Annotated in this window: 54 protein-coding genes and 2 tRNA genes (1 of these 56 only partly in view); 35 read left to right on the top strand and 21 right to left on the bottom strand. The window is 69.3% G+C overall.

The features are described from left to right. Positions 1–379: the 5' end (the start) of a trans-aconitate 2-methyltransferase gene (gene tam / locus FJM51_RS19145; protein WP_140455740.1), read on the bottom strand. 392 nt of this gene lie to the left of the window's left edge; the window shows 379 of its 771 coding nt (coding positions 1–379); the start codon lies at positions 377–379; its stop codon lies beyond the left edge, outside the window. Then, a complete protein-coding gene (locus FJM51_RS19140; RefSeq protein ID WP_140455739.1) occupies positions 376–840 on the bottom strand; it encodes a GFA family protein in 465 nt (154 codons plus the stop codon). Before FJM51_RS19140 ends, tam begins: the two co-directional genes overlap by 4 nt. A gap of 125 nt (positions 841–965) precedes the next feature. On the opposite strand from FJM51_RS19140, the gene FJM51_RS19135 reads away from it, so the two are divergent. Then, positions 966–1,925: an autotransporter domain-containing protein gene (locus tag FJM51_RS19135; protein ID WP_181164638.1), complete on the top strand. Its 960-nt coding sequence runs from the start codon at positions 966–968 to the stop codon at positions 1,923–1,925. A 21-nt stretch (positions 1,926–1,946) separates the two neighbouring features. Here the strand turns inward: FJM51_RS19135 and FJM51_RS19130 are convergent, their stop codons facing one another. After that, positions 1,947–2,771: a DeoR/GlpR family DNA-binding transcription regulator gene (locus FJM51_RS19130; RefSeq protein ID WP_140455737.1), complete on the bottom strand. Its 825-nt coding sequence runs from the start codon at positions 2,769–2,771 to the stop codon at positions 1,947–1,949. Between the two features lie 156 nt (positions 2,772–2,927). Between FJM51_RS19130 and FJM51_RS19125 the strand changes: the two genes are divergently transcribed. The 5 genes from FJM51_RS19125 to FJM51_RS19105 all read left to right on the top strand — a co-directional run bounded on the left by FJM51_RS19125 (position 2,928) and on the right by FJM51_RS19105 (position 8,736). Continuing rightward, positions 2,928–4,403: an L-fucose/L-arabinose isomerase family protein gene (locus FJM51_RS19125; protein WP_140455736.1), complete on the top strand. Its 1,476-nt coding sequence runs from the start codon at positions 2,928–2,930 to the stop codon at positions 4,401–4,403. Between the two features lie 121 nt (positions 4,404–4,524). Next, a complete protein-coding gene (locus FJM51_RS19120) occupies positions 4,525–5,466 on the top strand; it encodes a D-ribose ABC transporter substrate-binding protein (RefSeq protein WP_140455735.1) in 942 nt (313 codons plus the stop codon). Between the two features lie 50 nt (positions 5,467–5,516). Continuing rightward, entirely contained in the window at positions 5,517–6,158 is a 642-nt protein-coding gene (locus FJM51_RS19115; protein ID WP_140455734.1) for a DUF2291 family protein, read from the top strand. Then, positions 6,155–7,681, top strand: a complete 1,527-nt coding sequence (locus FJM51_RS19110; protein ID WP_140455733.1) for a sugar ABC transporter ATP-binding protein — start codon at positions 6,155–6,157, stop codon at positions 7,679–7,681. The genes FJM51_RS19115 and FJM51_RS19110 overlap by 4 nt, the downstream gene beginning before the upstream one ends. Further along, on the top strand, positions 7,678–8,736 hold the full coding sequence (locus tag FJM51_RS19105) for an ABC transporter permease (protein ID WP_140455732.1): 1,059 nt from the start codon (positions 7,678–7,680) through the stop codon (positions 8,734–8,736). The genes FJM51_RS19110 and FJM51_RS19105 overlap by 4 nt, the downstream gene beginning before the upstream one ends. An 82-nt stretch (positions 8,737–8,818) precedes the next feature. Here the strand turns inward: FJM51_RS19105 and FJM51_RS19100 are convergent, their stop codons facing one another. From FJM51_RS19100 to FJM51_RS19080, 5 genes are all read right to left on the bottom strand, one after another. Further along, the gene (locus tag FJM51_RS19100) at positions 8,819–9,604 is read right to left on the bottom strand and encodes an SDR family oxidoreductase (protein ID WP_140455731.1); all 786 of its coding nucleotides are present in this window, start codon (positions 9,602–9,604) and stop codon (positions 8,819–8,821) included. A gap of 22 nt (positions 9,605–9,626) precedes the next feature. Then, positions 9,627–10,559 carry a sugar-binding transcriptional regulator gene (locus FJM51_RS19095; protein ID WP_233713187.1) on the bottom strand — a complete coding sequence of 311 codons (933 nt, stop codon included), beginning with the start codon at positions 10,557–10,559 and terminating at the stop codon, positions 9,627–9,629. A 40-nt stretch (positions 10,560–10,599) separates the two neighbouring features. Continuing rightward, positions 10,600–12,072, bottom strand: coding sequence for an FGGY family carbohydrate kinase (locus FJM51_RS19090; protein ID WP_140455729.1), 1,473 nt, complete (start codon positions 12,070–12,072; stop codon positions 10,600–10,602). Between the two features lie 111 nt (positions 12,073–12,183). Continuing rightward, entirely contained in the window at positions 12,184–13,143 is a 960-nt protein-coding gene (locus tag FJM51_RS19085; protein ID WP_140455728.1) for a transketolase family protein, read from the bottom strand. Then, complete coding sequence (locus FJM51_RS19080; RefSeq protein ID WP_140455727.1) at positions 13,140–13,952, bottom strand: transketolase; 813 nt, start codon at positions 13,950–13,952, stop codon at positions 13,140–13,142. The genes FJM51_RS19085 and FJM51_RS19080 overlap by 4 nt, the downstream gene beginning before the upstream one ends. Before the next feature lie 209 nt (positions 13,953–14,161). On the opposite strand from FJM51_RS19080, the gene FJM51_RS19075 reads away from it, so the two are divergent. The 4 genes from FJM51_RS19075 to FJM51_RS19060 all read left to right on the top strand — a co-directional run bounded on the left by FJM51_RS19075 (position 14,162) and on the right by FJM51_RS19060 (position 18,473). Then, complete coding sequence (locus FJM51_RS19075; RefSeq protein ID WP_140455726.1) at positions 14,162–15,136, top strand: ABC transporter permease; 975 nt, start codon at positions 14,162–14,164, stop codon at positions 15,134–15,136. A gap of 116 nt (positions 15,137–15,252) precedes the next feature. Then, positions 15,253–16,179, top strand: a complete 927-nt coding sequence (locus FJM51_RS19070; RefSeq protein WP_140455725.1) for a sugar ABC transporter substrate-binding protein — start codon at positions 15,253–15,255, stop codon at positions 16,177–16,179. A gap of 18 nt (positions 16,180–16,197) precedes the next feature. Next, positions 16,198–17,679 (top strand): sugar ABC transporter ATP-binding protein, encoded by a 1,482-nt coding sequence (locus FJM51_RS19065; protein ID WP_140455724.1) that lies wholly within the window; start codon positions 16,198–16,200, stop codon positions 17,677–17,679. Between the two features lie 8 nt (positions 17,680–17,687). Continuing rightward, a complete protein-coding gene (locus FJM51_RS19060; protein ID WP_233713186.1) occupies positions 17,688–18,473 on the top strand; it encodes an SDR family oxidoreductase in 786 nt (261 codons plus the stop codon). 59 nt (positions 18,474–18,532) lie between these two features. On the opposite strand, the gene clpB is transcribed toward FJM51_RS19060, so the two are convergent. After that, positions 18,533–21,133, bottom strand: a complete 2,601-nt coding sequence (gene clpB, locus FJM51_RS19055; RefSeq protein ID WP_140455723.1) for an ATP-dependent chaperone ClpB — start codon at positions 21,131–21,133, stop codon at positions 18,533–18,535. A 195-nt stretch (positions 21,134–21,328) separates the two neighbouring features. Between clpB and FJM51_RS19050 the strand changes: the two genes are divergently transcribed. The 7 genes from FJM51_RS19050 to FJM51_RS19020 all read left to right on the top strand — a co-directional run bounded on the left by FJM51_RS19050 (position 21,329) and on the right by FJM51_RS19020 (position 28,607). After that, positions 21,329–22,711 (top strand): AAA family ATPase, encoded by a 1,383-nt coding sequence (locus tag FJM51_RS19050; protein WP_140455722.1) that lies wholly within the window; start codon positions 21,329–21,331, stop codon positions 22,709–22,711. Then, a complete protein-coding gene (locus FJM51_RS19045) occupies positions 22,708–23,640 on the top strand; it encodes a DUF4435 domain-containing protein (protein ID WP_140455721.1) in 933 nt (310 codons plus the stop codon). Before FJM51_RS19050 ends, FJM51_RS19045 begins: the two co-directional genes overlap by 4 nt. 76 nt (positions 23,641–23,716) lie before the next feature. Beyond that, complete coding sequence (pyrF, locus tag FJM51_RS19040; protein ID WP_140455720.1) at positions 23,717–24,409, top strand: orotidine-5'-phosphate decarboxylase; 693 nt, start codon at positions 23,717–23,719, stop codon at positions 24,407–24,409. A 184-nt stretch (positions 24,410–24,593) separates the two neighbouring features. Beyond that, complete coding sequence (locus FJM51_RS19035) at positions 24,594–25,406, top strand: UDP-2,3-diacylglucosamine diphosphatase (protein ID WP_140455719.1); 813 nt, start codon at positions 24,594–24,596, stop codon at positions 25,404–25,406. Further along, positions 25,406–26,638, top strand: coding sequence for a BtaA family protein (locus tag FJM51_RS19030; protein ID WP_140455718.1), 1,233 nt, complete (start codon positions 25,406–25,408; stop codon positions 26,636–26,638). The genes FJM51_RS19035 and FJM51_RS19030 overlap by 1 nt, the downstream gene beginning before the upstream one ends. Then, the gene (locus tag FJM51_RS19025; RefSeq protein WP_140455717.1) at positions 26,635–27,306 is read left to right on the top strand and encodes a class I SAM-dependent methyltransferase; all 672 of its coding nucleotides are present in this window, start codon (positions 26,635–26,637) and stop codon (positions 27,304–27,306) included. Before FJM51_RS19030 ends, FJM51_RS19025 begins: the two co-directional genes overlap by 4 nt. 41 nt (positions 27,307–27,347) lie before the next feature. Further along, entirely contained in the window at positions 27,348–28,607 is a 1,260-nt protein-coding gene (locus FJM51_RS19020) for a DNA polymerase IV (RefSeq protein ID WP_140455716.1), read from the top strand. Positions 28,608–28,851: 244 nt separating this feature from the next. On the opposite strand, the gene FJM51_RS19015 is transcribed toward FJM51_RS19020, so the two are convergent. Beyond that, positions 28,852–29,715, bottom strand: a complete 864-nt coding sequence (locus tag FJM51_RS19015) for an N-formylglutamate amidohydrolase (protein ID WP_140455715.1) — start codon at positions 29,713–29,715, stop codon at positions 28,852–28,854. 148 nt (positions 29,716–29,863) lie between these two features. On the opposite strand from FJM51_RS19015, the gene FJM51_RS19010 reads away from it, so the two are divergent. The 3 genes from FJM51_RS19010 to FJM51_RS19000 all read left to right on the top strand — a co-directional run bounded on the left by FJM51_RS19010 (position 29,864) and on the right by FJM51_RS19000 (position 31,298). Continuing rightward, positions 29,864–29,938, top strand: a tRNA-Val gene (locus FJM51_RS19010). A 97-nt stretch (positions 29,939–30,035) separates the two neighbouring features. Then, complete coding sequence (gene ykgO / locus FJM51_RS19005; protein ID WP_140455714.1) at positions 30,036–30,161, top strand: type B 50S ribosomal protein L36; 126 nt, start codon at positions 30,036–30,038, stop codon at positions 30,159–30,161. Positions 30,162–30,428: 267 nt separating this feature from the next. Beyond that, positions 30,429–31,298, top strand: a complete 870-nt coding sequence (locus FJM51_RS19000; protein ID WP_140455713.1) for a transglutaminase-like domain-containing protein — start codon at positions 30,429–30,431, stop codon at positions 31,296–31,298. A gap of 156 nt (positions 31,299–31,454) precedes the next feature. Here the strand turns inward: FJM51_RS19000 and FJM51_RS18995 are convergent, their stop codons facing one another. Together FJM51_RS18995 and FJM51_RS23870 are read right to left on the bottom strand one after the other, a co-directional pair. After that, a complete protein-coding gene (locus FJM51_RS18995; RefSeq protein WP_140455712.1) occupies positions 31,455–31,697 on the bottom strand; it encodes a hypothetical protein in 243 nt (80 codons plus the stop codon). A 102-nt stretch (positions 31,698–31,799) separates the two neighbouring features. Next, positions 31,800–31,949, bottom strand: a complete 150-nt coding sequence (locus FJM51_RS23870; protein WP_181164637.1) for a hypothetical protein — start codon at positions 31,947–31,949, stop codon at positions 31,800–31,802. Between the two features lie 293 nt (positions 31,950–32,242). Here FJM51_RS23870 and FJM51_RS18990 point away from each other — a divergent pair. Together FJM51_RS18990 and FJM51_RS18985 are read left to right on the top strand one after the other, a co-directional pair. Then, positions 32,243–32,319, top strand: a tRNA-Asp gene (locus FJM51_RS18990). A gap of 177 nt (positions 32,320–32,496) precedes the next feature. After that, entirely contained in the window at positions 32,497–33,402 is a 906-nt protein-coding gene (locus tag FJM51_RS18985; protein WP_140455711.1) for a cation diffusion facilitator family transporter, read from the top strand. Positions 33,403–33,417: 15 nt separating this feature from the next. Here FJM51_RS18985 and FJM51_RS18980 read toward each other — a convergent pair whose 3' ends face one another. Beyond that, a complete protein-coding gene (locus FJM51_RS18980; RefSeq protein WP_140455710.1) occupies positions 33,418–34,170 on the bottom strand; it encodes a cytochrome c biogenesis CcdA family protein in 753 nt (250 codons plus the stop codon). A 123-nt stretch (positions 34,171–34,293) separates the two neighbouring features. Here FJM51_RS18980 and FJM51_RS18975 point away from each other — a divergent pair, with 123 nt between their 5' ends. Then, positions 34,294–34,536, top strand: coding sequence for a sulfurtransferase TusA family protein (locus FJM51_RS18975; RefSeq protein WP_140455709.1), 243 nt, complete (start codon positions 34,294–34,296; stop codon positions 34,534–34,536). A 22-nt stretch (positions 34,537–34,558) separates the two neighbouring features. Here the strand turns inward: FJM51_RS18975 and FJM51_RS18970 are convergent, their stop codons facing one another. The 4 genes from FJM51_RS18970 to FJM51_RS18955 all read right to left on the bottom strand — a co-directional run bounded on the left by FJM51_RS18970 (position 34,559) and on the right by FJM51_RS18955 (position 41,217). Continuing rightward, positions 34,559–36,181, bottom strand: a complete 1,623-nt coding sequence (locus FJM51_RS18970; protein ID WP_140455708.1) for a M10 family metallopeptidase — start codon at positions 36,179–36,181, stop codon at positions 34,559–34,561. Between the two features lie 254 nt (positions 36,182–36,435). Then, positions 36,436–37,869, bottom strand: a complete 1,434-nt coding sequence (locus FJM51_RS18965) for a Glu/Leu/Phe/Val family dehydrogenase (RefSeq protein WP_140455707.1) — start codon at positions 37,867–37,869, stop codon at positions 36,436–36,438. A 112-nt stretch (positions 37,870–37,981) separates the two neighbouring features. Continuing rightward, positions 37,982–40,465 carry an ATP-dependent helicase HrpB gene (hrpB, locus tag FJM51_RS18960; protein WP_438502767.1) on the bottom strand — a complete coding sequence of 828 codons (2,484 nt, stop codon included), beginning with the start codon at positions 40,463–40,465 and terminating at the stop codon, positions 37,982–37,984. A gap of 32 nt (positions 40,466–40,497) precedes the next feature. Next, positions 40,498–41,217, bottom strand: coding sequence for a DUF3108 domain-containing protein (locus tag FJM51_RS18955; RefSeq protein WP_140455706.1), 720 nt, complete (start codon positions 41,215–41,217; stop codon positions 40,498–40,500). A 113-nt stretch (positions 41,218–41,330) separates the two neighbouring features. Between FJM51_RS18955 and meaB the strand changes: the two genes are divergently transcribed. From meaB to FJM51_RS18920, 7 genes are all read left to right on the top strand, one after another. Then, positions 41,331–42,347 carry a methylmalonyl Co-A mutase-associated GTPase MeaB gene (gene meaB / locus FJM51_RS18950; RefSeq protein ID WP_233713185.1) on the top strand — a complete coding sequence of 339 codons (1,017 nt, stop codon included), beginning with the start codon at positions 41,331–41,333 and terminating at the stop codon, positions 42,345–42,347. Positions 42,348–42,507: 160 nt separating this feature from the next. Then, positions 42,508–42,795 (top strand): 50S ribosomal protein L28, encoded by a 288-nt coding sequence (gene rpmB, locus FJM51_RS18945; RefSeq protein WP_140455705.1) that lies wholly within the window; start codon positions 42,508–42,510, stop codon positions 42,793–42,795. 366 nt (positions 42,796–43,161) lie between these two features. Then, a complete protein-coding gene (locus FJM51_RS18940) occupies positions 43,162–44,367 on the top strand; it encodes a type III PLP-dependent enzyme (protein WP_140455704.1) in 1,206 nt (401 codons plus the stop codon). A 58-nt stretch (positions 44,368–44,425) separates the two neighbouring features. After that, entirely contained in the window at positions 44,426–45,238 is an 813-nt protein-coding gene (locus FJM51_RS18935; protein ID WP_140455703.1) for a phosphodiesterase, read from the top strand. Positions 45,239–45,273: 35 nt separating this feature from the next. Beyond that, complete coding sequence (locus FJM51_RS18930; RefSeq protein ID WP_140455702.1) at positions 45,274–45,978, top strand: endonuclease/exonuclease/phosphatase family protein; 705 nt, start codon at positions 45,274–45,276, stop codon at positions 45,976–45,978. Between the two features lie 74 nt (positions 45,979–46,052). Beyond that, positions 46,053–46,316 carry an EF-hand domain-containing protein gene (locus FJM51_RS18925; RefSeq protein WP_140455743.1) on the top strand — a complete coding sequence of 88 codons (264 nt, stop codon included), beginning with the start codon at positions 46,053–46,055 and terminating at the stop codon, positions 46,314–46,316. A 67-nt stretch (positions 46,317–46,383) separates the two neighbouring features. Next, entirely contained in the window at positions 46,384–47,175 is a 792-nt protein-coding gene (locus FJM51_RS18920; RefSeq protein ID WP_140455701.1) for an inositol monophosphatase family protein, read from the top strand. A 37-nt stretch (positions 47,176–47,212) separates the two neighbouring features. Here the strand turns inward: FJM51_RS18920 and ygfZ are convergent, their stop codons facing one another. Together ygfZ and FJM51_RS18910 are read right to left on the bottom strand one after the other, a co-directional pair. Continuing rightward, the gene (gene ygfZ / locus FJM51_RS18915) at positions 47,213–48,001 is read right to left on the bottom strand and encodes a CAF17-like 4Fe-4S cluster assembly/insertion protein YgfZ (RefSeq protein ID WP_140455700.1); all 789 of its coding nucleotides are present in this window, start codon (positions 47,999–48,001) and stop codon (positions 47,213–47,215) included. Positions 48,002–48,010: 9 nt separating this feature from the next. Next, positions 48,011–49,762, bottom strand: a complete 1,752-nt coding sequence (locus FJM51_RS18910) for an ABC transporter ATP-binding protein (RefSeq protein ID WP_140455699.1) — start codon at positions 49,760–49,762, stop codon at positions 48,011–48,013. Positions 49,763–49,884: 122 nt separating this feature from the next. On the opposite strand from FJM51_RS18910, the gene FJM51_RS18905 reads away from it, so the two are divergent. The 5 genes from FJM51_RS18905 to FJM51_RS18885 all read left to right on the top strand — a co-directional run bounded on the left by FJM51_RS18905 (position 49,885) and on the right by FJM51_RS18885 (position 52,728). Then, positions 49,885–51,126: a pyridoxal-phosphate-dependent aminotransferase family protein gene (locus FJM51_RS18905; protein ID WP_140455698.1), complete on the top strand. Its 1,242-nt coding sequence runs from the start codon at positions 49,885–49,887 to the stop codon at positions 51,124–51,126. Between the two features lie 49 nt (positions 51,127–51,175). Next, positions 51,176–51,409, top strand: a complete 234-nt coding sequence (locus tag FJM51_RS18900; protein WP_140455697.1) for a glycine zipper 2TM domain-containing protein — start codon at positions 51,176–51,178, stop codon at positions 51,407–51,409. An 11-nt stretch (positions 51,410–51,420) separates the two neighbouring features. Further along, positions 51,421–51,762 (top strand): EF-hand domain-containing protein, encoded by a 342-nt coding sequence (locus FJM51_RS18895; protein ID WP_140455696.1) that lies wholly within the window; start codon positions 51,421–51,423, stop codon positions 51,760–51,762. A 108-nt stretch (positions 51,763–51,870) separates the two neighbouring features. Beyond that, a complete protein-coding gene (locus tag FJM51_RS25995) occupies positions 51,871–52,101 on the top strand; it encodes a YMGG-like glycine zipper-containing protein (RefSeq protein ID WP_233713184.1) in 231 nt (76 codons plus the stop codon). A 111-nt stretch (positions 52,102–52,212) separates the two neighbouring features. After that, on the top strand, positions 52,213–52,728 hold the full coding sequence (locus tag FJM51_RS18885) for a DUF1269 domain-containing protein (RefSeq protein WP_140455694.1): 516 nt from the start codon (positions 52,213–52,215) through the stop codon (positions 52,726–52,728). A 58-nt stretch (positions 52,729–52,786) separates the two neighbouring features. Here the strand turns inward: FJM51_RS18885 and iolG are convergent, their stop codons facing one another. Both iolG and FJM51_RS18875 read right to left on the bottom strand, forming a co-directional pair. After that, positions 52,787–53,791 carry an inositol 2-dehydrogenase gene (gene iolG, locus FJM51_RS18880; RefSeq protein WP_140455693.1) on the bottom strand — a complete coding sequence of 335 codons (1,005 nt, stop codon included), beginning with the start codon at positions 53,789–53,791 and terminating at the stop codon, positions 52,787–52,789. A 53-nt stretch (positions 53,792–53,844) separates the two neighbouring features. Then, the gene (locus FJM51_RS18875) at positions 53,845–54,789 is read right to left on the bottom strand and encodes a substrate-binding domain-containing protein (protein ID WP_140455692.1); all 945 of its coding nucleotides are present in this window, start codon (positions 54,787–54,789) and stop codon (positions 53,845–53,847) included. Between the last annotated feature and the right edge of the window lie 216 nt (positions 54,790–55,005).

Raw genomic sequence — 55,005 nt, 5'->3', positions numbered from 1 at the left:
GCGCCAGCCAGCCGCCGGGCGCGAGCCGCGCCCCGAGCGCCGGGATGAGGCGCGCGTGATCCGGCAGCCATTGCAGTACCGCGTTCGCGAGCATCAGGTCGGGGGCCGCGCCGTCCCGGTCGCGCAGGTCGCCGAGCGTGAAGCGAAGGGCGGGCAGCCGTTCGCGCGCCGCGGCGATCATGTCGGGCGAGGAATCGATCCCCTCGACCTCGGCGCCCGGAAAGCGCGCCGCCAGCACCCCGGTCGAATTGCCGGGCCCGCAGCCGAGATCGACCGCCCGCGCGATCCCCTCCGCCGGCACCTCCGCGAGCAGGTCGCGCACCGGGCGCGTCCGCTCCCGCTCGAAGGTCAGGTAGCGCGCCGCCGACCAGTCGCTCATTCCGCGATCCCGGCCCAGGCGCGATAGTCGGCGAGGATGGCGGGAAAGTCCTCCATCGCCGGAAACTCGGGATAGCTCCGCGGCGCCCCGGTCGCCACGCCGGGCAGCTTCGCCGCGGTCCACATCTCGATATAGGGCCGGAACCAGGAACGGTCGTCGAGCACGGGGGCGCGCAGGTTCACGAAGGGGCCGAGCGCCTCGACCGTCGAGAACATCCAGGTCTTGCACCAGCCGCAGAAGTGATGCCGCGCCTCGCCATGCATCCCGCCGAGCTCGGTTTCGCCTCGCGTCACCGCGAACCCCGCGTCGGGAACGGCGATCGAGAGCGAGAAGGCGCTCGCCGTCATCCTCTGGCACCCCCGGCAGTGGCAGGCGGAGGTCAGGAGCGGCGGCGCGCTCACGCGGACGCGCACCCGGCCGCAGCGGCAGCCACCTTCCAGCGGCATCGTCCAGTCGGGCATCGCCGTCCCTCCCCCGGAGAAGCCGTGACCGAATGGCCACGCCTGGGTCAGCCGCCCGCCGCGCACTCTGGACAGAGCGCGCGGAACGGCCGATCCTCCGGCGGTCAACCCTTTCGCGATCCCAGATGATCCGCAACCATTTTCGCGCCCTCCCGCTTCTCGGCCTCCTCGCGCTGCCCTCCGGCGCGCGGGCGGACAGGCTCGAGGATCTCACCGGCCTCTCGATCGAACGCCACGCCCAGGGCGCGCTGGCCGTGCTCGGCATCTCGGCGGTGCCGAGCGAGACCGCCAGCGCGCTCGAATTCAACACCGGGACGCGCCCGGGGGGGCAGAGCGATTTCCAGGCGGCGCAGCTCGGCGCCGGCATCACGCTGAGCGAGGCTTTCCCGCTCTATCTCGAGGGCTATATCGGCTACGATCGCTACGATCCGCATTTCACCGTGACCGACGGAACCCAGAGCGCCCGGCTCCGGCCGAAATGGACCGGCTTCGCCGCGACCGGCGGGATCGGCTGGGATTTCCGCCTCACCGACGCGCTCGTCCTGCGGCCGATGGCCAATGTCGCGCTCGGGCAGGTGGTGAGCGACACATCCTTCGTCGCGCAGTTCATCGCGAACCGGATCGGCGCGGAGGACGCGGCATTCCTGCGCGACGGCGGCCTGACCGCCGGCGGGCTGGGCGGTTCGCTCGTGCTCGCCTACGACCGGAGCTGGGAGAACGACCTCCAGGCCGAATACACGCTGCGCTACACCTATCTCCACCTCGAGCCGATCGGCGGCGACCGCGACATCGTGGCGAGCGCCGAGGCCTCGACGCTCGCGCTCTGGTCGCGGCTCCGGATGCCGACCGGGATCGAGGCCTTCGGCGGGCCGCTGCGCACCGTCGCCGAATTCTCCGCCTCCTGGCTTCCCGGCGACCAGGGGGAGATCCTGAACACCGACTGGCTCGCGCAGACCGGCTACGGGATCGAGTTCGACGTCTCGCGGACCGGGCTTCCGCTCGTGACCAAGGGCAGGCTGGTGTTCCGCTACTCCTTCGGGGAGCACCTGACCGGCTACGGGCTCGGGCTGGCGGCGAGCTTCTGAGGCGCGCGCGCCGCGGGCGGTTCACTCAGCGATCAGCAGCCTTATCCCCCGCCGTTCGAAGGCCTGGGCGTCGGCGTCGGAAATGCCGTCGTCGGTGATGAAGCTGTTGATCACCTCGAGCGCGCCGAGCCGGGTGAAGCTCGAGCGGTTGATCTTGGTCGAATCCGCGACGAGGTAGACATGGCTCGCCGCGCGGATCATCGCCTCCTTGAGCTGGAGATCCGCGAAGCTCGGATAGGTGAGGCCGGTGTCGACCGCCACGCCCGCCGTCGCGAGGAAGAGCTTCCCCGCGAAGATGTTCTTGAAATACTCGACCGAGCGGTCGCCCGAAAGCGAGAGCGTCGGCGCCTTGAACTGGCCGCCCGGCATGTGCACCGCCATCCCGGGCAATCCGCCGAGGATGAGCGCGATGTTGAGCGCGTTGGTGATCACCGTCAGGTCGCGCCGATCGGTCAGGCGCAGCGCAACCTCCGTCGTGGTCGAGCCCGCGTCGAGGATCAGCGTCTCGCCATCGGTGACCTGCGCCGCGGCCAGCGCGCCGATCCGGCGCTTCTTCTCCATGTTCTCGGTATGCTGCAGCTTCAGCGCGCCGACCTGCGCGGCGGTGTCCCTGAGATAGGCGCCGCCGTGCTCCCGCGTGACATGGCCCTCGTTCTCGAGCCGCTCCAGATCCTGCCGGATCGTCGCCTCGGAGACCTCGAAGGCGCGCGAGAGCTCGCGGACGCGGGCGCTGCCCTCCTCCTGGATCCATTCGAGGATCTTGCGCCGACGGGGTTCCGACAGGAGGCCCGACAGCGCCTCGCCCCGGTCGGAGGGGGCGGGGGCGGATCCGGTTGAACTTGCCATCTCGCCACCTCTCCCGCCACCGCGCGCCACCCCCGATCCTACAGCCGCGCACCCCGGGAGTGTAGGCCCGAGCCCGCTTGCGACGCGACCGACCCGAGGATATACGGAAATCAACGAAAGCAAACAAAAACAAACAATAATTCAGGGAGCCATCGGATGACCCGAACGATTCGCCGCGACGTGACCCTGGGGGTTGTGATCGGCAGCCGCGCCTTCTTCAGCGCCGCTCCCTGCCGCGCGGCGCGCGAGGCGGTGCTCGGCCATCTCGACGCGCTCGGCATCCGCGCCATCACCCTGTCCTTCGAGGCGACGCTGAACGGCGCGGTGCAGTCGATTCCCGACGCCGAGCTCTACGCGCGCCATTTCCGCGCGCACGCGGAGGAGATCGACGGTCTCGTCATCTGCCTGCCGAATTTCGGCGACGAGATCGCGATCATCGAACTCGTCTCCCGCGCGAAGCTCGGCGTGCCGATCCTGCTCCAGGCCTCGAACGACGAGAACGACAAGGTCGACGTGAACAGCCGCCGCGACGCCTTCTGCGGCAAGATCAGCGTTTCCAACAACTTCTGGCAGTACGGCGTCCCGTTCACCGAGACGGCGACCCATACCTGCGACGAGGCCGGCCCCGCCTTCCGCGGCGATCTCGAACGCTTCGCCCGGATCTGCCGGACCGTGCGCGGCCTCAAGGGCGCGCGGCTCGGCGCCATCGGCGCGCGGACCGGCGCCTTCCAGACCATGCGCTACAGCGAGAAGCTGCTGCAGGAGGGCGGCGTCACCGTCGTCACGGCGGACCTCTCCGAACTCATGGGCCGCGCCGAGAGGCTCCGCGAGGACGACCCGGTGCTTGCCGCCAAGCTCGCAGCGATCAAGAGCTACGGCACCATTCCCGAGCATATCAAGCCCGAGCAGATCGCCCGCCAGGCGCGCTGGAGCGTCACCGTCGACCGCTGGATCGAGGAGAACGAATGCGACGCGAGCGCGATCCAGTGCTGGCGCTCGCTGCAGGACAATTTCGGCTGCGCCACCTGCGTCACCATGTCGATGATGGGCGAGGAGCTGATGCCCTCGGCCTGCGAGGTCGACGTGATGGGCGCGCTCTCGATGTACGCGCTCGCGCTCGCCTCCGGCGCGCCGCCGGCGATCCTCGACTGGAACAACAACTTCGGCGCCGAGCCGGAGATGTGCGTCTGCACGCATTGCGGCAATTTCCCGAGGAAATTCATTGGCGACACGCCCGAGATCGGCGAGCTCGACGTGCTCGGCACCGTGATCGGCCGCGAGAAATGCTTCGGCGCGGTCAAGGGCAAGGTGAAGGCCGGGCCGATGACCTTCTTTCGCGTCTCCTCCGACGACCGGGCCGGCACGCTCAAGACCTATCTCGGCCAGGGCGATTTCACCGACGACCCCTATCCGATGGATGGCGGCATCGCGGTCTGCCGCGTCCCCGGCCTCCGGCGGCTGATGCGCTTCGTGACGCGGAACGGCTTCGAGCATCACGTCGCCATGGTGCGCGGCCACCACGCCGATGTCGTGGAGGAGGCGGTGACGCGCTACCTCGGCTGGCCGATCTACCACCACGGCGCCGAGCCGGAACCGCTGCTCTTCGACCCGCGCGCCCGCTTCCGCGGCTGATCGCAACTCGACAGCAAACGATAGTAAACGAAAACAAACCGGATTGACTTCCGCGGAAGCCGCGCAAAGATGGTCGGCAACCGCGGAGATCATGCCGCGGAGTCAGGGAGAGAATACGACCATGAATTCCATGCGCCGATTCCTGTTGTCCGCCGCCGTGGCGGGTCTCGCCGCCTTCGGCCCGGCCCTCGCCCAGGCCGCCGATACGATCGCCATCATCACGCCGAGCCACGACAATCCGTTCTTCAAGGCCGAGGCCGACGGCGCGGATGCGAAGGCCAAGGAGCTCGGCTACGACACGATGGTGCTCGTCCACGACGACGACGCGAACAAGCAGTCCGAACTCTTCGACAGCGCCATCGCCGCGGGGGTGAAGGCGATCATCCTCGACAACGCCGGCGCCGACGCCTCCGTCGCCGCGGTCCAGAAGGCGAAGGACGCGGGCATCCCCTCCTTCCTGATCGACCGCGAGATCACCTCGACCGGCGTCGCGGTGTCGCAGATCGTCTCGAACAACTACCAGGGCGCGCAGCTCGGCGCCGAGGAATTCGTGAAGCTGATGGGCGAGAAGGGCAAGTACGCCGAACTCGTCGGCAAGGAATCCGACACCAACGCCGGAATCCGCAGCCAGGGCTATCACGACATCATCGACCAGTATCCCGATCTCGAGATGGTCGCTCGCCAGACCGCGAACTGGTCGCAGACCGAGGCCTATTCGGTGATGGAGTCGATGCTCCAGGCCCATCCCGACATCCAGGGCGTGATCTCGGGCAATGACACGATGGCGATGGGCGCCTGGGCGGCGCTGGAAGCCGCGGGGCGGACGGATGTGATCGTCGTCGGCTTCGACGGTTCCAACGATGTGCGCGACTCGATCGAGAAGGGCGGCATCAAGGCGACCGTGCTCCAGCCCGCCTACCGCCAGGCGCAGATGGCGGTCGAGCAGGCCGACAAGTATCTCGAGACCGGCGCCACCGGCCAAGACGAGAAGCAGCTGATGGACTGCGTCCTCATCAACGCGGACAACGCCGGCAAGCTCGAGACCTTCGCGCTCTCCGAATGACGGATGGCCAGGGCCGGCGCCCGCGCGCGCCGGCCGGCACGAGGATCGCGATGTTCCGGTTTCCCCTCACCCTCGTCTGCGCCGCGCTGCTGCTCGCGCCGTCGGGCTGCAAGATCGTCAAGACGCCCGCGGCGGGCGAGACGGCCGCCGGCGACGCCACCGGCGACGCGGCGCGGGCCGAGACGCGGGTGGCGGAGACCTACGACGCGAAGCTCGTGCCCTTCATCACGGAAAGGGCGGTGCCGGTCGCGGATCTGCGCGCCGCGCTCGCGGGCGGGCTCGACACCGCCGGCGCCGCCCATGGCACGCGCGGCTCCGGCGCCGGGGCGGCCTGGACATTCCCGGTCAAGGGCGAGGGAAAGGTGGTCGAGGCCGCGCTCGACACCCGCGCCCGGACGCTCGGAATCGATACCGACGGCGACGGGGCGGCCGACGCGACGCTCCAGCTCGGCCCCGTCATCAAGGGCACCGCGCTCCGCGACGTCGCACCCTTCTACAATTTCGACGATTTCCGCGACCAGATCGAATTCGCGAAACTCGCCCGCGGCCTGAACGACCGCGCCACCGCCGCCATCGCCCTTCCGGAGGGTGACCCGAAGGGGCGGACCGTCGCCTTCCTCGGCGCCGTCGCGCTTCGCTCCGCGACCGAGCCCATGCTGGTGACGCCGGTCTCGCTCGAGGTCCGGCCGTGACCGGGCCGCATCCGGTCGGCCTGTCGATCCGGGGCGCGGTCAAGGTCTATCCCGGCACCCGCGCGCTCAAGGGCGTCGATTTCGACATCCGCATGGGCGCCGTCAACGTGCTCGTCGGCGAGAACGGCGCGGGCAAGTCCACGCTGATGAAGGTCATCGCCGGCGTCGAGGATCTGACCGAGGGCGAGATCCTGATGGACGGCCGGCCCGTCGTGTTCCGGAGCAAGGAGGACGCGGTCGCCGCCGGCATCGGCATCGTCTTCCAGGAACTCAACCTCTTCCCCGACCTCACGGTGGCGGAGAACGTCTTCATCGGCCGCGAGCCGCTTCGCCTTGGCTTCGACATCGACAAGGGCGAGATGGCGCGCCGGACCCAGGCGCTGATGCGGCGGCTGGAGCAGGACATCCGGCCCGAGCAGGTGCTCGGCTATCTCCGCATCGGCCAGCAACAGATCATCGAGATCGCCAAGGCGCTGGCCGAGGACGCGCGCATCCTGATCCTCGACGAACCCACCTCCGCGCTCTCGCCGCAGGAGGTCGAGGTGCTCTTCCGCGTGATCGGGGAACTCACCGCGCAGGGGGTCGGCGTCGTCTACATCTCGCACAGGCTCGAGGAGCTGATCCGGATCGGCGACTACATCACCGTGCTCCGCGACGGCGCGATCACCGGATCGCGCGGGATGGCGGGCGTCGACATCCCCTGGATCGTCCAGGCGATGATCGGCGACAAGTCGAAGGACTATTCGGCCGGGATCTCCCACGCCTTCGGCGCCGAGGTGTTCCGCGCCGAGGACGTCTCGCTGCCGAAGCCCGGCGGAGGCTACGCGGTCGACCACGTCTCGCTCTCGGTCCGCGCGGGCGAGATCCTCGGCCTCTACGGGCTGATGGGCGCGGGGCGCACCGAATTCCTCGAATGCGTGATGGCGCAGCATCCGCGCGCGACGGGCCGGATGTTCGTGGGCGACCGGCCGCTCCGGGGCGACGTCGCGGCGCGGATCGCGCGCGGGATCGCGCTGGTGCCCGAGGACCGCAAGCGCGACGGGCTCATCCAGATCCTCTCGGTGCGCGAGAATCTCACGCTTTCCTCGCTCAAGGCGCTCTCGATCGGCCCGCATCTCAGCCTCCGCGCCGAGGCGGCCCGGGCCGCGGACTACATCCGCCGCCTCGTCATCAAGGTCGCGAGCGCCGAGAACCCGGTCTCCTCGCTCTCGGGCGGCAACCAGCAGAAGGTGGTGATCGGCAAGGCGCTGATGACGGGTCCGAAGATCCTGCTGATGGACGAGCCCTCGCGCGGGATCGACATCGGCGCCAAGGCCGAGATCTACCGCGCGATGCGCCGCCTCGCCGCCGAGGGGATCGCGATCCTCTTCGTCACCTCCGACATCGAGGAGGTCATGGGGCTCGCCGACCGGATCCTGGTGATGGCCGAGGGCCGGCTGGTCCGCGAATTTCCCGCCGGCGCGCCCGCGGCCGAGATCATCGCCGCCGCCAACACGAAGAAGCAGAGGGAGCACGCCGCATGAGCGCCGCCTCGATCGATGCCCCGGGCCACGCGCCGAGCCGCGCCTGGCTGCTCCTGCTCCTGAGGGCGCGCACCTTCGTCGCGCTCATTCTCGTGCTCGCCTATTTCTCCTGGGCGGCGCCGAACTTCCTCTCGGTCGCGAACGCGGTGCTCGTGTCGAAACACGTCGCGATCAACGCTTTCCTCGCGATCGGCATGACCTTCGTCATCATCACCGGCGGCATCGACCTCTCGGTCGGCTCAGTGGTCGGGCTCACCGGCATGATCACCGGCTGGCTGGTGCTCCACGGGATCGACCCCGGATTCGGCTGGTCGATCCAGTTCAACACCTTCGAGATCGCCGCCATCGCCTGCGCCTGCGGAATCCTCGTGGGCGCGATCAACGGACTGCTCATCACGCGGTTCAACGTCGCCCCCTTCATCGCGACGCTCGGCATGCTCTATGTCGCGCGCGGCGCCGCGCTGCTGCTCTCCGACGGCCGGACCTTTCCGAACCTCAACGGCAATCCCGAATACGGTTCCGCGACCTTCCCCCTGATCGGAACCGGGCAGATGCTCGGTATCCCGGTCATGATCTGGCTCCTGGCGCTCACCGTCGCGCTTTCGAGCTACATCGCCCACCGCACGAGGCTCGGCCGCAACATCTACGCGGTCGGCGGCAACGAGCGCGGCGCCGCGCTTTCGGGGGTCAACGTGCGCCGGGTGAAGATGTTCGTCTACATGTTCTCGGGGCTGATGGCGGCGCTCGTCGGCATCATCATCGCCTCGCAGCTCCGCGCCTCCCATCCGGCGACGGGCGAGTTCTTCGAACTGAACGCCATCGCCGCCGCCGTGCTCGGCGGCACCTCGATGTCGGGCGGGCGCGGCCGGATCGGCGGCACGATCGTCGGCGCCTTCGTGATCGGCATCCTCTCGGACGGGCTCATCATGATGGGCGTCTCGTCCTTCTGGCAGATGGTGATCAAGGGCCTCGTCATCATCGCCGCCGTGGTGATCGACCAGCTCCAGAGCCGCCTCCAGGCCCGTGTCGCCCTAGCCCAGGAAGCGGCCGGCTAAGCATGTGGGCGGACATCTGTCCGCCTCTCCCCGGCCTCCCGTAGGGGCGGAGCGAGGCGGACAAATGTCCGCCCTACGCGCTTCACGACATGATCAGGCCGCCGTCGACGTTGATCGTCTGGCCAGTGACATAAGCCGCGTCCTCCGAGGCGAGGAACGCCACCAGCGCGCCGACCTCGGCCGGGGTGCCCGCCCGCTTCATCGGGATGCCCTCGACCCATTCGGCCATCAGCTCGCCCGGGCCATAGTCCCCGAGCATCGCGCCCCAGACCCGGTCGTTGTAGTCCCACATCTCGGTATGGATGATTCCGGGGCAGATCGCGTTCACCGTGATCCCCTCCGCCGCCACCTCCTTCGCGAGGCTCTGCGTCAGTCCGACCACGCCGAACTTCGAGGCGGCGTAATGCGGCGTGTAGATGAACCCCTGCCGCGCCTGGCCCGAGGCGGTGTTGACGAGGCGGCCCTTCGTCCCGCTGGCGCGGAAGCGGCGGATCGCCTCCTGACAGCAGAGGAACACGCCCTTGGTGTTGACGTCGAGGTTCAGGTCCCATTCGCGCTCGGTCAGATCCTCGACCTTCGCGATGGTGATGACGCCCGCGTTCTGGACCGAGACGGAGAGCGGCCCGAGCTTCGCCTCGGCCTCGGCGTAGGTCGCGGCCACCGCCTTCGCGTCGGTCACGTCCAGTTGAAAGCCGATCACCTCGGCGCCGGTCTCGGCCGCGATCGCCGCCGCCGTTTCGGCGGTATCCTTCTCGATCGCCGCGATCGCGACGCGGGCGCCCTCCGATGCGAAGCGCGTGGCGATGCCGCGCCCGATCCCCTTGTTGCCGCCGGTGACGAGCACGGCCTGTCCTTCGAAACGCTTCATGATTTTCCCCTTCTGGCGGTCCTCAGCCGGCGAGCCGGGCCGCGGTGAATCTGTCGGTGACGAGCACGTCGATCGCCCCGGTGCGGAGCGCGCCCATGATCGCGAGCGTCTTGGCGGCGCCGCCCGCCAGCGCCATCACGCGCGGCACGCGGGCGAGTTCGTCGAGCGGCATCCCGATCACCCGCCCGTCGAGCGGCGTCCTGACCGGCTGGCCGCGCAGGTCGAAGAAGCGCAGCGACATGTCGCCGACCGCGCCCGCGTCGGTGAGCGCGGAAAGCTCGGCGCGCGAGAAGATGTTGCCCGAGCGCGCCAGCAGTTCGGAGGGTTCGACCGCGCCGATGCCGATGATCGCGAGCGTGATCGCGCCGAAGAGATCCATCGTCTCGCGCACGAAGGGATCGGCGAGCATCACCGCCTTCGCCTCGGGCGAGGCGGCGACGCCCTGCACCGGCAGGAGCCTGGGCTCGGCCCCGGTCAGCCGCGCGAGCCGGGTGGTGAGCTGGGTCGCATGGGTCTGCACCGAAGGATCGCCCATGCCGCCCAGCGTCTGCACCACGTATTTCGCCCGCGTGGTCTTGGACGGATGGATGTTGTCGACCATCCGGAGCACGGTCTGGCTCCAGCTCGAGACGCCGATGATCTCGTCGGGCTGCAGCGTCGCCTCGAGGAAATGCGCCGCCCCCTCGCCGATGCGCGCCATGATCGCGCCCTCGCGATCCTCGGTGCAGTCGACCACGATCACCTCGCCGACGCCGAAGCGCTCGCGCACCGCGGCCTCCAGCTCGGTGAAGGTGCCGGGCGGCGGGATCACCGTGGTCCGCACGATGTCCTCCTGCTCGGCCCGCTTCAGCATCCGTGACACGGTGGCCTGAGACATGCGCAGATGCTCCGCGATCTCCGCCTGCCGCTTGCCCTCGCCGTGATACATCTGGGCGACCCGGGCGATCAGTCTCAACTCGTTTATCCGGCCCATCGTCGCCCCTCGCGGTGAATGTTTATTCACCCGTATCCGGCGCGCCCGGCAGCGTCGAGCGCGCGATGGCATCCCTCCAGACCGCGAGCGGCCCGGCGGTCTCCGCCCCGCCCGGCGTGATCGTCGTGCCCGCGCGCGGCAGCGCGGCGATGGCGTCGAGATCGGGCCAGAGCCCGAGCGAGAGCCCGGCGAGATAGGCGGCGCCCAGCGCCGAGGCCTCGGCCGCGTCGCGCTGGATGATCGGATGCGCCAGCATCTCCGCGACGCAGCGCATCAGGAAATCGTTGCGGCTCGGGCCCCCATCGACGTAAAGCGCGCCGAGCGGGCTCGGCGACTGCGCGCTCATCGCGGCGAAGACGTCATGCACCTGGAAGGCGATCGAATCCGTCACCGCGCGGGCGAGATCGGCGCGCGTCGTGTTGAAGGTGATCCCGGAAAAGAGCGCGCGCGCGTCCGATGCCCAGTAGGGCGCGCCGAGGCCGACGAAGGCGGGCACGAACCCCGCCGCCCCCGAAGTGCCCGTCGCGGCGAGTTCGACGAGCGCCTGCACGTCCGGCAGCCCGAGCATCTCCGCCATCCAGGGCAGCGAGGCGGCCGAGACGAGGATGTTGCCCTCGAAGGCATAGGTGGCCTTGCCGCCGATCGCCCAGGCGATCGTCGTGGTGATCCCGCTTTTCGGCGCGATGAAGCCCGGCAGCGTCGTCATCACCGAGGATCCGGTGCCGAAGGTAATCTTGCCGTCGCCGGGGCGGAAGGCGCCGTGGCCGAACAGCGCCGCGTGGCTGTCCCCGATCGCGGCGCGGACCGGCACGCCGTCGGGCAGGCCGGGCACGCCCCTGGTGACGCCGAAATCGCCCGCGCTGTCGCGGACCTCCGGGAGGCAGTCGAGCGGCACGCCGAAGAGCTCGGAAAGCTCCGCGCTCCAGACCTGCCGCCCGAGGTCGAACAGCTGGCTCCGCGCCGCGTTCGCCGCGTCGCAGGCATGGACCGCGCCGCCGGTGAAACAGTGGATCAGCCAGGAATCGATCGTGCCGAGCCGGACCGCGCGGCCCCGCGGCACGCGGTCCAGCAGCCATTTCATCTTCGGACCCGGGAACATCGGGTCGATCGGCAGGCCCGTCAGCGCCGAGACCTGCTCCGCGTGGCCCGCCGCGTTCAGCCGCGCGCAGTCGGGCGCGGTGCGGCGGCATTGCCAGCTCACCACCGGCCCGAGCGGCTCACCGGTCGCCGCGTCCCAGGCGGTGACCGATTCGCGCTGGTTCGAGATCGCGAGGCCGAGGATCTCGACCTCCGGCCCCGCCGCGAGACAGGCGGCGATGGCCTCGAGCACCGAGTCCCAGAGCCGCTTCGGGCTCTGCTCGACCCAGCCCGGACGCGGATGCTCGATCCCCACGGCCGCGGCGCCCCGCGCGAGGATCTCGCCGCTCGCGGAGACGAGCACGGCCTTGGAATTGGTCGTGCCCTGGTCGATGGCGAGAATGGCCGGGGTCGTCATGGCGGGGCTCCCTTGGGATGGTCTTCTTGGCGTTGGACGGAAGGCGGACAAATGTCCGCCCTACGGGTGGCGGCGTAGGGCGGACATTTGTCCGCCGCCCCGGCGCCGGCCTTACCGCTTGCGCGCGATCAGCGCCTCGGCCGCGTCCGCGACCGCGGCGGGGGCCATGCCGAACTCGTCGAGCAGGAACTCGGCCGAGCCGGTGGGCGCGAAGATGCCCGGCACGCCGAGGATCTTCATCGGCGCCGGCGCCTCGGCGACCACCACCTCGGCGATCGCGGACCCGAGGCCGCCGAAGGTCGAATGCTCCTCCGCCGTCAGGATCGCGCCGGTGTCGCGCACCGCGGCGACCACCGCCTCGACGTCGATCGGGCGCACGGTGGCCATGTTGAGCACGCGCGCCTCGACGCCGCGCCCGGCGAGGATCTCCGCCGCCTTCAGCATCCGGTGCGTGAGCGTCCCGTTCGCGATCAGCGTCACGTCGGAACCGTCACGGAGCTGGTTCGCCTTGCCGAGTTCGAAGACATGCCCCTCCGGCAGCAGGTCCGGCACGCCGACGCGCGAGAGCCTGAGGAAGCACGGGCCCGGATAGGTCGCGGCCCATTCCACCGCGGCCGCCGTCTCGATCGAATCGCAGGGCGCGATCACCGGCAGGTTCGGCAGCACGCGGGTCCAGGCGAAATCCTCGATCGAGTGATGCGTCGGCCCGAGCTCGCCATAGGCCATGCCCGAGGAGATGCCGACGAGCTTCACGTTGGCATTGGAATAGGCGATGTCGGCCTTGATCTGCTCGAGCGCCCGGCCCGTGAGGAAGGGCGCGGCGGCGCAGACGAAGGGCAGCATGCCGCCATTGGCGAGCCCGGCGCCGACGCCGACCATGTTCTGCTCGGCGATGCCGACATTGACGAGCCGCTCGGGGAACTTCGCCTTGAACCCGCCGAGCTTCGAGGAGCCGACGGAATCGTTGCAGACGGCGACGACCTTCTCGTTCTCGGCGCCGAGGCGCTCCAGCACCGCGACGAAGGCGTCGCGGCAGTCCCTGAGCTTCGGGGCGGTCAGAACCTCGCTCATTCCATTTCCTCCGCGAGCTCTTCCATGGCGGTCTTGTACTGCTCGGCATTCGGCACCTTGTGATGCCAGTCCACGCGGTCCTGCATGAACGAGATGCCGTGGCCCTTGTTGGTATGCGCGACGACGCAGTGCGGCCGGTCGCCGCGATGCTCGAGCGCCGGAACGATCTCGGACATGTCGTTGCCGTTGATCTCCGTCACCTCCCAGCCGAAGGCCTCGAGCTTCGGGCGCAGGGGGGCGAGATTGTTCGTGTCCGCGAGCGCCGCGCCCTGCTGGAAGCGGTTGTGGTCGATGATGAGCGTCAGGTTGTCGAGGCCGAACTGCGCCGCGGCCATGATCGCCTCCCAGTTCGAGCCTTCCTGCATCTCGCCGTCGCCGGTCATCACATAGGTGCGCCAGGACGCCCCCCCGAGCTTCGCCGCCTTCGCCATGCCGACCGCGACCGGCAGGCCGTGGCCGAGCGGGCCGGTGTTGGTCTCGACGCCCGGAACCTTCTGGCAGTTCGGGTGGCCGTTCAGCCGCGAATGCGGCTTGAGGAAGGTCGAGATCTCCTCCTCCGGAATGAAGCCGCGCTTCGCGAGCGTCACGTAGAGCGCGCAGGCGGTATGGCCCTTGGAGAGCACGAATCGGTCGCGGCCCGGGTTCCCGGGATCGTCGGGCATGACGTTCAATACGCGGAAATAGAGCGCGGTCAGGATGTCGATCGCCGACATCTCGCCGCCGATATGGCCGGCGCCGGCCTCGAAGACCGCGCGCAGATCCCGGCGGCGAATCCCCTTGGCAACGCGCTCGAGGTCATTCGTCTGCATGAATCCCCCTATATGCATGTTTATTCACTCAGCGATATAATTGCGGGGTGGGCGCAAATGTCAAGCGAAAGTTGATCGCCATGCGGGATGAGCTCAAACCGGGCAAACCGGGTTGACAGGCGCGCAACCCGTCGCGTATGAATGAAACCACGTTAACGAATAAATATGCACACACAGCGGTTCAACCGCGCCGCCCCGGGAGGGCCCACATGATCGCAACAGTCTCCGAGCGGGAACCGGCCCGGAGCCGGGGCATTCTCGCCTCGCTCAGCGGGGCCACGGGGCCCCTCATCGGCCTCATCCTGCTCTGCGTCTTCCTGTCGCTCGCCACCGACACCTTCCTGTCGGTCAGGAACGCGCTCAACATCCTCGACCAGATCACCGTGCTCGGCATCATGGCCGTCGGCATGAGCTTCGTGATCCTGATCGGCGGCATCGACCTCTCGGTCGGCTCGGTCCTCGCGCTCTCGATGATGGTGATGGGCTGGCTCGCCAATGTGATGGGCCTGCCCCTCCCGATCTCGATCCTGCTCGCGCTCGTCGCCTCCGGCCTCTGCGGCATGGTCTCGGGGATGCTGATCACCGGCTTCCGCGTGCCCCCGTTCATCGCCACGCTCGCGATGATGTCGGTCGCCCGCGGCCTCGCCAACATGATCACCGACGGCCAGCAGATCGTCGGCTTCCCCGACTGGTTCATGATGCTCGCGATCGACCGGCATTTCGGCGTGCTGACCGCGACCGTCGCGCTCATGCTCGTCGTCACCGCCGCCGCCTGGGCCTTCCTGCGCTATCGTTCCGGCGGGCGGATGCTCTACGCGGTCGGCGGCAATCCGGAAGTCGCGCGGCTCGCCGGCATCAACGTCAACTACGTGACGATCGGCGTCTACGTGCTCGCCGCGATCCTCGCCGGGCTCGCCGGCATCGTGCTCGCCGCCCGGCTCGACTCGGTCCAGCCGTCGAGCGGGCTCGGCTACGAGCTCGACACGATCGCCGCGGTCGTCATCGGCGGCACCTCGCTCTCGGGCGGCGCCGGCGGGATCGGCGGGACGCTGATCGGCGTGCTGATCATCGGCGTGCTCCGCAACGGGCTCAATCTCCTGAACGTCTCGCCCTTCCTGCAGCAGGTCATCATCGGCGTCGTCATCGCGCTCGCCGTCGCGGCCGAGACCCTGCGCCGCAGGTGAACGCCCGGCGGAGGCGCCACCCGCCTCCGCTCAACCCATCGCGCCGGAACCGGCCGATCACCCGCCCGCGAGCCGAAGAAGGCGCGGGCACCCCAAGGAACCAAGTGGAGGAAATGATGAGGCTTCTCGGAACGCTCGCCGCCTCGGCCGCGCTCATGGCGCTGTCGGTCTCGGCCCAGGCCCAGGAACTCAAGACGCTCGGCCTCGCCGTCGCCAACCTTCAGGCGAACTTCTTCAACCAGATCAAGCAGTCGGTCGAGGCGCAGGCGCAATCGGAAGGCATCAAGGTCATCACCGTCGACGCCAAGGGCGACGGCCCGACCCAGGTCAACCAGATCCAGGACCTGCTGACCCAGAACATCGACGCGCTCATCTACATCCCCGCCGGCGCCGCCGCCGCGACCGTGCCGGTCAAGCTCGCCAAGGCCGCGGGCGTGCCGGTGGTGAATGTCGACCGCAACGCCGAGGGCGCGCCGGGCGACACGTTCATCGCCACCGACTCGGTCGCCTCCGCCAAGGCGGTCTGCGACTACATCGTCGAAAAGGCCGGCGGCTCGGGCAAGATGGCGATCATCCACGGCCAGAAGGGCACCACGCCCGAGGTCGACCGGATGAAGGGCTGCTCCGAGACGCTCGCGGCCAATCCGGGCGTCGAGGTCGTGGCCGAGCAGTGGTCGAACATGTGGAGCCAGGACGAGGGCTTCCAGATCATGCAGAACATGCTGCAGGCCCATCCCGACATCTCGATCGTCTTCGCCCAGGCCGACGCGCTCGCGCTCGGCGCGGCGCAGGCGATCAAGGTCGCGAATCCCTCCGACAAGATCTGGCTCGCGGGCTTCGACGGCGACACCGCGGCGCTGGAAGCCCTGAAGAACGGCGTCTTCGACGTGACCGCCACCCAGCAGACCCAGCTCATGGGCCGCATGGCGGTCGAGAGCGCGAAGAAGCTCGTGGCGGGCGAGGACGTGCCCGCCGAGCAGCTCCTGCCCGCGACGCTCACCACCACGGAGAACGTCGACGGCTTCATCGCCAACCACCCGTAACGCGAGGGAGCCCGCGCCATGTCAGAGCCCATCCTGTCGCTTCGCGGCATCTCGAAGAGCTACGGACCCCTCCAGGTGCTCCGGAACGTCGATCTCGACATCCACGCCGGCGAGGTCGTGGCCCTTCTGGGCGAGAATGGCGCGGGCAAGTCCACGCTCTCCGGCATCATCGCCGGATCGCGCCCGCCCTCCGAGGGGAGCATGACCTGGATGGGGCGGCCCTATGCCCCCGCCTCCCCGCGCGAGGCGATCGACAAGGGCGTGGTGCTGATCCACCAGGAGCTGAAGCTTCTGCCCGAACTCACCATCGCCGAGAACGTCTTCATCGGCCGCTGGCCGATGAAGGGCGGGCGCGTCGACCGCGCCGCCATGGTCGAGCGCGCGCAGGAGCAGCTCGCGCGCCTCAACCTCCGCCTCCCCGCCACGCGCAAGGTGCAGGGCCTCTCGACCGCGCAGCAGCAGCTCGTCGAGATCGCGAAGGCCTTGGCGCTCGACGCGAAGCTCCTGATCCTCGACGAGCCGACCGCCGCTCTCGGAGGCGCCGAGACCGAGGCCTTGTTCGAGCAGGTGCGGAAACTGCGCGCCGAGGGCGTGGGGATCATCTACATCTCGCACCGGATGGAGGAGATCCGCCAGATCACCGACCGGATCGTCGTGCTGCGCGACGGCGAGCACGTGGCCGATTTCGCCGACAGCGCCACCCCGGTCCGCACCGTCGTCGAGAGCATGGTGGGCCGCAGCCTCGAACGGATGTTCCCGCCGGTCCCGACGCCGAAGGCGCGCACCGTGCTCGAGGTGCGCGGCCTCACCGGGGCGAACGGCGCCTTCCGCGACGCGAATTTCTCGGTCGCGGAGGGCGAGATCCTCGGCATCGCCGGCCTCGTCGGCGCCGGGCGCACCGAACTCGTCCGCGCCATCGCCGGGGCCGATCCGGTGAGCGCCGGGACGATCTGGCTCGACGGCCGCGAACTCGCGCTGAGGAGCCCGGCCGATGCGATCGCGGAGGGCATCGTCATGGTGCCGGAGGACCGCAAGCTGCAGGGCCTCGTCGTCGAGCACGGCATCGGCGAGAACATCGTCTATGCCAATCTCGACAAGGTCTCCCGCGGCGGCTGGATCAGCAAATCGGCCGTGCGCGCCTTCGCCGACGGGGCGATCGCCCGGTTCGGCGTCAAGGGTCAGGCGGGCCAGCCGGGATCGAGCCTCTCGGGCGGCAACCAGCAGAAGGTGGTGATCGCCAAATGGCTCGCCCGCGGCCCCCGCGTGGTGATCCTCGACGAGCCGACGCGCGGCATCGACGTCGGCGCGCGCTCGGGCATCTACGACATCATCGCGGGTCTCGCCCGGGAAGGCGTCGCCGTCATCGTCGTCAGCTCCGACCTCGAGGAGGTACTCGGCGTCTCCAACCGGATCGTGGTGCTCGCGCAGGGGCGGCAGGCCGGGATCCTGAACCGGGCCGAGGCGAACGACGTCTCGGTCATGGAACTCGCGACCATCTGAGGAAAATCATGGACATTACCCTGAACGCTCCGAAGCTCTTCGACCTCTCGGGACAGGTCGCCCTCGTCACCGGCGCGGGCAGCGGCATCGGCCAGCGCATCGCGATCGGCCTCGCCCAGTGCGGCGCCGACGTGGCGCTGCTCGACCGCCGGACCGACGGCGGGCTCGCCGAGACCGCGGAGGCCGTCGCCGCCGCCGGACGCAAGAGCCTCTCGCTGGCGGCCGACGTGACCAGCGGCCCGGCGCTCGCCGAGGCCGTCGCCCGGACCGAGGCCGAACTCGGCCCGCTCTCGCTCGCGGTCAACGCCGCCGGCATCGCCAATGCGAACCCGGCCGAGGAAATGGCGGAGGACCAGTTCCAGACGCTGATGGACATCAACCTGAAGGGCGTGTTTCTCTCCTGCCAGGCCGAGGCGCGGGCGATGCTCGCCCATGGGCGCGGCGCGATCGTCAACATCGCCTCGATGTCCGGCGTGATCGTCAACCGCGGCCTCTCGCAGTGCCACTACAACGCGTCCAAGGCCGGCGTGATCCACATGTCGAAGTCGATGGCAATGGAATGGGTGGACCGGGGCGTTCGCGTGAACACGATCAGCCCGGGCTATACCGCGACGCCGATGAACACGCGCCCCGAGATGGTGCACCAGACGAAGCTCTTCGAGGAGCAGACGCCGATGGGCCGCATGGCGAGCGTCGACGAGATGGTCGGCCCCGCGGTCTTCCTGCTCTCCGACGCCGCCTCCTTCGTGACCGGCGTCGATCTCCTGGTCGACGGCGGCTTCTGCTGCTGGTGAGCAAGAAGAAGCCCGGCTCCTGAGAGCCGGGCTTTTCCAGTCCTTCCCGTCGTCGCGGCTCAGTGCACCGCCGCGGGCTTCTTCGTCTCGGCGCTCTCGCCGAAGGTCAGCCCCTCGCTGTCCGCGCCGACGCGCACCGTCGCGCCATCGAGGATCTCGCCCGCGAGCAGCTTCTCCGCGAGCGGGTTCTGCAATGCGCTCTGGATCACCCGCTTCAGCGGCCGCGCGCCGTAGACCGGATCGTAGCCCCGGTTCGCGAGCCAGGTCCGCGCCTCGTCGGAGACCTCCAGCGTGATGTTCCGCTGGCCAAGCCGCTTCGCGAGGATCCCCACCTGGATCTCCACGATCCCGTCCATGTTCGCGCGGGAGAGCCGGTCGAACAGCACGATCTCGTCGAGCCGGTTCAGGAACTCCGGCCGGAAATGCGCGCGCACCGCCGCCATCACCTGATCCCGCGCCCCTTCCGCCGGCGTGCCCTCGGGCAGCACCGACAAGGCCTGCGAGCCGAGGTTCGACGTCAGGATGATGAGCGTGTTCTTGAAATCGACCACGCGCCCCTGGCTGTCGGTCAGCCGCCCGTCGTCGAGCACCTGCAACAGCACGTTGAACACATCCGGATGCGCCTTCTCGACCTCGTCGAACAGGATCACCTGATAGGGCCTGCGCCGCACGGCTTCCGTCAGCACGCCGCCCTCGTCATAACCGACATAGCCCGGAGGCGCGCCGATCAGCCGGGCGACGGAATGCTTCTCCATGTATTCCGACATGTCGATGCGCACCATCGCCTGGTCGTCGTCGAACAGGAACGCCGCCAGCGCCTTGGTGAGCTCCGTCTTGCCCACCCCCGTCGGCCCGAGGAACAGGAACGAGCCCAGCGGCCGGTTCGGATCGTTCAGCCCCGCCCGCGCCCGCCGCACGGCATTGGACACGGCGACCACCGCCTCCTTCTGCCCGATGACGCGCTTGCCGATCGAAGCCTCCATGTGGAGCAGCTTCTCCCGCTCGCCCTCCAGCATCCGGTCCACCGGGATCCCGGTCCAGCGCTCGACGACCTGCGCGATCTGCTCAGGAGTCACCGCCTCCTCGACCATCGCCTCGCCGCCCTTCGCCTCGGCCTCCGCGAGCTCCTTCTCGAACTGCGGGATCACGCCGTAGGAGAGCCGCCCGGCCTCGGCCAGATTGCCGACCCGCTTCGCGTTCTCGAGATCGACCCGCGCCGCGTCGAGCTTCTCCTTCAGCTCCGCCGCGCCCTTCATCTTGTCGCGCTCGGCCTGCCACTGCGCCGTCATCTCCGCCGAGCGGTCCTGCAAGGCCGAAAGCTCCACCAGCAGCTTCTGCAGCCGGTCCTGGCTCGCCTGGTCCTTCTCGACCTTCAGCGCCTCCGCCTCGATCTGCTTCTGCAGGATCTCGCGGTCGAGCGCGTCGAGCTCCTCCGGCTTCGAATCCACCGCCATCCGCAAGCGGCTCGCCGCCTCGTCCATCAGGTCGATCGCCTTGTCCGGCAGGAACCGGTCCGCGATGTAGCGATGCGACAGCGTCGCCGCCGCCACCAGCGCCGAATCGGTGATCCGCACGCCGTGATGGACCTCGTACTTCTCCTTGATGCCGCGCAGGATCGAGATCGTGTCCTCGACCGTCGGCTCGCTCACGAAGACCGGCTGGAACCGCCGCGCCAGCGCCGCGTCCTTCTCGACATGCTTGCGATACTCGTCGAGCGTCGTCGCCCCGACGCAATGCAGCTCGCCCCGCGCCAGCGCCGGCTTCAAGAGGTTCGAGGCGTCCATCGCCCCCTCCGCCTTGCCCGCGCCGACCAGCGTGTGCATCTCGTCGATGAAGAGGATCACCTCGCCCGCCGCCGCCGTCACCTCGGTCAGCACCGACTTCAGCCGCTCCTCGAACTCGCCGCGGTACTTCGCCCCGGCGATCAGCGCGCCCATGTCGAGCGCCAGCAGCTTCTTGTCCTGCAAACTCTCCGGCACGTCGCCGTTGACGATCCTGAGCGCCAGCCCCTCGGCGATCGCCGTCTTGCCGACGCCGGGCTCGCCGATCAGCACCGGGTTGTTCTTCGTCCGCCGGCTCAGCACCTGCATCGAGCGCCGGATCTCCTCGTCCCGCCCGATGATCGGATCGATCTTGCCCTCGCGCGCCGCCTCGGTCAGGTCGCGCGCATACTTGCGCAGCGCGTCATAGCCCTGCTCCGCGCTCGCGGTATCGGCGGTCCGGCCCTTGCGCAGATCGTTGATCGCGTTGTTGAGCCCGTTCGGCGTCACGCCCCCGGCCTTCAGCGCGTCGTTCGCGGCGGATTTGACGATGGCGAGCGCGGTCAGCACCCGCTCGACCGTGACGAAGGAGTCCTTCGCCTGGGTCGCGATCTTCTCCGCCTCGGCGAGCACCTTGCCGGTCTGCGTGTCGATATAAAGCTGCCCGTCGCCGCCCTCGACCTTCGGCAGCCTGTTCACCGCCGCCTCGTTCGCGGCGCGCACCATCGCGGGATCGCCGCCCGAGGCCTTGATGAGATTGTTGGCGAGCCCCTGGTCGTCGTCGAGCAGCGCCTTCAGCAGATGCTCGGGCATGAAGCGCTGGTTGCCCTCCCTGAGCGCAATGGTCTGCGCGGCCTGGACGAAACCGCGGGCCCGTTCCGAGAACTTCTCGAAGTTCATGAATGTCTCCCTCTCCGGCATCCCCCGGGTGTCGCCCTGTCAGCGGCGCGATCGGCGGGGGACCTTGGGGAGTAGGTAGGGAGGGAGGGGGCGGGGGACAAGGACTGCACGCCCCGAGCAACCACCGGGACATTAGGGTTGCAACAAGCTGGCGCTACGACGATATTTCAGATCTCGGACGCAGGTAGCTATAGCATGCTGAATTTTCGCAGTTTTGAAATTAACGGCCTTTTCGGAGAGGTTGATATCGAACTGCCGATCGAGGGCAATCGATTAATAATCGTCGGTTACAACGGCATTGGCAAAAGTACCATTCTAAATATTATCTACTACTTCATAAGTAGACAGTGGAAAAAACTTGCCGATCAAGATTTTGTTTCCATCCGCGCGACGTTTACCAATAGGAAAAAAATAAAGCTTACCCGAGAAGAAATAACCAAATCGCTATCCTCCAGACGGGTAGCCCGCAGATTGGCACATTTGCCCTACAGCCTTTATGTCAAAGCAAACGACCTTATAAATAAGGAATCTATCTATCGCGGAACGAGCTACACAAGACAGATTAATCATATCTCCGAAAAGTTAGGACTTCCAAGGCACTTCGCCGAGGAGTTACTGCTCGAAATCAGAAACGAATCTGACCCAAACGACTCGACAAAAGATCCACTCTACGCGGCAGACTCCTATCTAGATAAAAACTTGTTAGGTAGAATACTATATCTACCCACATATCGCCGCATTGAGAAGGATCTAAAGACTGTATTCCCTGAAATAGAAGATGAATTGCAGCGCAAACTGACGAGACGGTTTCGCGAGGGATCTAAATCAAATACGTATATCGAACTCGTTCAGTTCGGAATGCAGGACGTAAAGAGTAAGATTTACTCTCAATTGGAAGAGCTGAGGACATATGCTCTTTCCCAAATTAATAGCCTAACAACCAGTTATCTTCGCGATGTAATTAGATCAGAAGCAAATCAATATGAAAAGATTTCGACAATCGAGATTACCGAGTCAAATTTAGACTCTGTATTCGAGAAGATCGATAATAAAATCCTTAGCTTGGGTGACAAGCAGAAGGTTCGCGACGTAGTAACAAAGCTTCGAACTTCACTCCCTCTCGAAGAAAACGAAAAATATGTTGCTCATTACATTATGTATCTCGTGGAAGTTGGAAAAAATATTGCCGCCAAGGAAGCAAGAATTTCATTGTTTACGGACGTATGTAATTCGTATCTATTCGGAAAGAGGTTTGATTTTAATTCGTCAGACTACATATTAAACATCTCACATGGCTCCGGACGCCCAGTAGAAATGGAAGACCTGTCTTCGGGCGAGAAACAAATAGTAAGCCTATTTTCTCATATGCTGTTAGATGATGTTTCAGATAATTATGTGGTAATAGATGAGCCAGAACTTTCTCTTTCTGTAGATTGGCAGCAGAGGTTTTTGGAAGACATATCCAGCCTGCCCACGTGTCGCTTCATAGGCGCAGTTACTCACTCTCCGTTCATTTTCGAGAATAGCTTAGATCGACACGCCGTGGACCTGCTTTCGCACATGAAAGCTATGAAATGAACTACCTCAACACTTTGAGGCAGCGGCGAAAGACACCTGCGGCGGCATGGCATAAATTGCGTACTCTTCAAGAGACCAATAAGTACGATTGTTATTTTATTTGCGAAGGGGAAGAAGATGAGGATTTTTTTTCAAAATGTTTAGAGGATAATTGGCCTGAATTAAATTTCAAAATGATTGTATGCGACGGCAAGGGGGGCGTCCTCGGGCTAGCGGACAGAGTTCGCGCAGACCTTCCCGAAGCTATCGAAATTGCATATTTAGTTGATCGGGATCATGATAGGTATATCGGTATAGATGAGTACGGCCAAAATGTTTACGCGACGGATCATTACTCGGTGGAGAGTTACTCTTTAGATAGGCGTGTTGTATCTGATACTATATTCAGGTATCTTAAAATTCGAAAGAATGACCCGCTCCATGCGGAATTATTATCGAATTTTGATCGCGACGCGATGGTATTCGTGCGGGCCTGCACAATGCCATTCCTTTACTGCGCCACACTCCGTAAACTTGACGTTGACGTTGACGTCGATGCAGTGCGTCTGTCGGATTTGATCAAGTTTACCGATGAAGGAGCCGTATTGGATCGTAGCGGATTTAACCGTTGGCGCGAAGGCTTTCGTGATCAAATAATAGGAATTGATTCCGAGTTGAGGGTGTCTGCTAAGAAGCTTGGGCTTTATGGCCCGTTGTCGGTAATTCGCGGAAAGATGGTTTCTAGTTTCATTGCTTCATTTTTAAGTTCTATTTCGAAAGTATTCGGTAACCGCCTCAAGGAGAATGGGCACAGGGTTCGCTGTAGCGTAAATTTCGGAAAAAGTAACGTCTTCGGTTTGATCGTTGATTTTATAGAATGCCCTGCATCCTTCCGCTTATTTGTTGATGATTTTCTGTCCCATTTGCGTCCCCCGGCTTTGGTGCCTTAACTCGGCGCCACCTGCCACTCTTGACTCTCCTAACCCCCTCCCCCATTCCCGGCGCCGCACCCACCCGGAGACGCCCATGCCCGACGACCGCCTCATTGTCGGCCTCGACTTGGCCCACGCCCCCGCCGCGCTGGAACTCGTCGAGCGGCTGGGTTCGCGCGCCGTCTTCTACAAGATCGGCCTCGGGATGCTGACGACCGGCGGGCTCGCCGTGGCGAACGAGCTCAAGGCCCAGGGCAAGCGCGTCTTCCTCGACATGAAGCTCTTCGACATTCCGGCGACGATCGAGGCGGCCACGCGGGGCCTCGCCGCCTTCGGGCTCGATTTCCTGACCGTGCACGGCGATCCGCATGTGGTGCGCGCCGCCGTCGCGGGCCGGGGGAACTCGCCCACGAAGATCCTCGCGGTGACGATCCTGACCGCGCTCGACCGGGCCGATCTCGACGAGGCGCTGATCGTGCCGGGCGCCGTCGAGGATCTGGTGGCCGAGCGCGCCGCCCGCGCCTTCCGCGCCGGGGCCGACGGCGTGATCGCCTCGCCGCACGAGGCCGCCGCGATCCGTGCGCTGCCCGAGGCGGCGGGCAAGCTCATCGTCACCCCCGGCGTCCGCCCGGCGGGCTCCCCCCTCGGCGACCAGAAGCGGGTGATGACGCCCTCCGAGGCCATCGCCGCGGGCGCCGATCACATCGTGGTCGGCCGTCCGATCTGGACCGCCCCCGACCCCGCCGCCGCCGCCGAGGCCATCCTCGCGGACCTGCCCCCGCGCTGAGGCGCCAGCCTTTACATATTCGCGAATATGTAAAAGGCGGGCCTCTCCGGCCCCCGCCGATCCGTGAATATGCATAGACATATTCGCGCGAAACCCGGTCATGGAACCGTCGCGGGATCGTCGGAATTCCGTCGCGCCCTCGCGCTAGACAGCCCCCGAAGCGAAGCGGACCGGACCGGGGCACGTGCGATACCGAACGATCTTTCTCTCCGACGTCCACCTCGGAACCCGGGGCTGCCAGGCGGAGATGCTGCTCGATTTCCTCGCCCGCGCCGAGGCCGAGACCTGGTATCTCGTCGGCGACATCTTCGACGGCTGGCGGCTGAAGCGCGGCTGGCACTGGCCCCGTGCCCATAACGACGTGGTGCAAGCCCTTCTCGCCAAAGCACATTCCGGCGCGCGCATCGTCTTCGTCCCCGGCAATCACGACGAGGTCCTGCGCGGCTATCCCGGCATCCATTTCGGCGGCATCGAGGTGACGCCCCGCGCCGTGCACGAGACCGCCGACGGCCGCCGCTTCCTCGTCACCCATGGCGACGAGTTCGACGCGGTGGTGATGAACGCGAAATGGCTCGCCCATGTCGGCGACGTCGCCTACGAGGTCGCGCTCTGGCTCAACACCCGCCTGAACCGCCTCCGCGCCTGGACCGGCCGGCCGTACTGGTCGCTGTCGAACTGGTGCAAATCCCAGGTGAAACAGGCGGTCAACTATATCGGCGCCTATGAGGCGGTGCTCGCGGACGAGGCGCGGCGCCATGGCTGCGAGGGCGTCATCTGCGGCCATATCCACGCCGCCCAGCTCAGACCCATCGGCGAAATCACCTATGTGAACACCGGCGACTGGGTCGAGAGCTGCACCGCCGCGGTCGAGGATCAGACGGGCGAGATCCGCCTGATCGACTGGGCCGAGCAGCGCCGCCGCCGCGCCGCGATCCGCGCGATTTCCACCCAGCCGGAGGGCGAGACCGCCGGCGGCAAGACAGGAGCGGCCGCCTGATGGCCCTGACCGAGATCCCCACCTCCGCCGACCAGCTGCACGCGGCCGTCCGGGGCAACGCCGCGACCGCGCCGGTCGCCCTGCTCGAACGGCTCTTCGCGCGGCTGTTCCAGGACCTCGTCTACCCGCAGATCTGGGAGGATCCGGTCGCGGACATGGCCGCCCTCGCGCTCTCTCCCTCCGACCGGGTGATCTGCATCGCCTCGGGCGGGTGCAACCTGATGTCCTACCTGACCGCCTCCCCCGCCTCGGTGACGGCGGTGGACCTCTCGCCCGCCCATGTCGCGCTCTGCCGGCTGAAGCTCGCCGCCGCCCGGCACCTGCCCGACCACGCCGCCTTCCACGGCTTCTTCGCGAGCGCGAACCTGCCCCACAACACCGCGCTCTACGACCGCTATCTCGCACCCCATCTCGACGCGGAGACCCGCGCCTACTGGGAGGCGCGCGGGATCCGGGGGCGGCGGATCGGCATGTTCGCCCGCGGCTTCCACCGCCACGGGCTGCTCGGCCGCTTCATCGGCGCCACGCATCTCCTGGCCCGGCTCGGCGGCGTCGATTTCCGACCGCTCCTCGCCGCGCGCACGCTCGGGGAGCAGCGCCGGTTCTTCGAGACGCGGATCGATCCGCTGCTGGGCTCCGCCCCGGTGCGCTTCCTCGCCCGCCGGCGCGCCGCGCTGTTCGGGCTCGGCATCCCGCCGGCGCAATACGACAAGCTCGCGGCGGACGGCGGCGGCGACGTGCTGCCGGTGCTGCGCGAGCGGGCGCGGCGGCTGATCTGCGACTTCCCGATCCGCGAGAACTATTTCGCCTGGCAGGCGCTGGCGCGGCGCTACGACACCGCGCCGGACGCCGCGCTGCCGCCCTACCTGACGGCGGAGAATTTCGAGACGGTGCGCGCGAACGCGGCCCGGGCCCATGTGTTCAACCGCTCGCTCACCGATCTGCTGGAGCGCGAGCCGGCGGGCCGGCTCGACGCCTACGTTCTGCTCGACGCGCAGGACTGGATGAGCGCGGCGCAGCTCGACGCGCTCTGGCTCCAGATCACCCGGACGGCGGCGCCGGGCGCGCGCGTCCTCTTCCGCACCGGCGGCGTGCACGACATCCTGCCCGGCCGTCTCGCGCCGGAACTGCTCGCGCGCTGGCGCTACGACCGCGCCGCCTCCGAGGCCGCGACCGCCGCCGACCGCTCGGCGATCTACGGCGCGACCCATCTCTACCGGCGCGCGGCATGAACGCGCGCCCCCTGCCCGCGGGCCCGGCGGCGCCCGAGGATGGCCACGCCGCGCTGATGGACGGCGTCTACCGCTACCAGCGGCATTTCTACGACCTGACGCGGCGGCCATACCTGCTCGGCCGCGAGCATCTGCTCGACCGGCTCGCCCCGCCCGCGCGCGGCCATGTGCTCGAGATCGCCTGCGGCACCGGGCGCAACCTCGCCGGCGTGCTGCGGCGGCATCCGGAGGTCTGCCTCTACGGGCTCGACATCTCCGAGGAGATGCTGCGGAGCGCGGCGCGGACGCTCGGAGGCCGCGCCCGCCTCGCGAGCGGCGACGCGCGCGCCTTCGACGCGCCGAAGCTGTTCGGCCGGGAAGGATTTCACCGGATCATCCTCTCCTACAGCCTGTCGATGATCCCCGACTGGCGCGGCGCGCTGGCCGAGGCCGCGCGCCATCTCGCGCCCGGGGGCGAGTTGCACGTCGTCGATTTCGGCGACCAGTCCGGGATGCCGCGCTGGTTCGACGCGGGGCTGCGCGCCTGGCTCGCCCGCTTCCACGTGACGCCGCGCGGCGATCTCGCGACCGCGCTGGCGCGCGAGGCCGAGGCGGTCGGGGGCGCGGCGGTCTGGAGCCCGCTCCTGCGCTCCTACGCGCAATACGGCGTGCTGATCCGCCACGACTGAGGCCGCTCGCCGGCGGCCCGGGGCGCTGCTATTCTCGCGCGATGGACACGCCCGCCCTCTGCCGCGACTGCCTGACGCCCTCCGCCGCCGAAGGCCGCTGCCCGGCCTGCGGCTCGCCCCGGCGCGTCCGGCATCCCGAGCTGATGACGCTCTCGACCGCGCATGTCGATTGCGACGCCTTCTACGCCTCGGTCGAGAAACGCGACGATCCGGCGATTCGCGACCTGCCGGTGATCATCGGCGGCGGCAGGCGGGGCGTGGTCTCGACCTGCTGCTACATCGCGCGAATCAAGGGCGTCCGCTCGGCCATGCCGATGTTCAAGGCGCTCAGACTCTGCCCCGAGGCGGTGGTGGTGCCGCCCCGGATGGCGAAATACGCCGAGGTGAGCCGCGCGATCCGGGCGATGATGCTCGAACTCACGCCGCTGGTGGAGCCGCTGTCGCTCGACGAGGCCTTCCTCGACCTCACAGGTACCGGGCGGCTGCACGGCGCGCCGCCCGCCGTGCTGCTCGCCCGGCTTCAGGCGCGGGTGGAGGCGGAACTCGGCATCACGCTCTCGGTCGGGCTGTCGCACAACAAGTTCCTCGCCAAGATCGCCTCCGATCTCGACAAGCCCCGCGGCTTCGCGGTGATCGGCCGGGCGGAGACCGAGGCCTTCCTCGATCCGAAGCCGGTCGGGCTCATCTGGGGCGTCGGCGCGGCGGCGGTCGCGAGCCTGGAGCGCGAGGGGATCCGCAGGATCGGCGACCTGCGGCGGCGGGAGCGGAAATACCTGATCGAGCGTTTCGGCGCGCTCGGCGACAGGCTCTGGCACCTGGCGCGCGGCGAGGACAGCCGCGCCGTCAGCCCCGACCGGGCACCGAAATCCATCTCCCACGAAACGACCTTCGACACCGATATCGGCGATCCCGCCGAACTGCGCCGCCACCTCTGGATCCTGAGCGAGGAGCTTTCGGCGCGGGCGAAGGCGAAGGAAATCGGCGGGCGGACCATCACGCTGAAGCTCCGGCGCGCCGATTTCGCACTGCTGAGCCGGCGCCACACGCTCGACGCGCCGACGCAGCTCGCCGACCGGATCTTCCGCGCCGCCGAGGTGCCGCTGATCCGCGACCTCTCCCAGGGGCCGTTCCGGCTGATCGGCGTCGGGATTTCCGAACTGGTCCCGGCGGAACGCTGCGATCCGGCGGACGACCTTCTTGACGCGGGTGCGGGCAAACGCCGGCAGGTTGAACGCGCGAGTGATCTCATTCGTTCCCGATTTGGCGCGAATGCGATCGTTTTGGGTCGCGCCCTGCGCTGAAACGCGCGGTTTCGTGGCGGATATGTCACAGATTCGGCAGCCTGAACCCCGATCCGAAAATTCTCGAACATCGAGGGACACGGAACGCTTGACCTTTGCTGCGCCGCCGCATATACATACTCACATGATGCGTTGCATCATACACGCCCTACGGGCGTTTCCTCCCTAAACTTGGGCCGTGCCATGCGCACGGCCTTTTTTTTGGAAATTCCGCCCGTTGCCGGGAGACCCGGGCGCGCCGCCGCTACTCCGCGGCGACCTTCATCCGCCTCGGCCCGAGCGCGGTCAGCGCGCGCACCGCCCCGCCGATCGCCTCGGCGATGGCAACGAAATCGCGCGAGCGGATGATCGTGCGCTCCTCCATGTAGAGCGAGCGGTCGATCTCGATCTGCAGCGCCTGGACGCCATGCGCCGGCCGGCCGTAGTGCTGGGTGATGTAGCCGCCGGCGAAGGGCGCGTTGCGCACCACGGAGAATCCCGCCTCGGTGAAGATCTCCGTCGCCGCGTCCACCAGCCAGCGGTCGCAGGAGGCGCCGAACCGGTCGCCCAGCACGAGGTTGGGCCGCCGCTTCTGCCCGAGGTTCAGCGCGGAATTCAGCGCGTCGCTCGGCATCGAATGGCAGTCGAACAGGATCGCCATGCCGAATCGCGCCTTCTGGTCCTCGATGAGCGCGCGGAGCCTGTCGTGATAGGGGTGCCAGTAGGTCGCGATCCGCCGCTGCGCCTCGGCGAGCGGCAGCTTGCCGTGGATGATCGGGCGCCCCTCCGCGACGACGCGGGGGATGACGCCGAGCCCCGCGGCGATTCGCGGATTGAGCACGCGCCGCGACGCCCCGGCGATCAGCGCCGGATCGAGATCGTCGGAGGCGCGATTGAGATCGAGAAAGGCCCGCGGCATCGTCGCCGCCATCAGCGGCGCGCCATGGCGCGGCGCGCTGCGGAAAAGCTCGTCGACGAAGGCGTCCTCGGAGGAGCGCAGCCGGACCGGATCGAGCAGCGTGGCCCCGAGCAGCGCCAGTGGATAGGCGGATCCGCTATGGGGCGAGTTGAACACTGCGCAGGACGTATACTCCTCCGGCTCGCGCAGCTGATAGACCAGTTCGTCCATGCCTTCCCGACCCCATACCCGCCGGCGCTCCGGGCCAGTCCCGGCGATGACTATATGGGGATGAGAAAGCGTTTGGAAATCACTTGAACCTTCCGGCGGCATCCCTTAAGGACACGCCACGGTTTCGGAGGCGACGCCTTCGACGCCCGGGCGTATAGCTCAGCGGGAGAGCACTTCGTTGACATCGAAGGGGTCACTGGTTCAATCCCAGTTACGCCCACCATTCCCCCTCGGGGGTCTGGCCCGAAATTCCGCCCGAAAGGGCTGACCGCAACCAGGCGCAGGATCGCTCCGCGCGCCGCTTAGAAAGGAGAGAGGCCATGAAGGTCGTGAATTCGCTTCGCTCCCTGAAGCTGCGCCATCGCGACTGCCGCGTTGTGCGCCGCAAGGGTCGTGTCTTCGTGATCAACAAGACCCAGCGCCGGTTCAAGGCCCGTCAGGGCTGAGGCGTGCCCTGACCGGCCTCGGGCCGGCGGGAGAGCAACCGAACTTCGATGATCCGCGCCCTCGCCGGCGCGGATTTTTCGTTTCCGGCCCCCGCGCCGGGAGGATGCCCCGCGCCGCGCCGCCTGCCGGGCATCGGCGGCTTCCGGCCCGCCGCGGGAATCCTGCCCGGAGGCCCGGAACAAAGCGCGCGGCTTCCCGTTGAACCCGCCAAGACGCCAGCGGGCGTCGAGCCTGCGAAGGCCGGATTCAAGGAAGGAGACCTGGCGTTGTTCATTCGCGCTGGCTTTGAGATTTCCATTCGCTGCGACAACGAGACCCCGATCCTGTGCGCGCTGTCGCCCCGGCCCGAGGTCAGTCCGGTGCTGGGCGACGGCGCCGTGCGCTGCGAGCCGCGGCTGCCGGGCCAGACCTACACCGATTCGTTCGGCAACCGGATGACGCGCCTGACCCACCCGGGCGGGCTCGTCACGCTGGTGAGCGATTTCGTGATCGAGGACGGCGGCGATCCCGATCCCGTCCATCCCTGGGCCGAACAGCTGCCCGTCAGCCACCTGCCGGCCGAGACGCTGCGCTATCTGGTGCCCAGCCGATTCGTCGAATCGGATCTGCTGTCGAACGAGGCGTGGTCGATGTTCGGCCATATTCCGGACGGCTGGGCGCGGGTGCAGGCGATCTGCGACTTCGTGCACAACCATATCGAATTCGGCTACTGCCACGGGCGGCCGACGAAGACCGCGCTCGACGCCTACCGCGAAGGCAGGGGCGTGTGCCGCGACTTCGCCCATCTCTCGATCGCCTTCTGCCGCGCGCTCAACATCCCCGCCCGCTACGGCAGCGGCTATCTCGGCGACATCGGTGTGCCCTACAACCCCGACCCGATGGATTTCTGCGCCTGGTTCGAGGTCTTCCTCGGCGGGCGCTGGTACACGTTCGACGCGCGCTACAACGTGCCGCGCATCGGCCGGATCCTGATGGTGCGCGGCATGGACGCCGCCGACGTGTCGATGGTGACGAGCTACGGCCCGCACCGGATGGAGAAGTTCGAGGTCTGGTGCGAGGAGATCGCGGCGGGCCGCCGGCTCGAGGACGTCCGTGCAGAGCTTCGCATACCGCTGGTCGGAGTCGCCGCGGCCTGATCCCCGGCCGCGCGGGCGCGACCCTGCCCGCGGGAATGACGCGCCTGTCCCTCCGGGCGCGTCACAGCGCGGGGTCGTTCCGGAATTTCCCGAGACGGCCCCGCGCGCAAGAGATGCGAGGCGGACCGGAAGCCCGCCCCTTGCCATTCGGACCGATCAGGCGACGATGGCGGATTGTTCCCGCTCGTCGATCGCCGCCGCCTCGGTCATCGCGTTCCGGCGCGAGATGACGAGGAAACTGCCGCTGGTGTCGAAGGCGGCGGACTGGTCGCCCTCCGCCGCGCGGCGGGGCTGCCAGATCACGTTGATGACCTCGGCGCCGGTCTCCGCCAGCGAATCGAGCCGCCGGATGAGTTCCTCGGGGTCGTCGGGGCAGATGTCGATCGAATGTCTGTACATGCGCTTCTCCTCGCTTACGCGGCGGAAACGCTCACACACCCGAATCGTTGCGGTGGACGGGCCGCGCCGGCGAAGGCACGCCGGCGCGGCGCCGCGGCCGGTTCATTCGAACCAGCGTCCTTCCCTCGCATCCTCCTTGCGGGACCGCTCGATGATGTCGCGGACGAGCATCCGCAACAGCTGCGAAATCCCGACCGCCACCGCGAAGGCGGCGAGGGCGAGAATCAGGGAAAAGACGCGCGTCTCGATCACGGGACACCCCTCACTAATCGCGATGAGAGCATCACGACACCAAGCACCAGATCGACGTGGCCGAGCCCGCGCTGCGCCGCACCCTATGCGAAGCGGTGGGGGGATTCACGTGGTCACGTGAGGGCGCGCGGAAAACCGCCGCGGGGCCTGGCGCGCGGCGCGCGGCGAATTCGTCGCGCATCCGTCACGGGGGGCCTTGACGCCCCCCGGGCACCCCCCTAAAAGGCCCCCAGCGACGCGGCGCCGGGCCGCGCGGGGCAAGCCCCGGGCACCGGATCCACGACGCGAAAAGCGCGGTTGTAGCTCAGTCGGTTAGAGTGCCGGCCTGTCACGCCGGAGGTCGCGGGTTCGAGCCCCGTCAACCGCGCCACTTCCCCCCTCGACACGTTCGATGACCCGGAATCGCTCTCCGCCGGAGGGCGCCGCGGTATCCGGTCACCGGGGCGGGATGTCGGCGCCGCCGGCGGGCTGTCATCGCCCCGCGCGGCGGCCGGTTGCCGGCGCGGAGTCGCTCGGCTATAGCGTTCGACCTTCGAACGGAGGCGTCATGCAGGGGAGCATCAGGATCGCGGCGGGCAGCCTCGCGGTGGGATTCGCCGTCCTCGCGATCAAGTATCTCGCCTACGCGGTGACCGGGTCGGTGGCGCTCTATTCCGACGCGCTCGAGAGCCTCGTCAACGTCGCGACCGCGCTGGTCGCGCTTTTCGCGGTCCGGCTGTCCGCGCAGCCGGCGGACCAGAATCACCCCTATGGCCACCACAAGATCGAGTATTTCAGCGCGGTCTTCGCCGGGACGCTGATCATCCTCGCCGCCGGGATGATCCTGCGCGAGGCCTGGGCGGGGCTGCGCGACCCGCGCGCGATCGAGGCGCCGCTGCCCGGCCTGCTGCTGAGCGGCCTTGCGAGCGCGCTCAACGCCGGCTGGAGCCGGGTTCTCATCGGGCGGGGCCGCGCGATGCGCTCGCCCGCGCTGGTCGCGGATGGCAGGCATCTGCTCTCGGACGTCGTCACCTCGGTCGGCGTGACCTTCGGGATCGTGCTGACGGTGGTGAGCGGCTGGAAGATCCTGGACCCGCTGATGGCCGGCGTCGTCGCGCTCAGCATCCTCTGGTCGGGCTGGCACGTGGTGCGGGACTCGTTCGGCGGGCTGATGGACGAGGCGCTGCCGGAAGAGGCGCTCGCCCCGATCCTGCGCGCGATCGAGAAGGGGGGCGACGGCGCCATCGAGGTGCACGACCTGCGCGCCCGGGGCAGCGGCCCGGCCACCTTCGTCGATTTCCACATGGTCGTGCCGGGCGACATGCCGGTCTCGGAGGCGCATGCGATCTGCGACCGGATCGAACAGGCGATCAAGGCGACGACGGCGGACGCGCTCGTCACCATCCATGTCGAACCCGAGGAGAAGGCGAAGCTCGAACCCTCCGAGGGGCTCGCCATCGCCACCAAGGCCTGAGGGCCGGATCCGGCCTCAGCCGATCAGCGCCAGCGACGGGAAGGTCTCGAGCAGCCAGAAGGACAGGCTGGTGAAGCCGCCCGTCAGCATCAGCAGGCCCACCGCGACGAGCAGCACGCCCATCGCCCGCTCGACCGTCGGCATGTGGCGGCGGAGCCCCGCGAGCAGGCCCAGCGCGTGGCGCAGGAACACCGCCGTCAGCAGGAACGGCAGGCCGAGGCCGACCGCGTAGAAGCCCATCATGACGAGCCCGCGCTCGAGCGAGCCCTCCTGCGCGGCGAGGCTCAGGATCGTGCCGAGCACCGGGCCGATGCAGGGGGTCCAGCCGAAGGCGAAGGCGAGGCCGAGCAGATAGGCGCCGAAGGGCGAGCCGGCCTGGTCACCCGCGTCGATCCGCGCCTCGCGGTAGAGCAGCGGGATGCGCAGCACGCCGAGGAAATGGAGCCCGAAGAGCACGATCACCACGCCGCCGATCAGTCCCATCTCGCGCTGCCAGGCCAGGAACATCCGCCCGAAGGCCGAGGCGGCGAGGCCGAGCACGAGGAAGACGGTCGAGAGGCCGAGCACGAAGAAGGTGGCCGCCGTCATCACCCGGCGATCCGCGCCCCCGCCCCGGCGCATGTCCTCGATCGAGGTTCCCGCCATGTAGGCGAGGTAGGGCGGCACGATCGGCAGGACGCAGGGCGACAGGAAGCTCAGCACGCCCGCGAGCAGCGCCACGATGAGCGCGGGCGCCAGCGCCCCGTCGAAGAGATCGATTCCGAACATCCGCCGCCTGTCCCGCTCCTGCCCCGGTCGGCGGGCACCCTAGCGCCCCCGCCCGGCCACGTCACGGCCGCGCGATCTCAAAATCCCGTGGCCGTCCGCGGCTTTTGCTGGCATCGAGGAGCGATGGACTGGGATGACGAGATCGACGCCCGCGGGCTTCTCTGCCCGCTGCCGGTGCTCCGGGCGCGCAAGCGCCTGCTGGCGCTGCCCGAGGGGGCCGTGCTGCGCGTGCTGGCCGACGACCCGGCCGCGGTGGTCGACATGCCGCATTTCTGCGCCGAGGCCGGGCACCTGCTTCTGCGCGCCTCGGAAGAGGCGGGGGCCACGGCTTGGCTGATCCGGCGCGGTCCCGGGCGCGGAGCGTAGACCTCCGCCCGGCTCCGCGGGGTCAGAGGATGAAGTCGCCCGCCACATAGGCGCTCGCGAGCGTCGCGCCGTCCTTGATCACCAGTTCGAAATCGGCCGCCGCGTCGCCGTCGTGGTTGCCGTGCACGATCGTGTCCGTGCCCGAATTGGTGAGCCAGAGATGACCCCGGGCGGTCCCGCCCAGCACGAAGCTCTGGTCGCCGGCGACCTTCGTATTCGCGTCGATCCCCGAGACGTCGATCCGGTCGCCTCCCGCGACGCCCGCGCCGTCGAAGGCGCCGCCGCCATCGCCCGCCCGGATGACGTCGCGCGCGCTGAGCCCCGAATCCGAACGGCTCGCCAGCCGGAAGACGTCGCTTCCCGGGCCGCCGATCAGCGTGTCGGCGCCGGCGCCGCCGGTCAGCGTGTCGTTGCCCGCCCCGCCCCGGAGCGTGTCGGCGCCGCCCGCGCCGAGGATCCGGTCAGCGCCGCCGAGGCCGGAAAGCACGTTCGCCGCGCCGTTGCCGGTCAGGATGTCCGCGCCCGAGCCGCCCTTCGCGGCCTCGATCACCGTGCCCATCGCGATCGACATGTTGCCCGTGAGGCCGCCGACGGAGGAGATCGCGCCGGGGTTGAGGTTGATCCGCTGCGCGTCGGAGAAGCCGGAGAAGTCGATCGTGTCGCGGCCGCCGCCATCGACGATCGTGAAGGCCATCTCGTCGGCGTATTTGTCGAGATTGGCGAAGACGGTGGAGCCTATGTTGCTGTTGAAGCCCCAGGTGGTGTTGCCGGTGAACCCGCCGACTCCGCCGTACATCCGGCCGAGCGCGATCCAGTCCGCCACCATCGGCGAGAGGTCGAAGGCGTAATCCGCGTCGACGGCCGTGTTGTCGATCTGCGAGAAATACGACATGACCGACGCCTGCCAGCTGTCGTTCAGATAGTGGTTGCTGTTGTCCCCGTAGGAGGCGTCGCCGGTATTCGTCACATAGGTCGCGCCGCCGTTGTAGTCGCCGGCATGGCCGAGGCCGAGCGCGTGGCCGATCTCGTGGACGAAGGTCTGCAGCGAATAGGTGGCGCTGCCGGTACCGTAATGCGAGACCCAGTCCGAGCCCACGTTCACATTGGCCTGCGCGATCGTGTTCTGCGCGTCGGCGTAGGAGGCGACCCAGGTATAGGCCGAGTTCTTGTCGTCGTTGAGGAAGAGGATGTCGACCGAGGCGCCGCTCGAACTCGTCTTGACGAAGTCGATGCCGAGCACCTCGCCGTAGAGGCGCAGCGCCTTCTGCGCCAGCGCCGCGCCGGCGGAGGAGAGCGCGTCGGTGTTGTAGCGCAGCACGCCGTCGTTCGCGCCGACGCCGGTCGCGCCCATGTTGAAGCTGCGCGGCAGCTCGCCCACGTCCTTCCAGTAGCCGGCCCGCAGGTAATCGGCGATCTGGGTGTTCGAATAGGTCGGAAGCGCCGCGCCGGCCGCGGCGGCTGCCGAGACCTGGGACGGGCGCGCGGCGGAAAGCGGCTCCGCCATATCGGCCGCGGCGTGGAACCGGAACGCGGGCGCGGCGTCGAAATCGAGCGCGGGCGCGGCGAAGGCCTCCTCCCGCGCGGCGGCCCCGGTGTCCGGTTCGTTGAAGATGATCCGGTCCCCGGACTCGAAGATACGCGCCATTTTTCAGCCTCCACAGCCTACTTCCGACAGGGGCGCCTTCTCCGTCTACCCCGCCCTCCGGTCAAGGCTGCCCGGCCGCGTCGGCGGGAACACGCCCGCGGCGCGATGGCGCATGACCTCGGCCGGGGGTGCCCGCGAACTCCGGGCTGCGATCCGACCGAGGCGACGAACGCGGGCCGCGCGCCCGCGTCTCACGGGGCGTTTCGCGCCCCGGGATCAGGCCGGCATCCCCTCCCCCGAGGTGCCGGGACGGTTCAGAGACCCTTCGAGCGGTAGCTGGCCGCGACGCGGCCGATCGAGACGAGATAGGCGGCGACGCGCAGATCCTCGACGCCCTTGCGCGTGTGCCAGACCTCGCGAATCGACTGATAGGCCTCGCGCATCGTGTCATCGAGGCCGGAGCGGACCAGTTCGAGCTCGCCCGCGCCGCGCACGTACTGGCTCTTGAACGTGTCCGACAGGCCGTGCTTCATCCCGCTGGTCCGGGCGACGCGTTCGAGTTCCTGCACGAGCAGCGCGTGCTGCGCCTCCTCCTGGCGGCGCTGCATCCGGCCGAAGCGGATGTGGCTGAGGTTCTTCACCCATTCGAAATAGCTCACCGTCACGCCGCCCGCGTTGGCATAGAGATCGGGGATGATCACCTTGCCCTTGCGGCGGAGCAGATCGTCCGCCCCGGCGGTCACCGGGCCGTTCGCCGCCTCGATGATCAGCGGCGCCTGGATCCGGTCGGCGTTCGAGAGGTTGATCACCCCTTCCATCGCGGCGGGCACGAGGATGTCGCATTCCGCCTCCAGGACCGCCGAGCCCTCCTCGTAATAGGTCGCGCCGGGGAAGTCCTTCACGCCGCCGGTGGCGCCGATATGGGCCTTCAGATGCTCGATCGAGAGGCCGGCGGGGTTCATCACGGCGCCGTCGCGCTCGATCACGCCGGTGACGAGCGCCCCGTCCTCCTCCGATAGGAACTTCGCCGCGTGGAAGCCGACGTTGCCGAGCCCCTGCACGACGACCCGCTTGCCCTCCAGGCCGCCGTCGAGATGCGCCCGCGCCACGTCCTCGGGATGGCGGAAGAACTCGCGGAGCGCGTATTGGATGCCCCGCCCCGTCGCCTCGACCCGGCCCTGGATGCCGCCCGCGTTGAGCGGCTTGCCGGTCACGCAGGCGGCGGCGTTGATGTCGGTCGTGTTCATCCGCCGGTACTGGTCGACGATCCAGGCCATCTCGCGCTCGCCCGTGCCCATGTCCGGGGCGGGCACGTTCTGGCTCGGGTTGATGAGGTCGCGCTTGGCCAGTTCATAGGCGAAGCGGCGGGTGATGAGCTCGAGTTCGTGCTCGTCCCATTCGCGCGGATCGATCCGGAGCCCGCCCTTGGAGCCGCCGAAGGGCGTCTCCACCAGCGCGCATTTGTAGGTCATCAGCGCCGCCAGCGCCTCGACCTCGTCCTGGTTGACGCTCATCGCGTAGCGGATGCCGCCCTTGACCGGCTCCATGTGCTCGGAATGCACCGAGCGGTAGCCGGTGAAGGTATGGATCGCCCCGCGCAGCCTGACGCCGAATCGAACCGTGTAGGTGGAGTTGCAGACGCGGATCTTCTCCTCCAGCCCCGGCGAGAGATCCATGAGCCGGACGGCCCGGCTGAACATGATGTCGACGGATTCGCGGAAGCTCGGCTCCCTGACGGGCGCGTTCATGATGATATCCCCATTGTTCCGGCCTTCTTCGGGCTCACTCGGCAGCTAACGCCGCGCGGCGCGAGCCGGCAAGCCATAAGGCCGGAACGACGACGCCCCCGTGACGGTTGCCTCAGCCGCGCGGTTTCGCACGCCGCGTCGGCTCGGCGGCGGCCGGATCCTCCGGCCAGGGGTGTTTCGGATAGCGCCCGCGCAGGTCGCGCCGGACGTCGGCGTAGGAGGATTTCCAGAAGCCGGGAAGATCGGCGGTGGTCTGTACCGGGCGCCCCGCCGGCGAGAGCAGTTCGAGCACGAGCGGCACCGCGTCCGGGCCGATCGACGGGTGACGGGTGAGGCCGAACATCTCCTGAAGCCGCACCGCGACGCTCGGCGCGGCGCCGGAATAGTCGATCGCAAGCCGCGTCCCCGTCGGGGCGGCGATCTCCGCCGGGGCGAGCGCGTCGAGCCGCGCGCGCGCCTCCCAGTCGAGCCGCGCGCCCAGCGCCCCGGCGAGGTCGATCCGCGCCAGATCCTCGAGCCGCGCCCGGCCGGTCAGGAACGGGGCGAGCCACTCGTCGAGGCCGTCGCGCAGTCCGGCGTCGGACATGTCGGGCAGGTCCACGCCCCGCGCCCGGAGCCATTCGACCCGCGCGGCGAGGCGGCGGGCCGCGGGCGTCCACGGCAGCGTGTCGAGGCCGAGGTCGCGCACCCCCTCGACCAGCGCGGCGGCGACGGCCTCGGGCGGGGCGTTGGTCCAGGGCCGGTCCTCCAGCGCCAGCGCGCCGAGCATGAGCCGGTCGCGCGCCAGGACCGCGCGGTCGCGGCGGGACCATTCGCAGACCCGCTCGCGGCGCGACGCGTCCGCGTGCAGCGCGCGGATCTCCGCCTCGCTCAGCGACAGCGCGCGGCGCGCCTTCGCCTCGCGCGGATCGCCGTCGAGATCGGCGATGACGAGGAAGGGCGCGCGGGCGAGCGGATCGCCCGGCGGCAGGACCGCGCCCTTGCCGCCCGAGAGCAGGTAGCGCGGCGCCTCGCCGTCGCGGCGTTTCGCGATCCGGTCGGGATAGGCGAGCGAGAGAAGCGCGCCGGCGCCGAGCGGCTCGCCCGCGCCCTTCGCGCCGCCGGCGCGCAGGCGCCGGGCCTCGGCGCGGATCGCGGCGATGGCGCCGCGGTCCACCGTGACGGGATGCTCGCGCTCCGCCGCGCCCGGATCCCGGAGCGCCTGGAGCCGGATCGCGAGATCGACCTCCGCCGGTCCGCCCGCGCCCCGCAGCGGATCGCGCGCGGCGAGCAGCGCGGCCAGATCGGCCGCCAGATCGCGGCTCCGGTGCTCCCCGGCGAGGATGAGCATGTGGCCGAGCCGCGGATGCGTCGGCAGCCCGGCGAGCACGCGGCCATGCGCGGTGATCGCGCCGCCCTGGTCGAGCGCGCCCAGCGCGCGCAGGAGCGCCCGCGCCTCGGCGAGCGCCGGAGCCGGCGGCGGGGTCGGGAAGGGCATGGTCTCGACCGTCCCGCCCCAGAGCGCCACCTCGAGCGCGAGGCCGGCGAGATCGGCGGCGAGAATTTCCGGCGGCGCGGCGGCGGCGAGCGCCCCCTCCTCCCCCTTCGTCCAGAGCCGGTAGCAGCGGCCTGGCGCGACGCGTCCCGCCCGGCCCCGGCGCTGCTCGGCCTCGGCGCGGGTCACGCGCTCGGTGACGAGCCGGCTCATGCCGGAGGCCGGATCGAACCGCGCCCGCCGCGCCCGGCCCGCGTCGATCACGACGCGCACGTCCGGGATCGTGAGCGAGGTCTCCGCGATCGATGTCGCGAGCACGAGCTTGCGCCCCTCCCGCGCGGGCGCGAGCGCGGCGCGCTGCTCCGCGAGCGTGAGCCCGCCATGGAGCGGCTGGAGCCGGACGCCGGGGGGCAGCGCGGGCGCGAGCCGGGCGGCGGTCCGGGCGATCTCGCGCTGGCCCGGCAGGAAGACGAGCACGCCGCCCTCCGTCTCGCCCAGCGCGCGCAGCGTCAGCTCCGCCGTCGCCTCCTCCAGTCCCGGGCCCCGGCCCGCGCCGGAGGCGAGCGGCCGGTCGAGCCAGAGGGTCTCGACCGGAAAGGCGCGGCCCTCGGCGGTGACGACCGGCGCGCCGTCGAGCAGCGCCGAGACCGCCTCCACGTCGAGCGTCGCGGACATGACGAGAAGCTTCAGGTCCGGCCGGAGCGCCCCCCGGATCTCGAGCGCGAGCGCGAGGCCGAGATCGGAGGCGAGCGCGCGCTCGTGGAATTCGTCGAAGATGACGAGGCCGATGCCCCGGAGTTCGGGATCCGACTGGATCATCCGGGTGAGGACGCCCTCGGTCACGACCTCGATCGCCGCGCCCGCCACCGCCTCGCCGCGCATCCGGTAGCCGACGCGCCCCCCGACGGCCTCGCCCAGCCCCTCCGCCAGCCGCTCGGCGGCGGCGCGGGCGGCGACGCGGCGCGGCTCCAGCATCAGGATCCTGCCCCGGACGACGCCCGCCGCGATGAGCGCGAGCGGTACCGCGGTGGTCTTGCCCGCGCCCGGCGGCGCGCGCAGCACCGCGACGCCCGCCCGGCCGAGCGCGGCCGCGAGTTCCGGCAGCGCGGGGGCGATGGGCAGGCCGTCGAGGCCCTGGCCGAGCGTGGTCCCGGTCAGCTCCGCCGCTCCATCGCCGCCGTGCCGAAGCTGGTCTTCGTCTCGATCCGCCGTACCTTCGCCATGCCGTCCGCGCCTTCGGAGAAGGTCAGGGTGAAGGGAAACTCCCTCTGGGACGAGAGCGTGTGCGGCTCGCCCTTCAGCCGCGCGTAGGTGCCCGCGCAGGTGAAGCCGCCCTTGACCGCGCGGCGCGGCCCGACGGTCAGGCGCGAGCGGCGCGACCCGTCGAAGATGTCGACCGTCGTCGCGCACATCCGCTCCGCCGGCCCGTCGCTCAGCACGGCGACGCCGGCGGCGACCGGATCGACCGTGCCCGCCTGCTCCCTCGGGTCAGGCTCGTCCTCGCGCGGCGGCTCGACCGTGACCTTGACCGGCACGCCGTTCTTCCAGTCGATGCGGGTGGTCCGCCGGCCGCTCGGGGAATCGGAGACCGCCTGGAAGAGCCGGGGCACCGGCCCGGCCTTGCCGAGCGCGCCGCTCGAGCTCGCCGCGTAGTCGAAGGTGAGGAAGGCGCCGACGATGCCGGCGGCGCTGATCCGCGCCTGTGCCGAATAGTCGCGCGCGCCGGTCTCGGGGGTGAAGGTCATGGTTCCGACCTTGAAGCCCGCGACATAGAAGTCGTAGTTGGCCGTCTGGGCCCGGGCGACGGCCGCGCCGGCCAGTCCGAGTGGAAGGGCGACGACGGCCGCGCGAAGGAGAGTGCGGAAGGTGGACATGCCGGGCGGACCTCGCGATTCTCGGGCGGGGAGCGAAAGAACGGATACGTCGATGGGAATATGCCAGCGGAAGCGACGGGGCCAAGGTGCAAAGCGGGAACCGGCGGTGACGCGTGCGTGACCCGCTGACCGACGGGGCGGCGCTCGAGGCGCTCGCGGAGCGGCTCGCCGCGGGCGACCGGCGCGCGCTCGCCCGGGCGATCACGCTGGTCGAATCGACCCGGCCCGACCACCGCCGCGCGGCCCGGCGCCTGCTCGACAGCCTGCCGCCGCGCGAGACGCCGAGCCTGCGGGTCGGGCTGACCGGCACGCCGGGCGTCGGCAAGTCGAGCTTCACCGAGGCGATGGGCACCCGGCTGACCGCGCGGGGCCAGCGAATCGCTGTGCTCGCGGTCGATCCCTCCTCGGCGCGCTCGGGCGGATCGATCCTCGGCGACAAGACGCGGATGGACCTGCTGTCGCGCGATCCGATGGCCTTCATCCGCCCCTCCCCCTCGAGCGCGGGCCTCGGCGGCGTCGGGCTCCGCACGCGCGAGACGATCCCGCTGGTCGAGGCCTGGGGCGCGGATGTGGTGCTGGTCGAGACGGTGGGCGTCGGCCAGTCCGAGACGATGGTCGCCGAGATGACCGACGTCTTCCTGCTCCTGCTCGCGCCCGGCGGCGGCGACGAGTTGCAGGGGGTGAAGCGCGGCATCATGGAGATGGCCGACATCATCCTCGTCAACAAGGCCGATGGCGACATGCTCGCCCAGGCGACGCGGACGCGGGCCGACTACGCGGGAGCGCTCCGGCTGCTACGCCACCGGCCCGGCGATCCGGAGGGCTATCCCCGCGCGCTCGCGGTCTCCTCGGCGACCGGCGACGGGCTCGACGGAGCCTGGGCGGCGGTCGAGAAACTGGCGGCCGCCCGCCGGGCGAGCGGCGCCTGGGAGGCGCGGCGGCGCGAACAGGCGGAGGCCTGGTTCTCCCGCGCGGTCGAGAGCGGCCTCGCGCGGCGCATGGCCGGCGACCCCCGCCTCGCCGCGCTCCGGGGCGAGCTCGCGGCCGAGGTCGGCGCGGGCGGGCTCGGGCCCGAGGTGGCGGCGGACCGGCTGCTCGCCGCGCTCTTCGGCGAGGCCGGAACCGGCTGAGGGCGGCGCGCGCTTCGACCTTGACGCGGCGGGGCCGCGCGCGTATGAGGCGCGCTCAAGTTTTCGGTCCGCGCGCTCCGGAAGTCCTTCCGGTGCCACGCGGCCTTGACGATGTTTTGGGGGCACCTCGGACGGGGGCCAAGCTGCAAGGAACCTGACGATGTCTCGTCGCTGCGAACTGACTGGCAAGGGCGTGATGGTTGGCAACAACGTCAGCCACGCCAACAACAAGACCAAGCGGCGCTTCATGCCGAACCTGAACGACGTGACCCTGACGAGCGAGAAGCTCGGCCAGAGCCACAAGTTCCGGATCTCGGCCGCCGCGCTCCGGACCGTCGATCACCGGGGCGGGCTCGACGCCTTCCTCGCCGCCGCGCCCGACGCCGAGCTTTCGCCGAAGGCGCTCCGCCTGAAGCGCGAGATCGCCAAGGCCGAGACCGCCGCCTGACATTCCGCCGGCGCCGCCCCCTGGGCGCCGGAGCCGCCGCATGCCGCGAAGCCCCGTCGCGCCCCCGCGCGACGGGGCTTTCGCTTGTCCGGACGCGGGCGCGCCGGCCCTCGTCGCGGTCGCGAAAAATTCATGATCCGTTAAGGACTTGCGACCTTCGCATCACGCGAGGCGAGCCAATCGGAAAATAATCGCCCGCCGCCCGAGAAAGTGCTTGATGTGAGGGGGGAAGGGCCTCATATCCCGGTCCCTGACGCCAACGCACGCACCTCTGCTCGGCCGCGCCTGACGTGGACTCAAGTAGCGACGGTAACGTCTCTTTTGGAAACGACGGGGTTAACTCCCCCGGGTCTGATGGAGATGACCATGTTGAACGCCGCCGCCCGACTGGGCATTTCCTCCGCTTCCCTGATCGACCAGCACCCCGCGAAAAGCGCGGTCAGCACCCGTCAGGACGCCTATATCCGCGAGAACGATTTCGCCGAGCCGACGGTCGTCTTCGACCTCGACATGCTCCGCGCGAAATACGACGCGCTCGTCGCCGGGCTCGGCGATGCGAGCGTGCATTACGCGGTCAAGGCCAACCCGGCGCCCGAGATCGTCGCCGCGCTGCGCGACCGCGGCGCGCGGTTCGACTGCGCCTCGAAGGGCGAGATCGACCTCTGCCTCGGCCAGGGCGTGCCCGCCTCCGAGATCGCCTTCGGCAACACGATCAAGCGCGCCTCCGACATCGCCTACGCGCACGCGGTGGGGGTGGAGCAGTTCGCCGTCGACGCCGAATCGGAACTGCGCAAGATCGCCGCGCACGCGCCGGGCGCCCGCGTCATTGTGCGCATGCTCGTCGAATCGTCGGACGCCGACTGGCCGCTGACCCGCAAGTTCGGCTGCGCGCCGCGCGAGGCGCTGCGGCTCATGGATCTCGGCCGCTATCTCGGCCTCGACGTGGCCGGCATCTCGTTCCATCCCGGCAGCCAGATGCGCGAGCCCCGGATGTGGGCCTCCGCGCTCGACGGCGCGCTGGCGCTCTGGACCGAGGCGAAGGCGAACGGCCACGACCTCAGGATCCTCAACATCGGCGGCGGCTTCCCGGCCTTCTACGGCCTGCCGCTGCCCGCGACCGAGGATTACGCGGCGGAGGTGATGCGCATGGTCCGCTCCCGCTTCGGCGCGGATGTGACCGTGATGGCGGAACCCGGACGCGGCCTCGTCGCCGAGGCGGGCGTCATCGTCGCCGAGGTGCTCCTCGTCTCGAAGAAGGACCAGGACGACCTGCAGCGCTGGGTCTATCTCGACATCGGCAAGTTCTCCGGCCTCGCCGAGACGATGGACGAGGCGATCCGCTACCAGTTCGAGACGCGCCACGGCGACTCCTGCGAGACCGGCCCCTGCATCCTCGCCGGCCCCTCCTGCGACTCGGCCGACGTGCTCTACGAGAAGCGCCCGGTCCAGCTGCCTCTGGACCTGACAGACGGGGACAAGGTGCGTATCCTCTGCACCGGCGCCTATACGACGAGCTACTCCTCGGTCGGTTTCAACGGCTTCCCGCCGCTGCGCTCGGTCTTCGTCGGCTGAGGCGGAGCCGGCCGGCCCGGAACCTCCTCGGGAGCGGACACGACCCCGAGGAGGACACATGCTGATCGCGCAGGTCACCGATCCCCATGTCTCGCTGCCGGGCACGATCCTGTTCGGCGGATACGACCCGGCGCGGGCGCTGACCGCGGTGCTGACCCGGCTCGCGCGGCTCGATCCGCGGCCGGACCTCGTCTTCCTCACCGGCGACCTGACCGAGAACGGGCGGCCGGAGGAATACGCCCATTTCCTGCGCCTGCTCGACGGCTTCGACCTGCCGATGGCGGCGATCCCCGGCAATCATGACCGCCGCGACGCCTTCGCCGCGGCCTTCCGCGACTCGCCCGTCCTGATCGGCGGGGATCCCGCGCCGGGGCTTCAGCTCGGGCTCGACCTCCCGCCGGCGCTGATCCTCGGGCTCGACACGCTCGGCCTCGAGGGCGATCCGGCCGGCGCGCTGCCGGAGGAGCGCCTCGCCTGGCTCGCGCGCCGGCTCGAAGCGGCGGAGGGGCGCCCCGCGCTCGTCTTCATGCACCATCCGCCGATCCTGACCGGAATCGCGGCGATGGACATCTGGCGCCTCGCCGATCCCGCGCCGCTCGAGGCGCTGCTGCGGCGGCACCCGAACGTGCTCCGCGTCGCCTGCGGCCACGTGCACCGCGCGGTCGAGGCCGGTTTCGCCGGCACGATCTGCGGCGTCTGCCCCTCGGTCGCCTGGGCCGTGCCGCTCTTCGAGCCGGCCATCCGCGCCCCCGTCGTCCGGCAGTGCCCGGCCTTCCAGCTTCACGCGCTCACCCCGTCGGGGCTCGTCACCCATACCGAGTTCCTGCGCGACTTCGACGACAGATTGCCGAGGGCGCCGCGTTCCGACTAGGCTCGGGCTCCCCGGTCGGCAGGAGATTCGGCGCGATGGCGGCGACGGCGCTTTTCGCCTCCTACAATGTGCACAAATGCGTCGGCACCGACCGGCGGTTCGACCCGGGCCGGATCGCGGCGGTGATCGCGGAGATCGATCCCGACGTGATCGCGCTCCAGGAGGCGGACCGCCGCTTCGGCGACCGCCGCGGCCTGCTCGACCTCGCGGCGCTGAGGGAGGCGACCGGGCTCGAGCCGGTGCCGGTCGCCAATGGTCACATGGGCCACGGCTGGCACGGCAACCTGCTGCTCTTCCGGGGCGGCGGCGCGAGGCAGGTGCGCCAGGTCACCCTGCCCGGGCTCGAACCGCGCGGCGCGCTGATGGCGGATCTGGCGCTCGCCCAGGGCGCGGTGCGGGTGCTCGGCGTCCATCTCGGCCTGCTGCGGCGGTCGCGGCTGCTGCAGGTCGGCTCGCTGCTCGGCCACGCGGCGGAGACGACGGACCTGCCCACCGTGCTGATGGGCGACATGAACGAATGGCGGCGGGAGCGGCGCTCGGCGCTCTCGGGCTTCGCCGCCGGATTCGGGCCGGTCGGGGCGGGCGTCCCGAGCTTTCCCGCCTATTTCCCGGTGCTCGCGCTCGACCGGATGATCGCGCGGCCCGCGGGCGTGCTCGGCCAGGTCGAGACGCACGACTCGCCGCTCGCCCGGCGGGCGTCGGACCATCTGCCGATCAAGGCGCGGATCACGCTCGGCTGAGCGCCGGCGCCCGCGCGGCTGGCGCCGCCCCGCCGGCTCTGCTAGGCCGGCCCCGCAACCGCAGGAGATCCCGCATGCCCCGTCCCCGCACCCTGAGCCTCGCCATCGCCGCGGGCCTGCTCCTCGGCTCCGCCGGCACGGCGAGCGCCACCGCCTTCGGCCGTGCCGACACGAACCACGACGGGCGCGTGACCTACGAGGAGACGCGAACGGTGATGCCGAAGCTGAAGCAGGTGAGCTTCGACCGGTTCGACACGAACAAGGACGGCTTCATCGAGAAGAACGAATGGTCCGGGCTCGACGCCTTCTATACCTTCACCTACATGCAGCGGAACTGAGCCGGGGCCTTGCCGCCCGGGACGAAAGCCATCATAAGGCGCCGTTCCCCAATTCAGGTAGTGCGAGATGACCCAAGCCTCGGCCAATGTGAACGTCATGATCCGGGCCGCGCGCAAGGCGGCGCGGGGCCTCGTCCGCGACTTCGGCGAGGTGGAAAACCTTCAGGTCTCCGCCAAGGGCCCGGGTGATTTCGTCAGCCGCGCCGATCTCAAGGCCGAGCAGGTGATCCGCGAGGAACTGACCGAGGCGCGGCCGAACTACGGCTGGCTCGGCGAAGAGAGCGAGGAGGTGAAGGGGGCCGACCCGACGCGGCGCTGGATCGTCGATCCGCTCGACGGCACCACCAACTTCCTGCACGGCATCCCGCACTGGGCGGTCTCCATCGCGCTGGAGCACAAGGGCGAGATCGTCGCGGGCGTGGTCTACGACCCGGCGAAGGACGAGATGTTCGTCGCCGAGAAGGGCGCGGGCGCCTATGTGAACGACCGGCGCATCCGCGTCTCCGGCCGCCGCGAGATGGCCGACATGATCTTCGGCACCGGAATTCCCTGGGCCGGCAGCCGTGACCTGCCTTCGACGCTGCGCGAGATCGCCGCGCTGTCGCCGCGCACCGCCGGGATCCGCCGCATGGGCGCCGCGGCGCTCGACTTCGCCTATGTCGCCGCCGGCCGGCTCGACGGGTTCTGGGAACACGGGCTGAGGCCCTGGGACATGGCGGCGGGGCTGCTGCTGGTGCGCGAGGCGGGCGGCTTCGCCGGTCCGCTCGCCGAGGGCGCCGAGATCTTCGAGAGCCGGGGCGTGGTCGCGGCCAATGCGAACGCCTTCGAGCCGCTGACGAAGATCCTGCGCGAGGCATGAGCCCCGAATCACCCGGGAAGGCGGACGGATGTCCGCCCTACGGGTCGGGGGTGATCTCGGCCGCGCCGGCCCGGAGCACGCCCTGGGCGCGGTCGAAGCGCAGGTAGGCCAGCCCCGCCCCCTCGCCCACCGTGAGCACGGTCCCGACCGGCTTGCCCCCGGCGGTGATCTCCGTCCCCGGTTCCGGCGCCGGACCCGCGAGGCGCACGCGCGCGAGCCCCTTGCGAAGCTCGGTCTTGTGCTTCATCCGGGCCGTCACCTCCTGCCCGACGTAGCAGCCCTTGCGGAAATCGACGCCCCGCAGCCGCTCGAACCCCATCTCGAGGATGTAGCTGTCGTCGGGAAGAAGCTCGAGTCCGGTCTCGGGGACGACATGCGCGATCCGGAGCGCCGTCATCGCGGCGGGATCGAGCGGCGCCATGCCGGCGAGGATCAGATCCGGATCGGCGCCATAGGCCCGCCAGCCGAGTTCGGCGAGCCTGGGATCGACGAAGCAGAGCGGGACGAGCGGCGGCGCGCCGAGGCCGAGCACCACGGCGAGGTCGGCCTCCCCGATCTCGACCCGGGCGCGGAGCCGGTACATCGCGAGCCGCCGCGCCAGCGCCTCGGCGCGGTCGGCGGCGACGTCGACGAGGATCGTCTCGCCGTCGGGCACGAGGAAGAAGTCGAAGAGATATTTCCCCTGCGGCGTCAGCAGCGCGGCGTAGACCGGCCCGGTCTCGAGCCCCTTCACGTCGTTCGTCACGAGGTTCTGCAGGAACTCGCGCGCATCGGCGCCCGAGACGCGCAGCACGGCCCGGTCGGCCGCGTGAAATCCGGCGGTCATCTTTCCTCCTCAGGCGCCCGAGAACTGCAGCGCGTAGAGATCCGCGTAGAGGCCGCCCAGGTCGAGCAGCTGCTGATGCGTGCCCTGTTCGACGATGCGGCCCCGGTCCATGACGACGATATGGTCGGCGTCGAGGATGGTGGCAAGGCGATGCGCGATGACGAGCGTGGTGCGCCCCGCCGCGAGCCGGTCGAGCGCGCCCCGGATCGCCGCCTCGCTCTCGGCGTCGAGCGCGGAGGTCGGCTCGTCGAGCAGCAGGATCGGCGCGTCGCGCAGGATCGCGCGCGCGATCGAGAGCCGCTGCCGCTCGCCGCCCGAGAACTGCCCGGCCGAGGGGCTGACCTGCGTGTCGTAGCCCTTCGGCAGCGCCGAGATGAACCCGTCCGCCGCCGCGTCGCGGGCCGCCGCCTCGATCTCCGCGCGATCGGCGGAGCGCCGGCCGAAGCCGATGTTCCGCGCGACCGTGCCGGTGAGCAGGATCGAATCCTGGCTCACAACCGCGATCTGATCGCGCAGCGAGGCGAGCGTCAGGTCGCGCAGGTCGTGGCCGTCGAGCAGCACCCGCCCCCCGGTCGGATCGTAGAGCCGGGGAAGCAGGTTGAAGACGGTCGACTTGCCCGCGCCGGACCGGCCGACGAAGGCGACGCGGCTGCCGGCGCGGATGCGCAGCGTGAAGTCGTTGAGCGCGACATGGCCGTCGGGATAGGCGAATTCCACCTCGTCGAAGACGATCTCCCCCCGCGCCCGCGCGATCGTCTCGGCGCCGTCGACGATGGTGTTCTCCGCGTCGAACAGCATGAAGACGCGGTCGAGCGCCCCCGCCCCCTGCTGCATCTGCGCGTAGGTCGAGCCGAGCCGCCGCGCCGGGCCGGAGGCGACGCCGAGACCGGTCAGCAGGCCGGTGAAATCGGCGATCGAGGTCGTGCCATGGCTCATCCGGATGCCGACGACGAGCAGCAGCACGGCGATCGCGATCCCCGCCAGCGCCTCCATCAGCGGCGAGACGCGCGCGCTCCACTGGTTCTGCCGGTTCTTCAGGCTGAAGAGCCGCTCGAAGATGCTGGCCGCGTTCTCCGACAGCGGCTCCTCGAGCCGGTAGGTCCGCGCCATCCGGATCCCCGTCAGCCCCTCGGTCACCTCGCTCGTCATCGAGGCGATCTCGGCCTGGGTCTTGCGGCTGATCTTCTTCAGCCGCGAGCCGATCAGGTTCACCGGCAGCACCGCGATCCCGAAGATCAGCACCATCGCGATGGTGAGCGGCGCGTCGATCGTCAGCATCGCCGCGAAGGAGAAGACCATGATCAGGATGCCCGAGAGCCCGCCGAGCGCGCCCCGGACCGCGCCCGAGATCAGCGCGATGTCGGAGGAGAACCGCGCGGCCAGCCCCGCCGGCGCCTCGGTCGCGAGCCGGGCGAGATCGCTCCCGACGAGCTGGCGGAACATCTCCTTCTGGAGATCGGCCTCCATCCGCGTGACGAAGCGGTTCGACGAGGTCTCGCGGTAGTAGTCGGCGAGCCCCTTGATCGCGGTCAGCGCGACGACGCCGAACGGACCCCACCAGATCACCGAGAAGTCGCTGTCCTCGAAGGAATTCATCACCTCCTGGATCAGCTTGGTATATCCCGCCGAGGCGACCGCGACGATCACCATCATGGCGAGCGTGAAGAGGGCCGTCGGCCAGTTCTTCCGGAGCCAGTCCCGCCACAGGCGGACGAAGGGACGCGTGCGCGGCTCGCCTGAGTCGATTTTTGTCTTGCCCATGTCGCTTTCCTGGAGGTTCCCGGGTGGTATCACGCGGATGCGACCGCGACAAACCCGGAATCGGCATTCCGCCCGCCCGCGGTTTCGCCTAGTCTCGCGCGCGCCAACGGAGCTTCCTTGCCATGTCGTTTTCCTACGGACGCGCGATCCGCGCCATCCCCGGCCCCTCGATGATTCCCGACCGCGTGCTGAACGCGATGCACCAGGCCGCCCCCAACATCTACGAGGGCGAGCTGGTCGAACTGACCGGGACGGTCCGGTCCGACCTCCGCCGCGTGGCCCGCACCGAGGGCGCGGTGGCGATCTACATCGGCAACGGCCATGCGATGTGGGAGGCCTCGCTCGCCAACATGGCGCGGCCCGGCGAGCGGATCCTCGTCCTTCTCACCGGGCGCTTCGGCCGCGGCTGGGCGGAGACGGCGCGGCGCCTGGGGATCGAGGTCGAGACGATCGACTTCGGCTTCCGGGGCGCGGTCGAGCCGGGCCGGATCGAGGACCATCTGCGCGCCGACGCGGACCGGCGGATCCGGGCGGTGCTGACCACCCAGACCGACACCGCCTCCTCGGCGCTGACCGACATCCGGGCCGTCCGCGCCGCGATCGACGCCGCCGGCCATCCCGCGCTCCTCGCCGTCGATTGCGTGGCGAGCCTCGCCGCCGACCGGTTCGAGATGGATGCCTGGGGCGTCGACGTGATGATCTCCGCCTGCCAGAAGGGGCTGATGACGCCCCCCGGCCTCGGCTTCACCTTCCAGAGCGACAAGGCGATGGCCGAGGGCGTGCCCTGCCCGAGCCCCTACTGGGACTGGCGCCCCCGCTCGAAACCGGGGCTGTTCTACGAACTCTTCCACGGCACCGCGCCGACGCATCACCTCTTCGGGCTGCGCGAGGCGCTCGACATGATCCTGCTCGAGGAGGGGCTCGGGAATGTCTGGGCGCGTCACGCGGTCTTCGCCCGCGCGGTGGCGGCGGCGGTCGAGGCCTGGGGGCGCGCGGGCGCGCTCGAACTCAACATCCCCGCCGCCCCGGCCCGGAGCTACGCGGTCACCACGATCCGGACCGGCCCGGGCGAGGCCGGGCGCATCCGCGCCTGGTGCGAGGAGATCGCGGGCGTCACCCTCGGGATCGGCCTCGAGACGCCGGGGGTCGATCCCTCCAGCATGTTCCGGATCGCCCATATGGGCCATCTGAACCCGCCGACGCTGCTCGGCACGCTCGCGACGGTCGAGACCGCGCTCGACGCGCTCGGCATCGCGCATGGCCCGGGCGCGGTCGAGGCGGCCTCGCGCGTGATCGCCGCCGCCGACCGCGAACGCGCGCGGGGCGGCGCGGAATCAGTGGAACGGCGAATCGCCATCGGGTAACGATTCCTCGCGCGTCCGCGCATCCGCGGGCGGCCGGGAGGAGGAACCCATGATCCGAACCGCCTTCGCGGCGCTCGCAGGCGCCACGCTCGTGCTGGCCGCCTGCTCCAACGCCACGCCCCAGGAAAAACACGAACTCGGCTGCGCCGCCGGAACCCTGACCGGCGCGGTGCTCGGCGGCCTCGTCGGCAGCGCCTTCGGCAAGGGCGGCGGACACGATCTCATGGTCGCCGCCGGCGCCGGCGCGGGCGCCGGCCTCGGCACGCTCGCCTGCAAGCAGTGAGGGGGACGACCATGCGCATCCTGACGACCGCCACCATCGCCCTCGCACTCGGCGCCCTGCCGGCGCTCGCGCAGGGCATTCCCGCCCAGGGCCTCGCCGCGGTGGACAAGAACGGCGACGGCGTGGTCACGCGGGACGAGATGATCGCGACGATGGACGCGGCCTTCGTCCAGCTCGACACCGACCGGGACGGCTATCTCTCCGCGGCCGAGGCCGAGGTCACGATCACGTCGGAGCAGTTCGCCGCGGCCGACACGAACGGCGACGGCCGCGTCTCCAAGGAGGAGTTCATCACCGTGATCGTCGCGGATTTCAACGATTCCGACAAGAACGGCGACGGCGTCCTGAACTGACGCGGCGGGCGGCGCGGAACAACCGGGCCGCGCGGCGCATTGGATCCGAGGCGGGCCGGGCGCGCGGCGGCCCGCCTCGCGTCGCGCCGCGCGGTGTGTGAGGGAATGATGAAGACGAGCCTGATCCTGACCCTGCTGGCCGGACTCGCGGCCGCCGGCTGTACCAACAACCCATCGACGAACCGGAACCTGCAATGCGCGGGCGGCGTGCTCGGCGGCGCGGCCATCGGCGGCGTGCTCGGCAACCAGATCGGCGGCGGCACCGGCAAGCAGGTCGCGACGGCGGTCGGCGCGGGCGCGGGCGCCGCGGCCGGCACCCAGCTCCAGGCCTGCCAGTAGCTCCGGGCGAAAGGCGTCCGTGACCGACCGGCGCGTTGACGCGCCGGATCGGCCATTCTACGCAGATCGCGTCCGAATTGCCCGGACGCGGTCCCAAACGGAGACGCTCTCATGGCCGACCTGATCGCAGTCACCTTCCCCTCCGAGGCGCAGGCCGAGGAAGTCCGGAACAGGATCCTCGAACTCCAGAAGGAATATCTGATCGACATCGGCGACGCCGTGATCGCGGTGAAGTCCGAATCCGGTCACGTGAAGCTCAACCAGCTCATCAGCACCACGGCGGCGGGCGCGGCGGGCGGCAGCTTCTGGGGCCTGCTGATCGGCGTGCTGTTCCTCAACCCGCTGGTCGGGGTCGCCGCGGGCGCGGGCGCCGGCGCGCTCGCGGGCGCGCTGACCGACGTGGGCGTGAACGACCGCTTCATGAAGGATCTCGCCGAGCAGAAGATCGAACCCGGCCAGGCCGTGCTCTTCGTGCTGGTGAAGAAGGTGACCGGCGACAAGGTGCTGGAGGCGCTCCGGGGCGTCGGCGGCACCGTCCTGCAGACCTCGCTCGACCATACGCGCGAGGATGCGCTGCGCAAGGCGCTCGCGGGCGAGGCCGAGAACGAGCCGGCCCCGGGCGTGTGAACGCGAACGGGCGCGGAGAGGCCTCCGCGCCCGCCGTCCGTTGCGGGTCCGCTCCGGCTCAGCCGGTGATCTCGGAGACCTGGACCTTGCGCCCCTCCTTGACCGACTTCAGCGCGGCGTCGGCCAGCGCCAGCGCCAGCAGCCCATCCTCGCCGCTCGGGCTCATCGGCGCGCCGCTCCCGATCGCGTCGATGAAGGCCGCGATCTCGGCGGAATAGGCGGCCGGGTAGCGGTTCATGAAGAAGTCGAGCAGCGGCGGCCGGGTGAAACCCGCGCCGGTCGCGACCTCGATCGAGACCTCGCGCTGGTTCTCGGCGGCGGCCATGCCCTTCGAGCCTAGCACCTCGACGCGCTGGTCGTAGCCGTAGGTCGCCCGGCGGGAGTTCGAGATCACGCACTGCTTGCCGCTCGCGGTCTCCAGCATCACGTTGACGCTGTCGTAATCCCCGGCCTCGCCGATCGCCTTGTCGGTCAAGACGGCGGCGTGCGCCGTCACCGCCACCGGCTCCTCGCCGAGCAGGAAGCGCGCCATGTCGAAGTCGTGGATCGTCATGTCGCGGAAGATGCCGCCCGAGCGCTCGATATAGGAGATCGGCGGCGCGCCCGGATCGCGCGAGACGATCGTCACCATCTCGACCTCGCCGAGGCTCCCGTCGTCGATCGCCTTCCTGACCGCGCCGAAATGCGGGTCGAAACGGCGGTTGAAACCGACCATCAGCCTGCCCTTCTCGGCCTCGACGACCTTCAGGCACTCCTTGACGCGCGCGACCGAGAGATCGACCGGCTTCTCGCAGAACACCGCCTTGCCCGCCTTCACGAAGCGCTCGATCAGGTCGGAATGCGTGTCGGTCGGCGTGCAGATCACCACCGCGTCGATGTCGGAGGCGGCCTCGATCGCCTCGATCGCGCGCACCTCGCAGCCGTATTCGGCGGCCAGCGCCTCGGCGGCCGGCGCCATCGCATCCGCCACCGCGACGAGCTTCGCGGCCGAATTGCCCGAGACCGCGCGCGCATGAACCTTGCCGATCCGGCCCGCGCCGAGCACAGCGAAACGAACAGTCATCTTCTTCTCTCCCGAGGAAATCGGGGGCGGAGTTTTCTCTCCGCCCCTCCTGATCAATGGTGCTGGTAGTCCGCGAGATTGGCGGGCGTCACCAGCTCGAAGGGGACGTAGATCTTCTTCTCCGGCACCGCCTCGCCGGCGATGAACCGGATGGCGGTCTCGACCGCGCCCTCGCCCTGGGCCCTGGCGTTGTGGAAGACCGTCACGTCGAGATCGCCGCCCGCGACGGCGGCGAGCCCGTCGGTCGTGCCGTCGACGCCGCCGATCACCACGTCCCCGAGCGGCACGCCCGCCGCCCGGAGCGCCTGGGCCGCGCCGATCGCCATCTCGTCGTTGTTGGAGATGATCGCATCGGGCGCGATCCCGGCGGCGAGCCAGTTGGTCATCAGGTCGGTGCCCTGGGTGCGCTGCCAGTTGCCGGTCTGTTCCTCGAGCACGTCGATGAAGGCGCAGTCGTCGCTCTCGATCACCGCCCTGGCGGCGGCGGTGCGCTCGCGCGCCGCCTGATTCGAGAGCTCGCCCATCATGATGACGGCCTTCGCGCCCTCGCCCTTGCCCGCTTCCCTGAGCAGCCGGCAGATCTCGCGCGTCTCGAGCATGCCCGCCTGCCGCTCCTCGGAGCCGACGAAGGCCTCGTTCTCCGGCAGGTCGTCGACATTGATCGGCTGGCGGTTCACGTAGACGAGCGGGATGCCGGCGGACGAGGCGGCGGCGGTCATCGCCATGGTCGCATCGGTGTCGACGGGAACCACGATGATCGCATCGACGCCCGAGGCGATGAAGTTCTCGATCTGGCTCAGCTGCCGGCCGACGTCGTTCTGCGCGTCCTCGACCTGGACGTCGAGCCCCTTGTCGGTGGCGTAGGACTGCATCCCGTTGCGCAGGATGGTGAGGAAGTTGTCGTCGAACAGTGCCATCGAGATGCCGATGTTCTCCGCCATGGCGGCGGGCGCGAACAGGGTCAGGGCGAGGGCGGTGCCCGTCAGGAGTCGTTTCATGCGTCGGAAACTTTTCGAATGGATGTGTGGAAGGAACCTGCGCGGCGGAACCGCCGGCGCGCCGGCTGCGAGGGCCCCCGTCGGGTGACGGCGGGGGCCGGCGGGTTCCCTCCCTGCTGGAGGTGAGCTCAGCTCTTCTTGGAGCGCTTCTTCTGGCGCTGGACGTCGACGACGACGGCGGCGACGATGATGAGGCCCTTCACGATCTCCTGGTAG

It is taken from the genome of Amaricoccus solimangrovi (assembly GCF_006385685.1).
GTDB classification, from domain to species: domain Bacteria; phylum Pseudomonadota; class Alphaproteobacteria; order Rhodobacterales; family Rhodobacteraceae; genus Amaricoccus; species Amaricoccus solimangrovi.
The sequence above is the reverse complement of the archived record's forward strand: the minus strand, read 5'-3'. Positions and strand labels throughout refer to the sequence as shown.

What these genes read in the sequence shown, in the direction of transcription:
- FJM51_RS18905 (WP_140455698.1), top strand. Translation starts at nt 49,885, where the DNA reads ATGTCGTTTTCCTACGGACGCGCGATCCGCGCCATCCCCGGCCCCTCG.
- FJM51_RS19125 (WP_140455736.1), top strand. Translation starts at nt 2,928, where the DNA reads ATGACCCGAACGATTCGCCGCGACGTGACCCTGGGGGTTGTGATCGGC.
- FJM51_RS19025 (WP_140455717.1), top strand. Translation starts at nt 26,635, where the DNA reads ATGAACGCGCGCCCCCTGCCCGCGGGCCCGGCGGCGCCCGAGGATGGC.
- iolG (WP_140455693.1), bottom strand. Translation starts at nt 53,791, where the DNA reads ATGACTGTTCGTTTCGCTGTGCTCGGCGCGGGCCGGATCGGCAAGGTT.
- FJM51_RS19020 (WP_140455716.1), top strand. Translation starts at nt 27,348, where the DNA reads ATGGACACGCCCGCCCTCTGCCGCGACTGCCTGACGCCCTCCGCCGCC.
- FJM51_RS19050 (WP_140455722.1), top strand. Translation starts at nt 21,329, where the DNA reads ATGCTGAATTTTCGCAGTTTTGAAATTAACGGCCTTTTCGGAGAGGTT.
- FJM51_RS18935 (WP_140455703.1), top strand. Translation starts at nt 44,426, where the DNA reads ATGCTGATCGCGCAGGTCACCGATCCCCATGTCTCGCTGCCGGGCACG.
- FJM51_RS18970 (WP_140455708.1), bottom strand. Translation starts at nt 36,181, where the DNA reads ATGGCGCGTATCTTCGAGTCCGGGGACCGGATCATCTTCAACGAACCG.
- FJM51_RS19140 (WP_140455739.1), bottom strand. Translation starts at nt 840, where the DNA reads ATGCCCGACTGGACGATGCCGCTGGAAGGTGGCTGCCGCTGCGGCCGG.
- FJM51_RS18980 (WP_140455710.1), bottom strand. Translation starts at nt 34,170, where the DNA reads ATGTTCGGAATCGATCTCTTCGACGGGGCGCTGGCGCCCGCGCTCATC.
- FJM51_RS18910 (WP_140455699.1), bottom strand. Translation starts at nt 49,762, where the DNA reads ATGGGCAAGACAAAAATCGACTCAGGCGAGCCGCGCACGCGTCCCTTC.
- ygfZ (WP_140455700.1), bottom strand. Translation starts at nt 48,001, where the DNA reads ATGACCGCCGGATTTCACGCGGCCGACCGGGCCGTGCTGCGCGTCTCG.
- FJM51_RS19100 (WP_140455731.1), bottom strand. Translation starts at nt 9,604, where the DNA reads ATGAAGCGTTTCGAAGGACAGGCCGTGCTCGTCACCGGCGGCAACAAG.
- ykgO (WP_140455714.1), top strand. Translation starts at nt 30,036, where the DNA reads ATGAAGGTCGTGAATTCGCTTCGCTCCCTGAAGCTGCGCCATCGCGAC.
- FJM51_RS19135 (WP_181164638.1), top strand. Translation starts at nt 966, where the DNA reads ATGATCCGCAACCATTTTCGCGCCCTCCCGCTTCTCGGCCTCCTCGCG.
- FJM51_RS19015 (WP_140455715.1), bottom strand. Translation starts at nt 29,715, where the DNA reads ATGGACGAACTGGTCTATCAGCTGCGCGAGCCGGAGGAGTATACGTCC.
- FJM51_RS19130 (WP_140455737.1), bottom strand. Translation starts at nt 2,771, where the DNA reads ATGGCAAGTTCAACCGGATCCGCCCCCGCCCCCTCCGACCGGGGCGAG.
- FJM51_RS19030 (WP_140455718.1), top strand. Translation starts at nt 25,406, where the DNA reads ATGGCCCTGACCGAGATCCCCACCTCCGCCGACCAGCTGCACGCGGCC.
- FJM51_RS19115 (WP_140455734.1), top strand. Translation starts at nt 5,517, where the DNA reads ATGTTCCGGTTTCCCCTCACCCTCGTCTGCGCCGCGCTGCTGCTCGCG.
- pyrF (WP_140455720.1), top strand. Translation starts at nt 23,717, where the DNA reads ATGCCCGACGACCGCCTCATTGTCGGCCTCGACTTGGCCCACGCCCCC.
- FJM51_RS18925 (WP_140455743.1), top strand. Translation starts at nt 46,053, where the DNA reads ATGCCCCGTCCCCGCACCCTGAGCCTCGCCATCGCCGCGGGCCTGCTC.
- FJM51_RS19085 (WP_140455728.1), bottom strand. Translation starts at nt 13,143, where the DNA reads ATGAGCGAGGTTCTGACCGCCCCGAAGCTCAGGGACTGCCGCGACGCC.
- FJM51_RS18895 (WP_140455696.1), top strand. Translation starts at nt 51,421, where the DNA reads ATGCGCATCCTGACGACCGCCACCATCGCCCTCGCACTCGGCGCCCTG.
- clpB (WP_140455723.1), bottom strand. Translation starts at nt 21,133, where the DNA reads ATGAACTTCGAGAAGTTCTCGGAACGGGCCCGCGGTTTCGTCCAGGCC.
- FJM51_RS18930 (WP_140455702.1), top strand. Translation starts at nt 45,274, where the DNA reads ATGGCGGCGACGGCGCTTTTCGCCTCCTACAATGTGCACAAATGCGTC.
- FJM51_RS19060 (WP_233713186.1), top strand. Translation starts at nt 17,688, where the DNA reads ATGGACATTACCCTGAACGCTCCGAAGCTCTTCGACCTCTCGGGACAG.
- FJM51_RS19065 (WP_140455724.1), top strand. Translation starts at nt 16,198, where the DNA reads ATGTCAGAGCCCATCCTGTCGCTTCGCGGCATCTCGAAGAGCTACGGA.
- FJM51_RS18920 (WP_140455701.1), top strand. Translation starts at nt 46,384, where the DNA reads ATGACCCAAGCCTCGGCCAATGTGAACGTCATGATCCGGGCCGCGCGC.
- FJM51_RS19075 (WP_140455726.1), top strand. Translation starts at nt 14,162, where the DNA reads ATGATCGCAACAGTCTCCGAGCGGGAACCGGCCCGGAGCCGGGGCATT.
- FJM51_RS18965 (WP_140455707.1), bottom strand. Translation starts at nt 37,869, where the DNA reads ATGAACGCGCCCGTCAGGGAGCCGAGCTTCCGCGAATCCGTCGACATC.
- FJM51_RS19080 (WP_140455727.1), bottom strand. Translation starts at nt 13,952, where the DNA reads ATGCAGACGAATGACCTCGAGCGCGTTGCCAAGGGGATTCGCCGCCGG.
- FJM51_RS18875 (WP_140455692.1), bottom strand. Translation starts at nt 54,789, where the DNA reads ATGAAACGACTCCTGACGGGCACCGCCCTCGCCCTGACCCTGTTCGCG.
- FJM51_RS25995 (WP_233713184.1), top strand. Translation starts at nt 51,871, where the DNA reads ATGAAGACGAGCCTGATCCTGACCCTGCTGGCCGGACTCGCGGCCGCC.
- FJM51_RS18975 (WP_140455709.1), top strand. Translation starts at nt 34,294, where the DNA reads ATGGACTGGGATGACGAGATCGACGCCCGCGGGCTTCTCTGCCCGCTG.
- FJM51_RS19120 (WP_140455735.1), top strand. Translation starts at nt 4,525, where the DNA reads ATGAATTCCATGCGCCGATTCCTGTTGTCCGCCGCCGTGGCGGGTCTC.
- rpmB (WP_140455705.1), top strand. Translation starts at nt 42,508, where the DNA reads ATGTCTCGTCGCTGCGAACTGACTGGCAAGGGCGTGATGGTTGGCAAC.
- FJM51_RS19070 (WP_140455725.1), top strand. Translation starts at nt 15,253, where the DNA reads ATGAGGCTTCTCGGAACGCTCGCCGCCTCGGCCGCGCTCATGGCGCTG.
- FJM51_RS18940 (WP_140455704.1), top strand. Translation starts at nt 43,162, where the DNA reads ATGTTGAACGCCGCCGCCCGACTGGGCATTTCCTCCGCTTCCCTGATC.
- FJM51_RS18985 (WP_140455711.1), top strand. Translation starts at nt 32,497, where the DNA reads ATGCAGGGGAGCATCAGGATCGCGGCGGGCAGCCTCGCGGTGGGATTC.
- FJM51_RS18885 (WP_140455694.1), top strand. Translation starts at nt 52,213, where the DNA reads ATGGCCGACCTGATCGCAGTCACCTTCCCCTCCGAGGCGCAGGCCGAG.
- FJM51_RS18955 (WP_140455706.1), bottom strand. Translation starts at nt 41,217, where the DNA reads ATGTCCACCTTCCGCACTCTCCTTCGCGCGGCCGTCGTCGCCCTTCCA.
- FJM51_RS19045 (WP_140455721.1), top strand. Translation starts at nt 22,708, where the DNA reads ATGAACTACCTCAACACTTTGAGGCAGCGGCGAAAGACACCTGCGGCG.
- FJM51_RS19090 (WP_140455729.1), bottom strand. Translation starts at nt 12,072, where the DNA reads ATGACGACCCCGGCCATTCTCGCCATCGACCAGGGCACGACCAATTCC.
- FJM51_RS19105 (WP_140455732.1), top strand. Translation starts at nt 7,678, where the DNA reads ATGAGCGCCGCCTCGATCGATGCCCCGGGCCACGCGCCGAGCCGCGCC.
- FJM51_RS18900 (WP_140455697.1), top strand. Translation starts at nt 51,176, where the DNA reads ATGATCCGAACCGCCTTCGCGGCGCTCGCAGGCGCCACGCTCGTGCTG.
- FJM51_RS18995 (WP_140455712.1), bottom strand. Translation starts at nt 31,697, where the DNA reads ATGTACAGACATTCGATCGACATCTGCCCCGACGACCCCGAGGAACTC.